The 57671-nt window shown below is 42.1% G+C and carries 51 protein-coding genes (2 of these 51 running past the window's edge); 24 read left to right on the plus strand and 27 right to left on the minus strand.

Features of this window, described 5'->3' with window-relative positions; genetic code table 11:
- On the minus strand, nt 1–284 hold the beginning of the coding sequence (locus CDH51_RS07540) for a biopolymer transporter Tol (protein ID WP_100628085.1). It extends 3025 nt beyond the left edge of the window; only the first 284 of its 3309 coding nucleotides appear in the window; the start codon lies at nt 282–284; its stop codon lies beyond the left edge, outside the window.
- A gap of 22 nt (nt 285–306) precedes the next feature.
- On the minus strand, nt 307–1353 hold the full coding sequence (locus CDH51_RS07545; protein WP_100628086.1) for an NAD(P)/FAD-dependent oxidoreductase: 1047 nt from the start codon (nt 1351–1353) through the stop codon (nt 307–309).
- A 54-nt stretch (nt 1354–1407) separates the two neighbouring features.
- Here CDH51_RS07545 and CDH51_RS07550 point away from each other — a divergent pair, with 54 nt between their 5' ends.
- The 5 genes from CDH51_RS07550 to CDH51_RS07570 are packed head-to-tail and all read left to right on the plus strand — an operon-like array spanning nt 1408 to nt 8481.
- Entirely contained in the window at nt 1408–2061 is a 654-nt protein-coding gene (locus CDH51_RS07550) for an MBL fold metallo-hydrolase (protein WP_100628087.1), read from the plus strand.
- Nucleotides 2062–2064: 3 nt separating this feature from the next.
- Nucleotides 2065–2757, plus strand: a complete 693-nt coding sequence (gene pssA, locus CDH51_RS07555; protein ID WP_100628088.1) for a CDP-diacylglycerol--serine O-phosphatidyltransferase — start codon at nt 2065–2067, stop codon at nt 2755–2757.
- Nucleotides 2754–5999, plus strand: coding sequence for a type IX secretion system sortase PorU (gene porU, locus CDH51_RS07560; protein WP_100628089.1), 3246 nt, complete (start codon nt 2754–2756; stop codon nt 5997–5999). Before pssA ends, porU begins: the two co-directional genes overlap by 4 nt.
- Before the next feature lie 47 nt (nt 6000–6046).
- Nucleotides 6047–7210: a type IX secretion system outer membrane channel protein PorV gene (porV, locus tag CDH51_RS07565; RefSeq protein WP_100629376.1), complete on the plus strand. Its 1164-nt coding sequence runs from the start codon at nt 6047–6049 to the stop codon at nt 7208–7210.
- The gene (locus CDH51_RS07570) at nt 7210–8481 is read left to right on the plus strand and encodes a M16 family metallopeptidase (protein ID WP_100628090.1); all 1272 of its coding nucleotides are present in this window, start codon (nt 7210–7212) and stop codon (nt 8479–8481) included. The genes porV and CDH51_RS07570 overlap by 1 nt, the downstream gene beginning before the upstream one ends.
- Here CDH51_RS07570 and CDH51_RS07575 read toward each other — a convergent pair whose 3' ends face one another.
- Genes CDH51_RS07575 through CDH51_RS07585 form a run of 3 tightly spaced genes read right to left on the minus strand, consistent with a single transcriptional unit; the run spans nt 8482 to nt 10764 of the window.
- Nucleotides 8482–9435: a glycosyltransferase family A protein gene (locus CDH51_RS07575; protein ID WP_100628091.1), complete on the minus strand. Its 954-nt coding sequence runs from the start codon at nt 9433–9435 to the stop codon at nt 8482–8484.
- A gap of 2 nt (nt 9436–9437) precedes the next feature.
- Entirely contained in the window at nt 9438–10352 is a 915-nt protein-coding gene (locus tag CDH51_RS07580; protein ID WP_100628092.1) for a hypothetical protein, read from the minus strand.
- Between the two features lies 1 nt (nt 10353).
- A complete protein-coding gene (locus tag CDH51_RS07585; protein ID WP_100628093.1) occupies nt 10354–10764 on the minus strand; it encodes a sugar 3,4-ketoisomerase in 411 nt (136 codons plus the stop codon).
- 105 nt (nt 10765–10869) lie between these two features.
- On the opposite strand from CDH51_RS07585, the gene CDH51_RS07590 reads away from it, so the two are divergent.
- Nucleotides 10870–11496 carry an IMPACT family protein gene (locus tag CDH51_RS07590; RefSeq protein ID WP_100628094.1) on the plus strand — a complete coding sequence of 209 codons (627 nt, stop codon included), beginning with the start codon at nt 10870–10872 and terminating at the stop codon, nt 11494–11496.
- Here the strand turns inward: CDH51_RS07590 and CDH51_RS07595 are convergent.
- From CDH51_RS07595 to CDH51_RS07605, 3 genes are read right to left on the minus strand one after another with little or no spacing between them, the layout of a single operon-like run.
- Nucleotides 11476–12075, minus strand: coding sequence for a 3'-5' exonuclease (locus CDH51_RS07595; protein ID WP_100628095.1), 600 nt, complete (start codon nt 12073–12075; stop codon nt 11476–11478). The two genes, CDH51_RS07590 and CDH51_RS07595, sit on opposite strands and share 21 nt — an antisense overlap.
- Nucleotides 12072–13535 (minus strand): Na+/H+ antiporter NhaC, encoded by a 1464-nt coding sequence (gene nhaC, locus CDH51_RS07600; protein WP_100628096.1) that lies wholly within the window; start codon nt 13533–13535, stop codon nt 12072–12074. Before nhaC ends, CDH51_RS07595 begins: the two co-directional genes overlap by 4 nt.
- Nucleotides 13536–13578: 43 nt before the next feature.
- Complete coding sequence (locus CDH51_RS07605; protein ID WP_100628097.1) at nt 13579–14706, minus strand: NAD(P)/FAD-dependent oxidoreductase; 1128 nt, start codon at nt 14704–14706, stop codon at nt 13579–13581.
- Between the two features lie 79 nt (nt 14707–14785).
- On the opposite strand from CDH51_RS07605, the gene CDH51_RS07610 reads away from it, so the two are divergent.
- The gene (locus tag CDH51_RS07610) at nt 14786–15265 is read left to right on the plus strand and encodes an Mpo1 family 2-hydroxy fatty acid dioxygenase (RefSeq protein WP_100628098.1); all 480 of its coding nucleotides are present in this window, start codon (nt 14786–14788) and stop codon (nt 15263–15265) included.
- Here CDH51_RS07610 and CDH51_RS07615 read toward each other — a convergent pair.
- Entirely contained in the window at nt 15259–17535 is a 2277-nt protein-coding gene (locus CDH51_RS07615) for a patatin-like phospholipase family protein (RefSeq protein ID WP_100628099.1), read from the minus strand. The genes CDH51_RS07610 and CDH51_RS07615 overlap by 7 nt on opposite strands.
- Before the next feature lie 175 nt (nt 17536–17710).
- Between CDH51_RS07615 and CDH51_RS07620 the strand changes: the two genes are divergently transcribed.
- A complete protein-coding gene (locus tag CDH51_RS07620) occupies nt 17711–18202 on the plus strand; it encodes a DUF4494 domain-containing protein (protein ID WP_100628100.1) in 492 nt (163 codons plus the stop codon).
- 10 nt (nt 18203–18212) lie between these two features.
- On the opposite strand, the gene CDH51_RS07625 is transcribed toward CDH51_RS07620, so the two are convergent.
- Nucleotides 18213–18821 carry an HD domain-containing protein gene (locus tag CDH51_RS07625; RefSeq protein ID WP_100628101.1) on the minus strand — a complete coding sequence of 203 codons (609 nt, stop codon included), beginning with the start codon at nt 18819–18821 and terminating at the stop codon, nt 18213–18215.
- 73 nt (nt 18822–18894) lie between these two features.
- Here CDH51_RS07625 and CDH51_RS07630 point away from each other — a divergent pair, with 73 nt between their 5' ends.
- A complete protein-coding gene (locus CDH51_RS07630) occupies nt 18895–19956 on the plus strand; it encodes a PAS domain-containing protein (RefSeq protein WP_100628102.1) in 1062 nt (353 codons plus the stop codon).
- A 60-nt stretch (nt 19957–20016) separates the two neighbouring features.
- Here CDH51_RS07630 and CDH51_RS07635 read toward each other — a convergent pair whose 3' ends face one another.
- Complete coding sequence (locus CDH51_RS07635) at nt 20017–20889, minus strand: SDR family oxidoreductase (protein WP_100628103.1); 873 nt, start codon at nt 20887–20889, stop codon at nt 20017–20019.
- 162 nt (nt 20890–21051) lie between these two features.
- Here CDH51_RS07635 and CDH51_RS07640 point away from each other — a divergent pair, with 162 nt between their 5' ends.
- A complete protein-coding gene (locus tag CDH51_RS07640; protein ID WP_100628104.1) occupies nt 21052–21849 on the plus strand; it encodes a hypothetical protein in 798 nt (265 codons plus the stop codon).
- 48 nt (nt 21850–21897) lie between these two features.
- Here CDH51_RS07640 and ahcY read toward each other — a convergent pair whose 3' ends face one another.
- Entirely contained in the window at nt 21898–23217 is a 1320-nt protein-coding gene (ahcY, locus tag CDH51_RS07645; RefSeq protein WP_100628105.1) for an adenosylhomocysteinase, read from the minus strand.
- A 65-nt stretch (nt 23218–23282) separates the two neighbouring features.
- Nucleotides 23283–24059 carry a biotin--[acetyl-CoA-carboxylase] ligase gene (locus tag CDH51_RS07650; RefSeq protein WP_100628106.1) on the minus strand — a complete coding sequence of 259 codons (777 nt, stop codon included), beginning with the start codon at nt 24057–24059 and terminating at the stop codon, nt 23283–23285.
- A 64-nt stretch (nt 24060–24123) separates the two neighbouring features.
- On the opposite strand from CDH51_RS07650, the gene rsfS reads away from it, so the two are divergent.
- From rsfS to CDH51_RS07670, 4 genes are all read left to right on the plus strand, one after another.
- On the plus strand, nt 24124–24474 hold the full coding sequence (gene rsfS, locus CDH51_RS07655) for a ribosome silencing factor (protein ID WP_100628107.1): 351 nt from the start codon (nt 24124–24126) through the stop codon (nt 24472–24474).
- 67 nt (nt 24475–24541) lie between these two features.
- Nucleotides 24542–26638 carry an ATP-dependent zinc metalloprotease FtsH gene (gene ftsH / locus CDH51_RS07660; protein WP_100628108.1) on the plus strand — a complete coding sequence of 699 codons (2097 nt, stop codon included), beginning with the start codon at nt 24542–24544 and terminating at the stop codon, nt 26636–26638.
- Between the two features lie 79 nt (nt 26639–26717).
- The gene (locus CDH51_RS07665; RefSeq protein ID WP_100628109.1) at nt 26718–27494 is read left to right on the plus strand and encodes a UDP-2,3-diacylglucosamine diphosphatase; all 777 of its coding nucleotides are present in this window, start codon (nt 26718–26720) and stop codon (nt 27492–27494) included.
- A gap of 50 nt (nt 27495–27544) precedes the next feature.
- On the plus strand, nt 27545–28321 hold the full coding sequence (locus tag CDH51_RS07670; protein WP_198514286.1) for a hypothetical protein: 777 nt from the start codon (nt 27545–27547) through the stop codon (nt 28319–28321).
- A 64-nt stretch (nt 28322–28385) separates the two neighbouring features.
- On the opposite strand, the gene CDH51_RS07675 is transcribed toward CDH51_RS07670, so the two are convergent.
- Nucleotides 28386–28814, minus strand: coding sequence for an FKBP-type peptidyl-prolyl cis-trans isomerase (locus CDH51_RS07675; RefSeq protein WP_024284967.1), 429 nt, complete (start codon nt 28812–28814; stop codon nt 28386–28388).
- Between the two features lie 195 nt (nt 28815–29009).
- Between CDH51_RS07675 and CDH51_RS07680 the strand changes: the two genes are divergently transcribed.
- Entirely contained in the window at nt 29010–30392 is a 1383-nt protein-coding gene (locus tag CDH51_RS07680) for a sigma-54-dependent transcriptional regulator (RefSeq protein ID WP_100628111.1), read from the plus strand.
- Nucleotides 30382–31725 (plus strand): sensor histidine kinase, encoded by a 1344-nt coding sequence (locus CDH51_RS07685; protein WP_024284965.1) that lies wholly within the window; start codon nt 30382–30384, stop codon nt 31723–31725. Before CDH51_RS07680 ends, CDH51_RS07685 begins: the two co-directional genes overlap by 11 nt.
- 209 nt (nt 31726–31934) lie before the next feature.
- Here CDH51_RS07685 and CDH51_RS07695 read toward each other — a convergent pair whose 3' ends face one another.
- Both CDH51_RS07695 and CDH51_RS07700 read right to left on the minus strand, forming a co-directional pair.
- Entirely contained in the window at nt 31935–33257 is a 1323-nt protein-coding gene (locus CDH51_RS07695) for a polysaccharide deacetylase family protein (RefSeq protein WP_157807069.1), read from the minus strand.
- A gap of 127 nt (nt 33258–33384) precedes the next feature.
- A complete protein-coding gene (locus tag CDH51_RS07700) occupies nt 33385–34734 on the minus strand; it encodes a Gfo/Idh/MocA family protein (protein WP_100629377.1) in 1350 nt (449 codons plus the stop codon).
- A 301-nt stretch (nt 34735–35035) separates the two neighbouring features.
- Here CDH51_RS07700 and CDH51_RS07705 point away from each other — a divergent pair, with 301 nt between their 5' ends.
- Nucleotides 35036–35791, plus strand: a complete 756-nt coding sequence (locus CDH51_RS07705) for a metallophosphoesterase family protein (RefSeq protein WP_232724776.1) — start codon at nt 35036–35038, stop codon at nt 35789–35791.
- 3 nt (nt 35792–35794) lie between these two features.
- Here CDH51_RS07705 and CDH51_RS07710 read toward each other — a convergent pair whose 3' ends face one another.
- Together CDH51_RS07710 and katG are read right to left on the minus strand one after the other, a co-directional pair.
- The gene (locus CDH51_RS07710; protein ID WP_100629379.1) at nt 35795–36526 is read right to left on the minus strand and encodes a class I SAM-dependent methyltransferase; all 732 of its coding nucleotides are present in this window, start codon (nt 36524–36526) and stop codon (nt 35795–35797) included.
- 155 nt (nt 36527–36681) lie between these two features.
- Complete coding sequence (katG, locus tag CDH51_RS07715) at nt 36682–38910, minus strand: catalase/peroxidase HPI (RefSeq protein ID WP_100628114.1); 2229 nt, start codon at nt 38908–38910, stop codon at nt 36682–36684.
- A 367-nt stretch (nt 38911–39277) separates the two neighbouring features.
- Between katG and CDH51_RS07720 the strand changes: the two genes are divergently transcribed.
- Both CDH51_RS07720 and CDH51_RS07725 read left to right on the plus strand, forming a co-directional pair.
- Entirely contained in the window at nt 39278–40039 is a 762-nt protein-coding gene (locus CDH51_RS07720) for a DUF6090 family protein (RefSeq protein ID WP_100628115.1), read from the plus strand.
- Nucleotides 40040–40154: 115 nt separating this feature from the next.
- Nucleotides 40155–40511, plus strand: a complete 357-nt coding sequence (locus CDH51_RS07725) for a hypothetical protein (protein WP_100628116.1) — start codon at nt 40155–40157, stop codon at nt 40509–40511.
- A 168-nt stretch (nt 40512–40679) separates the two neighbouring features.
- Here CDH51_RS07725 and CDH51_RS07730 read toward each other — a convergent pair whose 3' ends face one another.
- Nucleotides 40680–43154, minus strand: coding sequence for a S9 family peptidase (locus tag CDH51_RS07730; RefSeq protein ID WP_100628117.1), 2475 nt, complete (start codon nt 43152–43154; stop codon nt 40680–40682).
- Nucleotides 43155–43243: 89 nt separating this feature from the next.
- On the minus strand, nt 43244–44206 hold the full coding sequence (locus tag CDH51_RS07735; protein WP_100628118.1) for a glycosyltransferase family A protein: 963 nt from the start codon (nt 44204–44206) through the stop codon (nt 43244–43246).
- Nucleotides 44207–44405: 199 nt separating this feature from the next.
- Between CDH51_RS07735 and CDH51_RS07740 the strand changes: the two genes are divergently transcribed.
- Both CDH51_RS07740 and CDH51_RS07745 read left to right on the plus strand, forming a co-directional pair.
- The gene (locus CDH51_RS07740; RefSeq protein WP_100629380.1) at nt 44406–45281 is read left to right on the plus strand and encodes a UDP-2,3-diacylglucosamine diphosphatase; all 876 of its coding nucleotides are present in this window, start codon (nt 44406–44408) and stop codon (nt 45279–45281) included.
- A gap of 2 nt (nt 45282–45283) precedes the next feature.
- Nucleotides 45284–46408, plus strand: a complete 1125-nt coding sequence (locus tag CDH51_RS07745) for a glycosyltransferase family protein (protein ID WP_100628119.1) — start codon at nt 45284–45286, stop codon at nt 46406–46408.
- 14 nt (nt 46409–46422) lie between these two features.
- Here the strand turns inward: CDH51_RS07745 and CDH51_RS07750 are convergent, their stop codons facing one another.
- Together CDH51_RS07750 and CDH51_RS07755 are read right to left on the minus strand one after the other, a co-directional pair.
- On the minus strand, nt 46423–48687 hold the full coding sequence (locus CDH51_RS07750; RefSeq protein ID WP_100628120.1) for a M56 family metallopeptidase: 2265 nt from the start codon (nt 48685–48687) through the stop codon (nt 46423–46425).
- The gene (locus tag CDH51_RS07755; protein WP_100628121.1) at nt 48687–49052 is read right to left on the minus strand and encodes a BlaI/MecI/CopY family transcriptional regulator; all 366 of its coding nucleotides are present in this window, start codon (nt 49050–49052) and stop codon (nt 48687–48689) included. Before CDH51_RS07755 ends, CDH51_RS07750 begins: the two co-directional genes overlap by 1 nt.
- Nucleotides 49053–49326: 274 nt before the next feature.
- Here CDH51_RS07755 and CDH51_RS07760 point away from each other — a divergent pair, with 274 nt between their 5' ends.
- Nucleotides 49327–51999: an MGH1-like glycoside hydrolase domain-containing protein gene (locus CDH51_RS07760; RefSeq protein WP_100628122.1), complete on the plus strand. Its 2673-nt coding sequence runs from the start codon at nt 49327–49329 to the stop codon at nt 51997–51999.
- Nucleotides 51971–52576, plus strand: coding sequence for a ribonuclease HII (locus CDH51_RS07765; protein ID WP_100628123.1), 606 nt, complete (start codon nt 51971–51973; stop codon nt 52574–52576). The genes CDH51_RS07760 and CDH51_RS07765 overlap by 29 nt, the downstream gene beginning before the upstream one ends.
- 1 nt (nt 52577) lies before the next feature.
- Here the strand turns inward: CDH51_RS07765 and CDH51_RS07770 are convergent, their stop codons facing one another.
- From CDH51_RS07770 to tsaD, 5 genes are read right to left on the minus strand one after another with little or no spacing between them, the layout of a single operon-like run.
- Nucleotides 52578–53027, minus strand: coding sequence for a hypothetical protein (locus tag CDH51_RS07770; protein ID WP_100628124.1), 450 nt, complete (start codon nt 53025–53027; stop codon nt 52578–52580).
- 39 nt (nt 53028–53066) lie between these two features.
- Nucleotides 53067–53579, minus strand: coding sequence for an HNH endonuclease (locus tag CDH51_RS07775; protein WP_035483114.1), 513 nt, complete (start codon nt 53577–53579; stop codon nt 53067–53069).
- Nucleotides 53580–53581: 2 nt separating this feature from the next.
- Nucleotides 53582–54379 carry an SH3 domain-containing protein gene (locus CDH51_RS07780; RefSeq protein ID WP_134202336.1) on the minus strand — a complete coding sequence of 266 codons (798 nt, stop codon included), beginning with the start codon at nt 54377–54379 and terminating at the stop codon, nt 53582–53584.
- Nucleotides 54342–54809: an SsrA-binding protein SmpB gene (gene smpB / locus CDH51_RS07785; RefSeq protein ID WP_024284948.1), complete on the minus strand. Its 468-nt coding sequence runs from the start codon at nt 54807–54809 to the stop codon at nt 54342–54344. The genes CDH51_RS07780 and smpB overlap by 38 nt, the downstream gene beginning before the upstream one ends.
- 1 nt (nt 54810) lies before the next feature.
- Nucleotides 54811–55824 (minus strand): tRNA (adenosine(37)-N6)-threonylcarbamoyltransferase complex transferase subunit TsaD, encoded by a 1014-nt coding sequence (gene tsaD / locus CDH51_RS07790; RefSeq protein WP_100628125.1) that lies wholly within the window; start codon nt 55822–55824, stop codon nt 54811–54813.
- Between the two features lie 29 nt (nt 55825–55853).
- Here tsaD and CDH51_RS07795 point away from each other — a divergent pair, with 29 nt between their 5' ends.
- Nucleotides 55854–57671, plus strand: partial view of a translocation/assembly module TamB domain-containing protein gene (locus tag CDH51_RS07795; protein ID WP_157807070.1) — the start only. The gene runs 2757 nt beyond the window's last position; only the first 1818 of its 4575 coding nucleotides appear in the window; it begins with the start codon at nt 55854–55856; the stop codon falls past the right edge of the window.

A 57671-nucleotide genomic window follows, 5' to 3' on the forward strand; every position in this document is an offset into this window, starting at 1 on the left:
GTATTATAAATATAGATTTTTGGCTTGGTGTAGGCGACATAGCCTATCATCTGTGTCAATCGCTGAAATTCAGACTCTAAAAATTCAATTGCCTGCTTGGCATTTGCACCTCCACGATCGTAATAATAAACCTCAAAATTATTTGAGCTATAAAAGTACCAATCGAACTGCTGATGCTGCAGTCGGTTTTTTCCGAAACGCTCCTGATCAAATTGTGCAAAAGAATTCTGCGAAAAGAGAATAGTAGTCAGAAGCAGAAATAACAGGAAAGACTTTACTCGCATATTTTTCCTTACTGGACAGAATTTAAATATAATCAAAATACCTAGCGATATCCACCTCAGGTGACAAGGAGCTGCCATTTAGAAGGAAATCACGCATCATTAAACTGAAATAGGGCACCAACGACACGCCTTTGGCACCAAACCCATTGAATATGTAAACGCCTGAAAAGTCAGGATGTTTCCCAAGAAATGGCTTTCGGTCCTTTGTGGCCGGACGTATACCAAATTTATGAGATACTACCTCATCGACAGGGACTTGGACCAATGACTCCAATCGTCCCAAAATCTCATCTTTTGCCCGCTCTGTGGGACCCTGATCCAAGTCAAAGTGTGTGTAAGTTGAGCCGACCCGAAAGACATTTTGCCCCAAATGCACCCTGAAAACTCCGCGATTGACGATGAATTCCGGACAGAAGTCCTGCTTTACTTCTAAGATTTCACCCTTGACCGGCGCAAAGGGTAAATATGAGAAAAACTTGGATTGAGCCGCATGAACCCCCGTACAGAAAATTATTTCATTTGCCTCAATATTCTCATAGGACCAGAATTGATCACTCTTAATCAATTTATCCTCTTCAAAAATCACATCCCGATAGCGATCTCCAAAAAAAGTACGCATCCCCTCAAGAAAAGTGGGAATATCGAGCCATCCCGACTGGGTAAGCATCACACCTCCAAAAGGATCATTTAGAAAACTTGACTGGGAGGATTGAAACAATCCATCCAAATAACCTTGAAACAAAGGGTCAGAGCTATGCCCCATCCATTCATTTTGCTCTTCAACCGTGAGGAATGGGCGGTAAATTTTCTGAGGACGAAGAAAACTCCTACCTGTCTTGTGTTCAAGCTCTTGGTAAAAAGGTTCTATCTTAGGAAAAAGCTGATCCGCCAGCCAAGTTTTGACCATTTTTCGGCCAGTCACTGGATTATACAATCCCGCCGCTATCTGACTGGATTGGTTCCCTGACTGATGATCTAAAATCAGAATTTTTTTACCCGATTTTTGCAATTGATAGCCAAGACTCATCCCGGCCAAGCCACCACCTATTAACAAAAAATCAACTTTCATGCATCAAAGAACGGGTTTTATTCCTTATTTTGTTATACGTACATAGACAAAATCATGCTTCGAATCAAATCATTTACATTCAACCCTTTTCAGGAAAATACCTACGTGATCTCTGATCAGGAAGGTCATGCAGCCATCATTGATCCGGGGAATTATGAAGATGCTGAAAACCAGCAGATCTTAGGATATATACGTGAAAATAACCTGAAGCCTGAGCTTTTGTTGAATACCCATTGTCATATTGACCACGTGCTTGGGAATGATTTTATCAAGAGAACTTTCAGTATTCCCCTTTTAATACATGATCAGGAAATCCCGGTATTGAACTCTGTCAAGGCCTATGCCCCAAATTATGGATTTGCCAACTATTCACATACAGATCCAGATGGCTACCTCAGCGAAGGAAAAAGCATTGAAATAGGTAATGAGCACCTTGAAGTCCTGTTTGTACCGGGGCACGCTCCGGGCCATGTGGTTTTTTATCATCCTGAAAGCCAACAATGCATTGCAGGTGACACGCTTTTTAGAGAAAGTATCGGACGGACAGATCTTCCGGGAGGTGACCACAATCTTCTTTTGGAAAAAATCAAAAGTGTATTATTTAAGCTACCCGACCAAACTGTAATTCATTCCGGTCATGGGCCCAGCACCACAATAGCTCATGAGAAAGCATACAATCCATTTGTGGGAAAAAATTCAAGATTCTGATCCGTGAGTATCAAATCCCACATCCCAAATTCGCTTACACTCGGCAATCTACTCGCAGGTGTAATTGGTATTGTCACAGTTCTGGCTGGAGACTATCAAAGTGGAGCCTATTTTATTTTTTTAGCAGCATTTCTGGATTTTTTTGATGGATTCGCTGCCAGACTTCTCGAGGTAAGTGGTGAACTAGGCAAACAGCTTGATTCTCTGGCTGATTTAGTATCCTTTGGGGTATTGCCAGGATTTGTGGTCTATGAGTGGATTTCCACTCTGACCTCGGTAGAATGGATGCCCTATCTTTCGCTGACGATTCCGCTATTTTCTGCCTTAAGGCTAGCCAAATTCAATATCGATACAAGACAATCAGACCGTTTTATTGGTTTACCAACTCCGGCAAACGCCTTGTTTTTTAGCACCTTGCCTTATTTGGCGGACTTCTGGAGTTTCACAGGGAATTACTTATCAAATCCATGGACCTTGATCGTACTTTCTTGGGTCTTTTCCTTGCTGCTAGTCGCCGAAATCCCCCTGATTGCTCTGAAATTCAAAAACTTTTCTTTGCGAGATAATGTATTTAGGTATGTGCTCTTGGCTTCGGGAGCATTGGCAATCCTACTGATGGGCTTGTCAGGGATACCCTTGGTTATTATACTGTACCTAGGGCTTTCCCTTATCGAAAATTCATCTGCTTCTTTATGAAAAAAGCATGCCTGGCAGGTATTTTGGGGGGATTATCCCTCTTTTTTGGATTTTTCTTGCAGGGATTTTCTCAGGAAAGTTTCTACAAGTTTGGCGTAACCAAATCCGGATTATACCGCTTTGATGCAGATAGGCTAAATGAATTGGGAATTAGCTCCTTAGACGAAGTTGCTTTTTTTGGCTACCCGGGAAGACTTCCACAAAAGCTTGATAGCGGCACCTTCTCTTTAAGGGAAATCCCAGCAAAAAGGGTAAATAATGAATTGTTAATCTTTTTAACCGGACCGCACCGCCTTGACCTTATTGATGGTGAATTAGAATATAGGCACCATTATTATTCGGACACCTTGTATTATCTGATTGGTAGTAAAGAAAACCCAAAAAGACTGGAGTCCGAAACTCAGGTCAGTCCACAGGCCGAACCAATCACGCTTTACGAATGGACTACTGTCAAGGGAGAAGATCGAAATATTTTGAATTCGGGAAGAATATGGTATTCAGAACCCGTTAGTTCAGGTTCTTTACGATCTATCCCGTTTAGACAAAGTACTGAATCAAGTGCAGATTGGCTGCTACAAGGCCGGGTGATGGCTCAATCTTTTCAAAGCAGTCAGGTATCTATTTTGGAAAGCGGAAGTTCCATTTTCCAAACCAATATCTCTCCAATTCCAAATTCACTTTATGGGATAAAAGGAGTAGAAGCAGCAGTAAACGTAAGTTTTAACCCCGCCAATCAGGAGGTCAACACTTTGGAACTTGCCTACAACAGCTCTGACAATAATGCCGCAGCTTATTTCGAACATTTGCTCCTTGGAGTACCTAATGAGTCTTCGGAAATTCAATCTGGACATTATTTTAATCTTAGCGGACGGGCATTCAGCCATGGCTGTAATGAATGCGAGGTTTGGGAGGTAAGTGATTTCTACAAGCCCATCACTTTTCAGAAAAATGGCTTCGCTCAAGGAGGCAAATTGGTTTTTTCAAGGAGCTCAGACCTCTTTAATATCCCTGACCTCTCGCCTGTTGAATCGAATATCCGAACAGTTGGAAGCTGGCCTGAGCTCCTCATTATTACGGATCAAAACCTACTTCCAGAAGCAGAAAAACTGAGTACACATAAATTAGGTCAGGGCATATTATCAGAAGTAGTAACTCTAAAGGAGATTTATGATGCTTTCGGCTATGGAACTAAAGATGTGGTGGCTATCCGGGATTTTATTGCCTGGCATTTTCACGAGGGAAAAAGGGTGAAAAATGTTCTCTTTCTGGGTAAAGGAACCTTCGACTACAAAGGTAAACTCGGAGGAAGACCAAATATCGTCCCCACATACTCCAGTAGAAGTAGTCTAAACCCCCTAACTACTTACAGCTCCGATGACTTTTTTGGACTATTAGAATTTGGTCAAGGAGAGTGGGTAGAAAGCCAAAGCGGTGACGAAAAACTATCCATCGGAGTAGGCCGCCTTCCAGTGATCACCCGGCAAGAGGCGGATATCGTAGTTCAAAAAATCATTGACTACGAGCAAAACCCATCCTTCGTGAACTGGAAACGATCTTTTAGCCTTTTTGCCGATGATGCCGACAACAATATTCACCTGCGAGATGCAGAAGCCCATAGCAACTATTTGAGAGAAGCCAATTCCGAATTCTTTCAAAATAAATTATACCTCGATCGCTACGAACAAATTCCAAACGGTGATTCCCAACAATCCCCCGAGGCGAAGCAAGCTTTGCGAGAAGTCTTGACGGAAGGCACCTTAGTGGTAAACTATATCGGTCATGGAAATGAAACCACTCTTACTGCTGAAGAAGTATTCCGGGTAGAAGATATCGCTGACTTCCCGGAAACCTCCTTTTTACCGCTTTGGGTCACTGCCACCTGTGAGTTTGGCAGGCATGACAGCCCTTTTATCCGCTCAGGTGCGGAGGAATTGCTCACAGTACAAGGTAAAGGTGCCATTGGCCTTTTGACCACAGGACGGCCGGTATTTAGCAGTGTTAATTTCAGGCTAAATGAGGCATTTGTGAGGGAGGTTTACAAAAAGGAAAACGGCACCTATCAGGATTTGGGGAGTATTTTTAAAAACACCAAAAACAATAGCTTAAATGGAGCTTTAAACCGAAATTTTAGTCTTCTTGGGGATCCAAGTCTACGTTTAAATTATCCGGATTTGGAAATCGAAATTGGAGAATTCAAGGATGCTGAAGGAAATCCAATCGAGAATTTCGCCCCCCTTTCGGAGGTCTTTTATCAGGGAAAAGTGGTCAATCCCTTAAGTGGAAATGATATGACCACTTTCAACGGAACAGTGGAAGTAGAACTGATGGATCGACCTGTATCGATCAAAACTCTTGGCGATGAAAGCCCGCCAATTGAATTCCCTGAGGAAGCCATTACTTTATTTAGGGGAAAAGCTGAAGTCAGAAATGGTTTCTTTGAAGGAAGATTTAGAGTTCCAAGCGGCATCGATATTGAAATTGGAAAAGGAAATATCCGAATGTATGCCGTTGACTCCACGAGCATGCTGGATGCACAAGGAGTAGCTCAAGTTGATGTAGGTGGTGAGCAGGCAGACAACCCAACAGATGAAGAAGGACCGAATATTGAAATACAAATCGAAGGACAACAACTCGAGCCATTTAACTTCCCCTCGAAGCAATTGGCAGCCATCATTTTCCTATCAGATAGTACAGGAATAGATATAAGCGGAATTGATCCAAGGAAAGATTTTACGATCCAAATTAACCAACAGCCTCCACGGGTTTTAAATAAATCCTTTGTAAGTGATGGTGGTAGCTATCAGCGTGGACAAGCAGGAATCAAAATTGAAGGATTGGAAGAAGGCATAAATTCTATCCGGGTATCAGCAACTGACCTAGTGGGGAATAGTAATGAGGCTATCTTTGAAATTCGAGTTGAAGGCAGTAATAGAATTCAAATTCTAGATCACATCGTCTATCCCAACCCAGCAGATAAAGAAACAATCTTTGAATTGACTCACAATCGTCCGGGTGAAAACCTTCTCATAGAGCTGGAAGTTTATTCTTTGACAGGCTCAATACTATTTTCTGCATCGCGTCGTTTGGTAGAAGCTGAATCACGCATCGAGGGATTTAGATGGATTTTTTTACAAAACCAATCTAAAATTCCAGCAAAAGGAACTTATATTTACAAATTGACGCTTAGTTCGGAAGCTGAAAGTTCAGTCGCATCTGAAAGCGGAAAACTTATAATTGAATGAAAAGAAAAGGAATCATTAGGCCGATAGGATTACTTTTTGGGGTGTTTATGACCACCTCTGCACTTGTAATGGCTCAAAATTCCATTGTAGTCTCAGGACAGGACAGGCAGCGGAGGGTGATCACGACAGCAGTACCTTTTCTTAATTTTGCTCCAGACTCTCGTCATTCTGCCATGGGTGACGTGGGGGTGGCAACCACTCCTGATGCGAATTCAGCACATTGGAATAGTGGCAAATTAGCCTTCCTAGAAGACCAGACAGCATTTTCCTTATCTTATTCTCCCTGGTTGGGAAGATTGGTCAATGATATGTCTTTAAGCTATCTAACCGGTGCTTTCCGCATCGATGAAAATTCTGCCTTCGGTTTTGACTTGCGCTATTTTAACATGGGCGATATTCAGTTGACAGATGGTTTAGGCAATGAATTAGGCCAATTTAATCCACGCGATATTGCCATCGGAGGCACTTATTCTCGAAAACTCTCCGCCAATCTTGGATTGGGAGTATCTGCCCGATTTATCTATTCCAATTTGTCAGGAAATATTTCCTCAGTGGGAGGAAGCGATGCAAGAGCCGGGATTAGTGTAGGAACAGATGTAGGGCTTTATTACAGCAAAGATATTTTCACAGGTTCCAAGGAAGGAACATGGTCTTGGGGTGTCAATATTTCCAATATTGGACCGAAGATCACCTATAATTCCGCTGATGACTTGGATTACATCCCTACAAATCTGAGAATCGGAACCGCTTATGGTATTTACTTCAACGAGTTGAATAAATTGACCTTTGCCTTAGACTTTAATAAACTTTTGGTCCCTTCTCCTCCTGTCTACGCAACCAATCCTGACGGGACGCTTTCTACGGATGAAGACGGAAATCTCATTATCGAGCAAGGAAAAGATCCAAATAGACCGCTTATTTCAGGTATGTTTGGTTCCTTCACAGATGCTCCTGATGGATTCAGTGAGGAGATGCAGGAAATCACCGTTTCTTTCGGTGCAGAATACCTGTACAATGAAAAGTTTGCCTTACGAACTGGTTACTTTTTTGAAAACCCTACTAAAGGAGGAAGGAGATATTTTACCATGGGTGTCGGCTTCAATGTGAAGCGCCTTGGATTTGATTTCTCTTACCTAGTCCCTCAAGTACAAAACCACCCGCTCGCTGAGACATTACGCTTTTCTCTGCGATACGCAATTCCATCCAATTGATGATTCTAGACCGAAGTACTCCACCGAGTTACTCCATTCCAGAAGACTTTAGCTTACAATCACCTGCTGAAAAAATCCTTCAAAATGGAGCTGCACATTTTCATTTTGATACTCCAGGAATTCAAGCTGTCAAAATCGACTTGATTGGAAAAGGTACTCGAGCATTTCTACCATTAAATGAGGCGCTAGTGCCATCATTCACCTTACAGATGTTGATTGAGGGCACTGCATCAAAAAGCAGTAGTGAAATTGCACATCTCTTGGATTTTCATGCCAGTGAAATTCAGCCTTATTTGACATTTGGGCAGGAAGGCATCACACTCATAAGCACAAAAAAGCATCTTTTTCAGGTTTTGGAGCTGCTTTTGGAAGTGATTACCCAACCGAGCTTCCCTGAGGAGCCGCTGGAAAAACGAAAAGCTCAACGCCGTCTCATGATTGAGATGGAAAGGAAAAAGACAGCATCACAGGCCTCTCAGCTTTTCCGCAAAACGCTTTTTGGAGGGGAGCATCCTTTCGGAAACATGATCCACGAGGAAATGCTTGAAGCTATTAATTCTGAAAGGCTTCAACAGCATAGTCAGCAACTGCTTTGGCAGGGACTTGAGATCTTTACTGCCGGTGACTTTAGTGAAGAAGAGAGGATAGCTTTAGAAGGGTTTTTAGAGAGGCTTCCAAATCAGATTCCGCAAGAAGGCATTCTACTCCCTGACCCAAATAGTGAGGAATCCATTTATGAATCTCGGCAAGATGCAGTTCAAAGCAGTATCCGAATGGGTAAACTTTCGATTCCTAAAAATCACCCTGATTTCATCCCCCTTTCGGTATTCAACACCATCTTAGGCGGATACTTTGGATCTCGACTTATCAAAAATATCCGAGAAGATAAGGGACATACCTATGGGATTTACTCCAGCTTGGTTCAAATGGGTAACCTGAACTATTGGGCCGTGGGAGCTGATGTGGAAAAACAGTATCTCGAGCTAGTGAAAACCGAAATCAAGTATGAAATCGAAAAACTCTCTACAGAGCTCGTAGAAGAGGATGAGTTGGAAACTGTCAGGAATTACCTGCTTGGTCAGATGCTTTCACAGTTTAGCAACTCCTTCGACATAATCGATCGTTTCCGCTCAGTTCACCACTCTGGCTTGGACTTGAACTATTATTCGCAGAAACTTCAATTTCTAAAAGAATTTAAGGCGGAAGACATTCTTCAAATCGGTCAAAAATACTTCAAAGATCAGCCCTTGATAGAAGTAAGTGTTGGCTAATCAACTCGTGACACTGACGTAAAGCCAAGATATGTCAAGCTTGAATTTCGCCCAAGCTTTATAGAGCTTCAATTTTAGGCCTTTGCCATGTAAGCGTTCGGCCATTTGGATGAGTTGATCAGCAGCAGAGAAATTTGCCGACCAAAGTGCATGTTTCAATTCAAAAAGAACTCGCTCCAACAATGCTTTATTTTCATCCTGGCTTTGATTGAGCTCCAATGCTTTTTCACAGACCTTTACCGTACTAGGCAACATTTTTGAAAAATAGCGCTGGTACTGGTTTGCTGACATAGACTCCTCATGCTCACGCTTCAGGACGCCAAAATGATCGGAAAATACCACATGATATTTCCTTGCCATTCGGATTTGGATATCAAAATCCTCGTAATACAGACTCTCATCATAACCCGACTCCTTTCGAAAAATCTTTGCATTGAATACCATGGTAGCTGCGCAGATGATACTTCGCCTTAATAGCGTTTCGTATATCGTGCCCATATGCAGCTTTTCCCTAAGCTCTCCGAATGTATTTCGCTTATAGAAAGTCGTGATAGACCCCGATGACTCTAGTAAATAGGCATCAGAGAAACTAAAAGCTGCTTCAGGATCCTGTGAAAGTTGAGCGATCGATAGCGATAGATGATCAGGATAAAGCACATCATCTCCGGACAAATCGACCAGGTAGTCCCCATTTGTCTCTGCAAACACTTCATTGAAGGTCTGACAGTATGGTCTAGTATCCTCAAAAAAGTACGTTTTCACCGGAAATAATCCAGAATACTGCGAGACCCAATCCTTGATGCGTTCGGCAGTACTATCAGAACTTCCATTATCGACAATGACCAATTCTTTGTCATGGTAATCCTGCATTGCCACACTCTCTAGTGCCTCCCAAATCCAGTCTTCGTGATTGAAGGCTGTGCAAATAACAGTGACTTTACCTAAGCTTTCCATGGTTAAAGTTTCCTGACCCAGGTGACTTTGTTAGAAATATCGTTGGAAAATCTGGACTTAAAAAACATTAAATTATGATTGGCCGAACTTGGCTGATCAGAGGAGCCCAGATCTATGAAGTCCACCTTCAGTTCCATTGCCAAAATAAATAATTGATATAGAAGCATTTCGCCTCCTTGCTTAAGCTGACTTTTTGGGTCTATGGCTGACTGAAAATAATATAATGACTCTGAAGTCAATCTAGTCGCTAAAGTGTGTGCCACAGCTTGGCCCTTTTTTTCTAGCGAAATCAAGAAATAACGCTCTGGATACTCCGACACCTGCGTGATTAACCGAGTTTCATCCAAGTTGGAGTCATAGCCTCTTGACTGATTCCATGATCGAATCTCCTGTAAAAAGCCAAAATTAGAGATTGGCCCTTTTCGAATTGTAAGCTCCCCTTCTTTTATGCGCTTCTGGAATCGATCCTGCTCACTTTGAATCAGTTTCTTAATCTTCTTTTTTCCCAAGAAAAATTGATGAGCCAAAACCTTTTCCTGCCTGAAACCAAGCTTGAAAAGTAAGTAATTCACCAAATCATGGTTTGACTGATAAGGCTTCGGAGCTTGAGTAATTTCCAATTCCAAAACTCCCCTTTTCCGGAGCTCTCCTTGAATCACCAATATGAAGTACTCTAAAGCTTCAGAACTTAGACTATCCTGCATCCAAATTCCTCCAAAAGGAACCTGAGGAAGCGAAATAGCCTTTCCTTGCTCTGAAATACAAATGGTAATCCAAGCCTTGACTTTTTCCTTTTTGACAAGCTTAAAATCAAGGTACTCCCGGTATCCTAGCAACTGCTCATTTGCAAGAAAATAATCTTTTATTTCCGCTCGGCTATCCTGTACTTCAAGGTGATATTGATTGGAGATATCCATCTTAGAGCTTTGCAAATTCCTTTAAATCTCTGATGTAATCGGCTTCTGAAAACTCTCGGTCTGATAATGCAAGTAAGACTGCATCTGAAGAAAAATCAGTCTCTACCCAATGAAGCGGGGGAATCAAAAGACCTCTGGAAGGATGATTTAATTTAAATACTTGCGTAACTCCCTGAGTGTCGGTAGTTTTTGCTCTTATCTCCCCAGCCAAGGCAACAAGCACCTGCGTTTCTTCACGATGAGCATGATTGCCTCGCGAAACCCCGCCAGGAACTGCATGTACCCAAAAGCATCGCTGAATACCATTAGGAAAGAGGTCTTGCTTTTCCCAATAATACAATTCGCCGGCCTGCCCTTTTTCCCCATCAAAATCAATCCATCTGGGCTGACTTGTTTTTTGTGGATGCATCATTACTTTTTGAATCGGACTAAAATTAAGATAAATACCAAGTAAAAAAGGTTACAGTTCCATTAAATTTAGGTTTTCATTTCGAAACCTAGCCAAATAATCTGACCAGTGGAATCCAGAGACGATACAGATCGATTTTTTACCCTAAGCCGAGAAAGTGCCTCCTTATTTAAGGATAGAAACTCTAAATTCCACGCTCATGCTTTCCCTGTCAAATCGGAAGAGGAGGTAAAGGAAAAACTAGCAGAACTCCGAAAGCAATACTACGACGCAAGGCATCATTGCTATGCTTATAGTCTTGGAAAGGATGGAGAAGTCTTCCGGGCAAATGATGACGGCGAACCCAACCATTCGGCGGGAGATCCGATTTTGGGGCAAATCAGATCCTTTGAATTGACGAATGTCCTGATAGTAGTCGTCCGCTACTTTGGTGGAACCAAACTTGGGGTAGGTGGTCTGATTCAAGCCTATAGAACGGCAGCGAAAATGGCTATCGAGGAAAATGAGATTGTGGAAGACTTTGAAAGATGCTTTCTGAAACTCCATTTTCCCTATCCTGTCATGAATGATGTGATGAAGTTGATCAAAAACGAGAATCTCGAAATCGAGTCACAAGAAATGGAGCTGGATTGCAAAATGGATTTATCCTTTCGAAGCAGCTTGAAGGATCAGGTCATTGACCAACTGGAGATAATTGATGGACTGGAGTATAAATTAATCGAAGAGAGGATCTAAGACACCTTCTTCCCTCAGGCGCTTGAAAACTTCCAAACAAGCCCAGGCATCCGTCGCCGCATAGCGTTGCTGCTTTTCCGTCAGTTCTTGTGCCTCCCAATTAGAAACCTGCTCAGACTTGCTGATTCGGATGCCGAGAATCATACCGGATAGATTTCTAACCCCCACATTATGAAATCCTACTTTCTTCAGCTCATCATTCAAGTCAAAAAATGATTGAGGGTAAAAGGAATCAGTGAGCTTGGAAAGGCCTTTAAGGTCATCATGCACTGCGGCACCTATTTTTAAAATGTGCTCATGCTCAAGCAAGGCACGGATTTCATCCGGAAAACCAATTGAATTCAACCGGAATAAAAAAGCCTGCTCTTCGGTCGAAAGCTGTAAAAGTGCTACTTCATTGAAGACTCCTTTTCGGAAGGCAGGTTTGGTCTCTGTATCAAAACCAAGAATTTGCTGCTTAGCCAGAAACTCGACCACTTCCTCCACTTGATCAAGTTCGTCAATCAAGTAAATTTCACCATCAAACTGCCCCAATGGCAGTGCATTTATTTCGTCTTTACTTATTCTTCTGAGATTCATGCCACCTCTAACTCTTCCTCTTCATAAAAGTTGATCCCAATCTTCAGATATCCATATAAAATAGTCATGAATGGGCTGATAATATTAAAGAAACAATACGGTGCGTACACCAATGTTGCTACTCCCAATACGGATGCCTGAGTTGCCCCGCAAGTATTCCACGGAACCAAAACTGAGGTAACTGTCGCGGAATCCTCTAGGGTTCTACTGAGGTTTTCTGGCTTCAGACCTCGTTTTTTGTAAATATCAGCATACATCCTTCCCGGAACCAGGATAGCCAAATATTGGTCGGAAGTAGTTATGTTGAAAAAGATACAAGTCGCAGCGGTACTCGCGATAAGCGATCCAACCTTATGAACTTTACGGATCACCGCTTCTGCCAAAACCTGTAGCATCCCTGTCACTTCCATAATCCCTCCAAACACCATCGCACAGACAATCAACCAAATCGTATTCAACATACCTCCCATTCCTCTTGTGACAAGCAGCTCATTGACGATATCATTGCTAGTCAAAATAGATATCTCCCCATAAAGAGCCATCATTACTGCCTTGAAGCTCAAGTAAGTGTAGGACACTCCAGATTCATTGGCTATGGTTGCGATAATTTGAGGTTGAAAAATCACGGCAAATACTCCACCTAATAAAGCTCCGATGAGCAAAGCTGGGATAGCGGGGACTTTTCTAATAATCAGCACCAAGACTACTGCCGGAACGATAAATAGCCATCCGGTAATATTGAATTTTTCTAAAATCACTGCTGAAATAGCCTTGACATCCTCGACCGAACCACTCACTTCATAATTCACACCGATGATGACAAATAGGATTATGGTAATGGTGATGGAAGGAATAGTTGTTTTTGCCATGTGCCGGATATGGGTAAACAAATCCGTCCCTGCCATAGCAGGTGCAAGATTGGTCGTATCGGACAAGGGAGACATTTTATCGCCAAAATATGCACCCGAAATAATAGCTCCTGCAATGATTCCTTCATCAAAACCAAGCGCTTTACCGATCCCTAAAAGAGCAACTCCTACCGTCGCCACCGTAGTCCAAGAACTACCCGTAGAAATGGATACAATCGCACTGACTACGCATGCCGCAATCAGAAATATCCCCGGACTCAAGACCTGAAGTCCATAATAAATCATCGCTGGAACTATCCCACTCAGGAGCCAGGTACCTGCAAGGGCACCAATGAGAAATAAAATCAAAATACTGGACATGGCAGAGCTAATGCTTTTGACTATGCCATCTTGGAGGGTTTCCCAATGAAACCCTAAGCGATAGACGGCTACTAGGCCAGCTACTGCTGCAGATAAAATCAATACGATCTGATTGGAGCCCGAAAGTCCGTCAGTTCCGAATATCTGAATATTGAACACTAACAAGACAATCAAAAAAATCAAAGGAATGAGCGCGTCAAGTATAGTTGGCGTCTTGGCTTTTTCTTGCATCAAATGTTTAAATAGGATGAACTCCCGAATCTAACCAAAAATTTTAAAACCCTTTCCGTAAGAGATCGGAGAGTTGCCTCCCAACTTCCCAGCCTATTGCTACTCCCATTCCTCCCAGGCGTACTCCCACGGCTGTCCGATCACCGACTTTCTCCAGGATTGGGAGCTTTTTTTGCCCAAATGCCATGATTCCAGTCCATTTGGATTCCCAGGTAATTTTCTGTCCGGGAAAGATGATTGTTTCTGCCAAATTTTCTAAATACCAATCGATAGTGGGATTGACAGCGTTTTCCAGACTCTTTTCACCTTCAAAATCCTTATTTCTACCTCCGCCTAGAAGAAGGCGCCCATCAATCTTTCGGAAGTACACGTAGCCTTTGTCAAAATGAAAACTGCCTTTCCACGGAATCTTTTGCTCAAAAGGCTGACTGACCATTACTAAGCCACGTCCTGGTTCAAGATCAAATTCCGGGAAAAATTGCCCCGCAAAAGCATTGGTGCAGATTGCTACCTTGGATCCTTGAAACTCTATCAGTTCATCCGTCCCAGTCTTTGCACTGATCAATCCCAAATCCTTTTCAACCTTCTGGACATGAGAACCTGTCAGAATTTTAATTCCCAATTCATTTGCTCTGGACCACAAGGCTGAAATATAATTCCCGGGATCCAATTCACCTTCAAACTGATTTTTGACGACCGCCTTTACAGATTCATCAAAACCAAAACTCCGGTAGTTCTTGAGGTTTGAAAAAACGGGCTTTTTGAAAATAGGCTTAAGTAGCTTATTGATCGAGGAAAGCTGATCAAGCGCCTCCAGCTGATCCTCAGTGATCAATTCAAATCCTCCCGACTGCTTGAAATCAAGTGCTTTTCTGCCGAATTCCTTTTGAATGAGCTCTAGTCCCTTGGCTCGTTTTTCTACCAGTTTGACTAACTCATCTTGTGTCATGGACCACATGTCGTCCAAGATTTCAGTTAGTGATCCAAAGCAGGCAAAACCAGCATTTTTGGTGCTGGCTCCACTTGGGAAAGTCCCCCGTTCCAAAATCAAAACTCGGGCTTTTGGCCGCTTCTTTTTGAAATGGATTGCTGTCGAAAGCCCCACAAACCCGGCTCCCACCACTATCAAATCGTAATTCAAAAAATTCTTCTTCTCCCAATAACTCAACATATACTCTTTGGCTTTCTTATTTTCTTTTCAAGATTTTTGATAATTTAATCTAAAGTTTGATATCAGCCCCAAAAAACCGATGCGAAAAATAGAAGAGCTCCTCCACGAATATGGCCTCAGTCACCAGAATCCTACCAATAAATTGATCCACTGGGTATGTGTGCCTGCTATTTTCTTTAGTATCGTAGGCTTGGTTTTCAGCATCCCTACAGGACCACTTCCAGAATACCTCGGCCTTTTGGGAAGCTTCGCTAATTGGGCGACCATCGCACTTTTTTTGGTTTTGGTGTATTACATCACGCTTTCGGCTCCTTTAGCCTTAGGCATGTTTCTGTTTTCTGCGATTTGTCTAGCCTTAGCAAATTTTCTAAGCATCATTTTTCCGGGAAAACTTTGGCTAATCAGCTTAGGGATTTTTGTCATTTCATGGATTATCCAGTTTTATGGACACAAAATCGAGGGCAAAAAGCCATCTTTCCTGAAAGATGTACAATTCCTTTTGATCGGACCTGCCTGGTTGATGCACTTTATCTACAAGCGATTAGGACTCGCCTATTGAAGCTCCTTCTCTTCAGCTTTTTCTGCAAAAATGCCTTCTATTTTCTTCAAAGAAGCTTGATTTTTCTCTGTTTGAATGCTCATCAGAATGGACTTTTTTTCCATTGCAGTCAATCTCCAATTCAAAGAAGCCCGCTTCATCGTCTCTTGGCTACCTGTCAGCTCCCCAGTTTGTACCAATTCCGGTGCATATTCAAATTCTACACGATCCATGTGGAAATTCATGGATTCTGACATATAGTTGAAGAGCACTTCATTTTGAATGGTCTGCACATTATCCCAATTGGAGTAGATATTCTTCAAGGGATTGAAAATCTTTTCGGCGATTCTAGGAAGAGGGCTGGCAGGAATTTGCATGGATTTTTGAGAGTCTCGGATTGTGACCAAGACCACCCCGGAGGTATTTTGACGAATCCAATCTTGAAATACATAGGTGAATCGAAGGGCATCCTGAATCCCAAAATTATCGGAAAGTCCTGTATCCATCGTCTCCATGGCAGGATCAGAAGGCAATTGGATATTGGGAGTAATAAACGGGAAAGTTGCAGACATTCGAATGGCCGTCAAAAACCGTAGGTTTTCCGCATCTTGCTCATCGAAAAATCGAAGAAAATCAACGCTTTGCTTCTTTTCTTCAGCCCCAAACTGACCTTTGATCGAGGTCCCCATGTAAGACATCGAGTGAGGAGATATGATCAATTTCCTTCCGTCATTGGTAATTAATGATGTCACGGGGAGCAATGGGATTTTCGCAGAAAATTCTGGTTCTCGGTAGTCCTTAAGTTGCTTATCCATTACGCCATTTGTGTTTGAATTCAATTGGCTTTCAAAAGCATAGCCTCTGTCCTTCAAATAGCTTTGGCCATTGTAATGGAAGTATTGATTACGAATCAGTAGGTCGTTGACTAAAAGCGAAAAAATAATCGGGTTCAAATTATCTGCTGAAATCTGATCCAAATAGACCGAATCAAGGGGATTGACAGCAGGATTATCCAGAGATTGTAAATAGATCTCTCGGAAAAAAGCCTCTCCCAAAACCCCTCCAGAAGCACCGGTAAATAGCTCTGTATGTTTAAGAATTTTCCCCTGATGCATGTCATACAAATGCTGTAGAACCACAAATGTCCATAATGCAGACCGTTGTCCTCCTCCACTAGCCGCTATCAGTACCAGTTTAGGTTTGGACTCTCCAGTCTTACTTTTCCAATTGTCTAAAATCCGCATCGTATTATTGCGGTCCTTTGCCAAAGTGTCAGGATGCAGCAAGGAGTCCAATCGCTCCAAGGTATATTCAGCAGCAGGAACTTGATAATTCATCCCAAAAGCCTCATGTGGCCTATTGAGAAAAGAGAAATTGGAAAAATAGTTGATGAGTAAAATCGCAGCAAACACCGTGACGGTGGCCCAGCCTCTCAACCAAAAACTCACCGCCCCAACCAACATCACCAAAATCGCAAAAAGTAATAATACACTCATCCCTGCCGGAAGCTGCATTATTGGCTGCTCTCTCAACAAACCTAAGCCGATCACCAAACCAATCAGCAGAACCTGAATCAAAAATAGATTCAGATGATTTTGGTCAAATACTTTCAGCAATTTGGCAGCTTGAAAGCGGGAAATATCCGGCCTGACTGGCTCAAATCGCAAGGCAAGATTAAGGTAACTCCTAACTGACTGAGGCTTATTCTTGATATCCTTGTAGCGACTGATGACATTTTTTCGAGTAAACTTCACTTTCCTCAACCGACGGTCAAGAGTCCCCGCAAAGAGTACAAAAAAGTCTTTGTTGGTAAAGGCAAAATAGCCAAAGATCAGCCCATAGCTAAGAATGCTCCCTATCGAAAATCCTCCAAATAGGATAAATACCTCCCATTCAGAATTTAGATCATTTTGAAGCTGAAATGAAACAAAACGAAGACAATAAGCAAGGTAAAAAAGGAGTGGTATGATCGAATTATTAATGCAAAAGTGAATGAAGGGCTTTTTCAAAACAGCTAAAAAGGAAAACTGTCGACCATCCATGATGTATGTAGTCATATGAAAGGCCATCGTAAAGACCGAAAAACCAACCCCCATCAGAAAAAAGCTCAACCAGGAGACTTCGTGTAGGTACTCAGGATCCAAGAAAAGGAAGGGTATTCCTAAGGTGACACCAAAACCTTCAAAAATGATCAGAAACAGTAATGCCCACACCAGAACTAGTGCTAGATTCTTTCGGATGTGAAGCAGGAAAAGCTGTACAGGAAAGCTAAACCAAATATTTCGGACCATAGTGTTGGATATTCATGAAAAGTTAAAATTTTTCAACCAATGAAAAAATTTAACTCCGAAAGTACTGAGCATCAAAAACTTGAAAAATGCCTTTTCATCAAATCTAGATTTGACCGACTGATCTCATGGACTATTTAATGATATGCTGTACTTTCACAGCCTAAACGAGAAAAAGATGAGAACGTGGTTTTTGTGTAAAGTAAAATACGCCAAAGAAAATGAGCAAGGCCTTCTCAAAAGCATCTCCGAGCAATATTTGGTAGATGCGGTATCCTTCACGGAGGCTGAAGCAATTTTATATGATAGACTAGGATCCCAAATTCGGGGAGACTTTCAGGTCACCGGGATCAGCAAAAGCAATATCGTAGATGTATTTTTCTATGAGGATGCGGATATCTGGCACAAATGTAAAATCACTTACCTAGTAGCAGATGGGGATAGTGGAAAGGAAAAAAAGGTAACCCAATACATGATAGTTACCGCTGAGGATGTCAAACAAGCCTACGATAGAATTCAAGAAAGCTTGAGCAATATGCTAGTGAGCTTTCGGGTGCCAGACATCAGCGAGAGCCCTATCGTGGAAGTATTCAACTATGATTCCGAATTGGAGTCCGAGCCACTTCCAGAAGGGAATTTCAGACCAGTTAATCAAGAAGAGGAGGATTAATTCTCCTCTTCTAGTTTAAGGCATCGGGTTGATTATCAATGACAAACTGTATCAGCTCCTCCACACTCAGGCCAGCTCGCTCTGAGCCATCTCTGATGTCTTCTCGACTCACTTGAGCGGCAAATGTCTTATCCTTCAATCGCTTTTTTACCCCTTTGATTTCCATCCCATCATAGCCTGTAGGACGCATGAGCGAATAGGCATGAACAAACCCACTGAGCTCGTCAAAAGCGTAGAGCATCTTGTCCATTTCACTTTTTGGCTCTACCCCAAAATACCTGGGTCCATGAGAGGCGATTGCTCGGATAATCTCCGGATCAACCTGACGTGACTCAAGCTCTTCGATTATTTTCTTGCAATGTAAATCAGGCCACTGATCCCAATCAGCGTCATGAAGAAGGCCCGCCAGAAACCAGCGATATTGAGTTGATTCATCATACCCTTTTTTCTTGGCATAAGACTTCATAAGATGAGCCACTTGCCGCATATGAACAATCAATTTTTCATTTTTGACCCAGCTATTTAATAATTCAAAGGCTTCACTCTCAGGGAGTACATTTCCAGCATTTTCAGGGTTCCCAAACTCAGACCTTCCGAGGTTTAAATCAATATTTGACATTTCAAACAATTTTAAATGTATTTTATACTATAAATTATGTTTTTTATTTACTTTTGTGCACACCTTTAGTACAATGAAGAATTTGGATGGACTTAATCTCATGGCTCAACTAGCCATTGCCTCAGAATACTTGATGCAAGTCACTTTGGATCGAGAGGGAAAAGTCCTTTCCAGTGATTCGGGGATAGGCCCAGTTCCTTCACTTTTTGACCAATCGAAAAAACCAATGGTTTTCGCCGATTGCTTCCTGTCATCCGACTGGGTAAAATATGAAAATAATCGCATAAAAGCCTGGCAAAACCACCACCAATCATTTTTTGTAGAGCTCCAGAAAATAAACTATCCCGATCAGACTTTATTAAAGACTAAATGGGAGTTCTTCTTTATTTCAGATGATTTTGGGACTTGCCTAGGAATCGGTCATCCTGTGGATGCCCAAAAACCCTACAATCTTGCATTGGGCGAATACATGGATGGAACAGACCGTCCTCATGAATTTTTGGATAGTCTTCTAGAAAATAAACTTCTTGGGTTTTGGGATTTCAATCCATTCGAACAATCCAATACCATCAGTTCAGGACTTGCTCAGACCCTTGGGTATTCGGAAGAAGAAATTGACCAATTAGGAAAAATAGCTTGGGAGAAGCATATCCATAAAGATGACTTTTCCCAATTGCGATCAGACTTGATTCAACACTTCAAATCAACCGGCAATATCCCTTTTAAAAGGGAGTTTCGATTGATTTCAAAGCGTGAGCAAATCATTTGGGTTGTCGGATTTGGCAAAACAACTCAATGGGACAAAGAGGGGAAACCCCAACAGATTCAAGGAATCATCATTGATATCAGTGAGCGAAAAAAGCAGGAAATCTGGTTGAAAGAACATCATTACTTTTTGAAAGACTTGGCTTTTCAGCAGTCTCACACCCTCCGAGCCAGAGTAGCAAATATTATCGGACTTATTGATATTCTAGAAATAGAACAACAATCGCTAGAATCACGACGATTGGTCGAATTATTAAAGAAAGAAACGTCCATGCTAGATTCAGCTCTAAAAAAGAGCATCAAAGAATCTGTCAATCAACAAAAGGCATTCAAAGAAGAGACAAGCGATGCTGACTCTTCTTTAGAATGAGACCTTAAAGATTTCTGATTTTCCATTTTGCTTTCAGATAGCCCCAAATCACCTTGGGGCTCATCCCTTTTTTCCGCGACTCGCTTCTAGCATATCCCACATTTCTTGAGGAATCATATCCAAATTATTGAATTCTCCTGCACCTTTTAGCCATTCTCCCCCATCAATAGTCATCACTTCACCATTGACATAGCTCGAAAAATCCGAAACCAAATAGGCTGCAAGGTTTGCTAACTCCTGATGCTCCCCTACTCTTCCAACAGGTACTTTTTTGGCAGGATCAAACTTCTTCACCAAGTCTCCCGGCAATAATCTACTCCAAGCCCCTTCTGTTGGGAATGGTCCTGGAGCAATGGCATTTGATCGGATTCCGTATTTGGCCCATTCCACAGCAAGGGATCTAGTCATCGCCAGTACTCCCGCCTTTGCCGCTGCTGATGGAACCACATAGCCTGAACCTGTCCAGGCATATGTTGTAACTATATTCAAAAATGTCCCGGCCTGCTTTTTGGCGATCCAATCCTTACCAGCAGTAAGTGTCACTTGTGAAGTTCCTTTGAGAACGATATCAAGAACTGTATTAAAGGCATTGGTAGAGAGTCGCTCTGTCGGGCTGATAAAATTGCCTGCTGCATTATTCAAGACGACATGGATGGTTCCAAAAGCTTCGGTAGCATCTTTCCACATCTGCTCAACTTGCTCTATATCCCGCACATCGCAGGCAAGAGGCAGTACTTTCCCTCCTTTTTCAGCCATCATCTCTTCGGCTGTTTGTTTGAGCACATCTAGTTTTCGGGAAGTGATGATCAGGTTAGCTCCCAATTCTAGAAAATAACTCCCCATGGATCTACCCAAGCCAGTTCCTCCGCCCGTGACCAAAATATTTTTACCTTTAAGTGCCCCTTCACGAAGCATTCCTTCCTTGAAATTCATGTCGAAAATTTATGTTTTTGGGTTAGACTGTCTCTTGATTTATTTTTAGAAAATTTCTTTTAAAATACGATCCACAGAAGATCGAAATCCAAAATAAAATCCAAACAAGATAGTCATCAGGCCCAATATTTGAAAACAATACAGAAAAGAGTATCGCTGAAAATGAAACGTATTTTAATTCTCCTTTTTCCTTTAGCAGCACTTGGCTTGTTTTCCTGTCAGGAGGATGCAGAGCGGACTATCCGAACTGATTTGACCCAAGAAGCCAACCAATTTTTAACCATTTCGGAAGCATGGGGTGAAAGTCTCTTTTTTGCAATGATCAGCTTCAATTCTTATCAAAATATAGAAAGTGATACCCTGCCAGGATGCCCTGAAATATCCGTCAATAGCACGGAAGGCACCGTAACTCTCAATTTTAACTCCGGCTGTGAAGAAGGCGAGTCTGTTCGATCGGGAAAATTAATTCTGCAGTTCCCTCTCTCTGGTTCTAATCAGACCACTTGGTCCTTAGCCTATGAAGGCTACAGTTATCGGGATTGGGAAATGGAGGGTACAAGGTCATTTACTTTTACCTCCCTCCGGAATGTCCGTGAGGAATTTGACGGGCTATCAATTACCACTTCAAATGAATTGAATTCTACGCTTTCGGGCAGCTTCAATCACCAACAGGTACTGAATGGTTTTTCCTTGTCAGAAATAGTTTCCAGAGGAAGTATGCAAGGACTCAATCCTGCTGGACGAAGCATAAAAATGAGCTTGCAGGCTGACCGAATTGCCAATTACACTTGCTTTTTAAGCGGTAAAAGCAGATTGGCAGATTCTGCTGCAGAGCTTTGGGAGGTAACGAGAGGAAACGAAAATCTTAGACACTCATTGACATATACACCTTTGGATTCCTGCCAGACGCAGGTTGATGCCCTCCTACCAGATGGGAGAACGCTACAATTAAGACCATAAAAAAACCCGAAAGCATTAGCCTTCGGGTTTCAAAAATTTGATTGTTGATTAATATCTGTAGTACTCTGGCTTGAATGGCCCTTTTACCTCGACACCGATATATTCCGCTTGATCTTTGGATAAAGTATCTAGCTCCACGCCTAACTTTGAAAGGTGTAGGGCTGCCACTTTTTCATCAAGATGCTTTGGAAGAACGTAAACACCTGGCTGATATTCGTCAGTCTTAGTCCACAACTCAAGCTGTGCCAAAGTTTGATTGGTGAATGAGTTAGACATTACAAATGAAGGGTGACCTGTTGCGCATCCCAAGTTTACCAAACGACCTTCTGCAAGAATGATCAAGTCATTTCCATCGAGGTTGTAAAGATCTACCTGAGGCTTGATAACAGACTTAGTCTGTCCATAGTTTTTATTCAACCAGGCCATATCAATCTCATTGTCAAAGTGGCCGATGTTACACACGATCGTTTTGTCACGCATTGCTTTGAAATGCTCTCCAGTGATGATATCCTTATTACCGGTAGCAGTAACTACGATATCAGCTTCCTTCACTGCATCTACCATCTTCTTTACAGCAAAACCATCCATAGCAGCCTGCAAAGCACAAATTGGATCGATTTCGGTAACAATTACCCTTGCTCCAGCTCCACGAAGAGAAGCTGCGGATCCTTTTCCTACATCACCATATCCTGCTACAACGGCTACTTTTCCAGCCATCATCACATCAGTTGCACGACGAATCGCATCTACCAAAGACTCTTTACACCCGTACTTATTGTCAAATTTAGACTTGGTTACAGAGTCGTTCACATTGATCGCAGGAAGTGGCAAGGTGCCATTTTTCATACGTTCATAAAGTCTGTGAACACCTGTAGTTGTTTCTTCAGATAATCCTTTGATTCCAGCCACTAGCTCAGGATAATTATCCAAAACCATGTTGGTCAAGTCTCCACCATCATCCAAAATCATATTCAATGGCTGTTTCTCTTCTCCGAAAAACAAAGTCTGCTCGATACACCAGTCAAACTCCTCAGCAGTCATGCCTTTCCAAGCATAAACCTGAATTCCGGCAGCTGCGATCGCTGCAGCAGCGTGATCTTGCGTAGAAAAAATATTACAAGAAGACCAAGTGACTTCTGCCCCAAGCTCAACGAGGGTTTCGATCAATACAGCAGTTTGGATAGTCATGTGAAGACATCCAGCGATTCTTGCCCCTTTTAAAGGCTTGGATGCACCATACTCTTCACGAAGCGCCATCAATCCTGGCATCTCTGACTCTGCAAGTTTGATTTCTTTACGTCCCCAATCAGCAAGAGAAATGTCTTTTACTTTGTATTGGATAAATTTTTCAGATTGAATCTCTGACATAGTTATAAATGATTATAGTTTGATTTGCTAAAACTTTTGCAAAGGTACCGCATAAATCCCGCAATCTAAAATGGCTTTGTATAGTCTGGAAAGCGAATAGTCTGAAAATCAAATGACTTAGTGATACCTCCTTTCAATTCCATCTCAAGTTTACCATCTGCTTGCACCGCAATGATTTTCCCTTCAAAGGGACCACTTTCACCTTCAAAGTTTGCCCACTCCTGATAGAGAAATAAATTGGAAAGGTATTCTGTTTGAATTTGAGCGAATTTTCTTTTGCGAAGAATCAAATAATACTGCTCAAGCTGAGTCACAAGCAGACGCAGTAGTTCTTGCAGCGAATAGTCTAAACTTGTCAGCTTTTTCAGTGAGACCGCTTTTCCTGAACCAAAATCGGTCTGATTAATATTCAAGCCAATGCCTACTACCGCCACTTCCCAACCTGACTTGCCTATACTATTTTCAATCAAGACCCCGCCTATTTTTCCACTTTGAGCGACAATCAAATCATTTGGCCATTTGATTTGAATCAAGGGAAAATAATCGGCAAGAACCTTTCGAATTGCGCAGCTTACAGCCATATTGAGATAAAATTGCTCGGACGCATCCAAAAACGTCGGTTTTAACACCAGAGAAAACGTCAGGTTTTTTCCCGGTTTAGACTCCCAGTGATTACCGCGCTGCCCTTTACCTGCTTGCTGATGATCACAAATCACAAGCGTTCCCTCCTGGGCACTCTGATTCCTGACTAATTGGAAGGCAATGTCATTGGTAGAGTGACACTCTGGCAGATATTGAATATCTTTTCCTAAAAAAAGCGTATTGGCAAGAATTTTATACATTTTAAAATGGTTTGTCTTCTTAGCAGGTAGTTTTACAGACCGAAGGCAAAATTAAACGAATAATATGACAGCAGAAGCGTTAAGTCAAGTCATCGCAGATGCAATGGATGATAAAAAAGCCATAGACATCGTTGTGATGGATTTGAGAAATATTAAAAATACCGTAAGCGATTTTTTTGTTATTTGCTCTGCCAATTCTGACACCCAAGTGGAAGCAATTGCAGATTCAATTGAGGAGAAAGTATCCAAAGCAGGTGAAACCTCACCTTACCGGGTAGAGGGCAAAAACAACAATCAATGGGTATTGATAGATTATGTGGATGTAGTAGCCCACATTTTCCTGAAAGATAAAAGAGAATTCTACGGATTAGAAGACCTTTGGGGAGACGCAATTCTTTCTAAGGTTCATGATTGATAGCTAACAAACTTTACTACCTCTTTTCCGTTTTACCATAAGTTTATAGAAATACCAAAAAAATCTAATGAGCGAACCTAATAAGCAAAAGAAGTTTGTCCCCAAACCACCACAGAAGCCCAATTTCCAAATATGGCTAATTGTCGCGGCAGTGGTTGTATTGATTGGACTGACTTGGATACAGCAGCGCGGCGCAACCGTAGACGTTACACAGAAGCGGTTTGAAGATATGTACAATGGTGGTGATGTAGCCAAGGTCATGATTGTGAAAAACATGGACCGAGTAGACATCACCCTCAAGCCAGCAGCGCTGAATGACCCCAAGTATAAAAATGAATTGGAGTCTAATTCTTCCTTTTTCAACCCAAATGGCCCTCACTACTCACTTCAAGTGGCATCTTCGGACAAGTTTGCAACTGACTTTGATGCCTTAGAAGAAAGTGTCCCAGCAGAGGACAGAATTGGATATAGCGTAACCACTGAAGAAAATTGGACATCCTGGTTTGGAAGCTTTGGCTTCCTATTGTTACTCTTTGTCTTCTTCTGGTTTATGATGAGAAGAATGGCAGGACCCTCTGGTCCTGGTGGCCAAATATTCAATGTCGGAAAATCTAGAGCACAACTCTTCGATGCAGAAAACAAGGTCAAAATCACTTTTGACAATGTAGCTGGTCTGGACGAAGCGAAAGAAGAAATTCAAGAAATTGTTGAATTCCTGAAAAACCCTTCAAAGTTCACCAAACTGGGTGGTAAAATTCCTAAGGGAGCACTATTGGTAGGACCTCCGGGAACGGGTAAAACCCTCCTGGCAAAAGCTGTAGCAGGGGAAGCCGGCGTTCCTTTCTTTACGCTTTCAGGTTCTGACTTCGTAGAGATGTTTGTCGGAGTCGGTGCGGCACGTGTACGGGATCTTTTCAAGCAAGCCAAGGAAAAGGCACCATGTATCATCTTCATTGATGAGATTGATGCAATCGGTCGATCTAGAGGAAAAGGCCAAATGCCAGGTTCTAATGACGAGCGTGAAAACACCTTGAACTCTTTGTTGGTGGAAATGGATGGCTTCGGTACGGACTCCGGTGTGATTGTCGTAGCGGCAACCAACCGACCTGATGTATTGGATAGCGCATTGCTTCGCCCGGGTCGTTTTGATAGACAAATTTCGATCGACAAGCCGGATATTGTAGGACGTGAGGCAATTTTCAAAGTTCATTTGAAGCCAATCAAAAGCTCTACAGACGTAGATGCTAAAAAATTAGCAGCTCAAACTCCTGGATTTGCTGGTGCTGAAATCGCCAACGTATGTAATGAGGCTGCTTTGATCGCTGCCCGTAGAAATAAGGAATCTGTAGATATGCAGGACTTCCAAGACGCAATTGACAGAGTCATCGGCGGATTGGAGAAAAAGAATAAGATCATCTCTCCTGATGAGAAAAAAATCGTAGCCTATCACGAAGCAGGTCACGCAGTGGCGGGTTGGTTCCTAGAGCACGCTGATCCATTGGTAAAAGTATCCATCGTACCTCGAGGTGTCGCAGCACTTGGATATGCGCAGTACTTGCCGAAGGAGCAGTTCCTGTATCAAACCGAACAGCTGATTGATGAGATGTGTATGACCTTGGGTGGACGTGCTGCTGAAGAGATTGTCTTTGGCAAGATTTCCACAGGAGCACTCAGTGACTTGGAACGTATCACCAAAATGGCTTATTCCATCGTTTCTGTATATGGTATGAATGAGAAATTGGGAAATGTATCCTTCTACGATAGTAAGAGTGACGGATACAAAATGACCAAGCCTTATTCCGAAGCTACGGCTGAAATGATCGATCAGGAAGTTCATAAACTGATCGAATTTGCCTACCATAGAACGCTCGATTTGCTCAAAGAGCGAAGAGAAGAATTGGAGACTTTGGCCAAAGAATTACTCGAAAAAGAAATTCTATTCCAGTCTGATTTGGAGAAACTAATCGGAAAGCGGCCATTTGCCAAAGAAACTACCTATCAAGCCTATACTAACGGCAAGAATAAAGAAGAGGTAAAGAAGGCAGAAGACGCTGAAGTCAAAGCCAAATCTGAAGAGGTTTCCTCAGAAGCTGAAGACAAGAAAGAGGTTCCCGTCGCAGAGTCTGAGTCTGAACCAGAGACTGATGAAAAGGCGAAAAGCTAATCTTAAATCGCACAATTAATTTGAAAGTCCTGATATCTATCAGGACTTTTTATTTTTGCAGAAAACTCTATCTTTCGATATGACCGGGAAGCCACACAATTATCAACTGAATGGAAAAAAACTCTTTTTTGCATCAGATTTCCATTTAGGGGCTCCCACCAGTCAGGAGAGCAAACTCAGAGAACAAAAAATAATTCAGTGGCTAGGAGAGATTGAGGAAGAGGCTGCCGCAATATTACTGGTTGGAGATATTTTTGATTTTTGGTTTGAGTACAAGGAGGTCATTCCTAAAGGGTTTATTCCTTTTATCTCCAAGCTTCATCAGCTCAGAGAACGTAAAATCCCTATTCTTTTTTTTACTGGAAACCATGATCTGTGGATGAAGGATTATTTCACCCAAGAGCTAGGAATTCCGGTTTACCATCACCCTATCGAGCTATCAGTGAATGGAAAAAGTATTTTGGTAGGTCATGGGGATGGTTTGGGGCCGGGTGACAAGCAATACAAGGTGCTAAAGAAAGTCTTTACCAATCCTTTTGCCCAATGGCTTTTTCGATGGCTGCATCCCGATCTCGGCGTTCGCTTGGCAAAAGCCTGGTCGGGTCATAGCCGAATTTCAAACATTGAAAAAAACGAAAATCACTTTTTAGGCGAAGATGAGTGGCTGTGGCAATACTGCAAAGAGATAGAAACCAGGAAGCATCACGACTATTATGTCTTTGGACATAGACATTTGCCTTTAGAGCTTGAAGTAGGGACGAATGCTACCTATTTTAACTTGGGAGAATGGGTGAGCCAATACACCTATTTGGAATTTGATGGTTCGGAAGCAAAGCTAATGGAGTTTGAAAAATGAAAAAGCTGGCCCTCACTTTGTTTTTTTTAGTCCTTTGGGCAGCGCAAAGCATGAGTCAAGATTTGCTGGAGAACGCCTTGGCTGAGATCGAAATCAATGGTCTTGACCAAGTGTCCATGGATAATCGGGATCAGATATTCATCAGTAGTAGACAAGGTGACCTTTATCTCTACGACTCCAAAGGAAACCGACTAAACTACTTCTCACCTCCACGCCAAGGTCGTATCAGTCAATTGGAAGCTGCTTGGACTGTGAACATTTTTACTTTTTCGGAAGATTTGCAGGAATACCGGGTCCTTGATAGGTTCCTGAACCCGATAGCTGAGCATAATTTCTTTGACGCTTCGATCAACCTGGCCAAAGCTGCCACATTTGGAAACAATAATATCGTATGGGTTTGGGATGAGTCGGATTTGAGTTTAAAACGAATGGACTATTTACGCAATCTGGTATTAGATGCACAACCCCTACCCCTACTCACAGACTCCAAAAACCTGAATATTCTCGAAATGCGAGAATTCAAAAATCGATTGTTTGTATTGGCGCCTGAAGAAGGGGTTTTCGTATTTGATAATCAAGGCAATCTGATTCGCCAGATCAATCTAAAGCAGGTTCCAAATTTATGCCTATACAAGGACTATCTGTTGTGGATTGAAAACGACCACTTGAATACCTATTGCCTATCCACCAAGGCGATTTTCAAGCTTTTTGAAGTCAAAGATTCCAAAGGATCCAAAGTAGTCGTCGGAAATACCAAGCTTCTTTTAGTAGAAGGTGACAAGGTTAAAATATTTAACATGCCTACCCTCCTAAAAAACCTCAAGTAAAAACCATTAGGCATAAAAAAACCGGTCAAATTTTCTGACCGGCTCTTTACTTTTGATCCTAAGATCAGGATATCTTCATCAACTCGATATCAAAAATCAAGTCTTTTCCAGCCAACTGATGATTGGCATCAAGCGTGATTTTTTCTTCGTCTACATGAGTCACGGTCACAGGCATTGGCTGCCCATTTCCTCCTTGCAGGGTTAACTGCATTCCAACTTCAGGGCTGATGTTAGCAGGAACTTGCTCCTTAGGCACATCAATCATCATATCGTCACGACGCTCACCATAGGCTTCTGCAGCAGGGATAGTTACAGTCTTTTTATCCCCTACAGCCATGCCATGAACTGCATCGTCAAAACCTTTAATCATATTGCCATCACCTAGTTTGAAACCAAGTGGCTGACGATTCACAGACGAGTCAAAAACGCTTCCATCCTCTAATTTTCCGGTGTAATGTACCTCTACGGTATCACCTTTCTTTGCTGTCATAATTCTATTTGCTTTTTGTTCGCCTACAAAGGTACAAAGAATAAGCCGAGGGAGAAAACCGTACAGTATCGCAGACAAAGTGTCCGAATTCAGTATATTTATGTACAAAAACGGACATATTTTCTTCAAAACCCTTGAATTAAGCGGGAATAATGGATTGGCATCATTTTCCCCTATTAATCAGAAAAAACAGCAACCATGGAAAACCAAAATCTGGGAAAAATACTCATCATAGACGATAATGAAGATTTGCTTTTCGCTGCAAAAATGCTTCTGAAAAAGCATGCCAAGGAAGTGATGATCGAAAAGGATCCTCGAAGGATTCCCTTTTTGGTCAATAACAATGACTATGACGTCATTCTTCTGGACATGAATTTCCGGGAAGATACTACCTCCGGAAAGGAAGGTTTCCATTGGCTAAAGCAAATAAAAGAGATCGATCCCAAGGCAGTGGTGATTTTGATTACTGCTTTTGGTGATGTGGAAATGGCTGTGCAGGCACTCAAAGAAGGAGCGACCGATTTCATTTTGAAACCCTGGCAAAATGAAAAGCTGATTGCCACCCTTTCCTCTGCGATCAAGCTAAAGGAAAGCTACAACGAAGTTGATAAACTCCAGAAAAAGCAAAAGACCCTTCAGACTGACCTTAAGAAACCTTACACGGATATCATCGGGAGCTCGGCTTCTATGAAAAATATCTTTTCTATAATCGACAAAGTAGCGCAAACAGACGCCAATGTGTTGATTTTGGGAGAAAACGGTACCGGTAAAGAATTAATTGCCAGAGCAATCCATGAGCGATCCCTTCGAAAGGATGAAATCTTCGTCGGTGTGGATATGGGTGCCATTACAGAAACACTGTTTGAATCAGAACTTTTCGGACATAAAAAAGGAGCCTTTACCGATGCAAAAGACGATCGGGCCGGTCGTTTTGAGGTAGCGGATCAGGGCACACTCTTCTTGGATGAAATTGGAAACTTATCCATGCCATTACAATCAAAGCTTTTGACAGTATTGCAAAGACGCGAGGTGACACGAATTGGTACCAACAAGGCTATCCCAGTCGATATTCGTCTGATTTGTGCGACCAATATGCCCCTTCATGAAATGATCATGGACAATGGTTTTCGGCAAGATTTACTATACCGAATCAATACAGTAGAAATTTTCCTTCCACCCCTTCGGGAGCGTCAGGATGATATCCCTCAATTGGCCAATCATTTCCTGAAAATCTACGGGCAGAAGTACAGAAAAACGCTCAGCGGATTTACTGATTCTGCGATGGATCTACTTCAGCGTTATTCCTGGCCAGGAAATATCCGAGAGCTTCAGCATGCCATCGAACGGGCTATCATCATGTCCGAAGGGGATGAATTGGATAGCAGAGATTTCTTTTTCCTATCAGCGAAACCTACTTCAGAAAAAGCCCCTGTCTCCACCACCTTGAACCTGGATGACATGGAACGCTCTACGATTCAGCGAGCAATTGACAAAAACGGCGGAAATATTTCTAAAGCTGCCAAGGAGTTGGGACTTACCAGAGCTTCTCTATACCGAAGATTAGAAAAGTATGGACTTTAAGGTAGGCTTATTGGGCCGAATCGCCCTGCTCTCTTTTTCCCTTTTTGCTTTAGGATATTCCATTGCAGATGAATGGGGGGTCTTCATGACTTCCCTTTTTATCATTTTGGTAATCATTCAAGTTATTTTCTTCCTTAGATACGCTGAGAGTTCATTTAAAAAGGTGAGAACCTTCCTCGATAATATCAAGCAAGATGAATACTCGCAGGTCTACCCTGTCAAATTTGACGGTACAGAGACTGATGATCTTCATATAGAATTCAATGCCATTCTGGCAAAGCTAAAGGAAGATCAAGCCGAAAAGGAAGCCAATTACCAGTACTTCCGCTCTGTATTTAAGCACCTGAGTATCGGACTTATTACTTTTGGTGAGGATGGAAAAATCCAACTTTTGAATGTCGCTGCTAAACGAATATTGGACTTAGATGAACTCAAAAACATCGAGCAGATAGAGTCTGTCAATAAAGAGCTTTATCGAGCGATTCATGAATTAAAGACCGGAGGTAGCGAACTGATTAAAATTGCCCATCCGGACGGCATTATGCAGCTCTCCGTCTATGTCATCGAATTGATGATGCGAGGAGAGCAATTTAAGCTGGTATCCCTTCAAAACATTCAATCCGAACTCGAAGAAAAAGAAATGGAAGCCTGGCAAAATCTCGTGAAGGTGCTGACCCATGAGATCATGAATTCCATTACACCTATTTCTTCTCTTGCCGGTACGATAAAAAGCGACATCGAGCAGAAACTAGAGCATGCGGAGTCAGTTTCAGATTCGGATTTGGAGGACTATCTGATGGGTATCGCCACAGTAGAAAAACGCTCAGAAGGTTTGATCAATTTTGTATCGGATTTCAGGAGTTTGGCGCATATTCCAGCACCGAAGTTTAGTAGTATCCGGCTTTCTCAGCTATTCGATCAGCTTCAGGTACTTTTCCACCATCAGTTGGAGAACAAAGGAATCACATTTCGTAAGGAGCTTGATCCGGAGGAGTTAATTCTATTTGGGGATCAAACACAAATCGAACAAGTACTGATCAATTTGGTGCAAAATGCGATTCAGGCAGTGGAAGATTCTGAGCAAAAACTTGTCAGGCTACGGGCATTTATCGATGAGGCAGGGAAGATAATTTTGGAGGTCTGCGATACCGGAAAAGGGATCGAAGAGGAAGCTTTGAGCAAAATTTTCATTCCATTCTTCACCACCAAGAAAAAAGGATCTGGAATCGGCCTGAGTCTTTCCAAGCAGATTATGCGCCGCCACAAGGGAAATATCCAAGTACGGTCCCAATTGGGTGAAGGAACCACTTTCAAACTGATCTTTAACGGGTAGTATGGACCAAATTTTCGATTGGTGTGTTAGCTTTCTTTATTGGCTATCTGATCTTTTTGGAATGTCTTATAAAGAAATCAATGTTTGGATTTTTGTGATTATTTGGCCCCTCATTATACTCGTTCAAGGCCTGTATATTATCCGGCTAAAGAAGAAGCTGAGAAAATACGGAGAGCCCAAATCCTAGAAGTAATTTAAAGAAGTTAAGATTACATCCCGGACTTTGCTAACCTGATATTTTTAGCATTAGGAAGTGCAGAATAGATGACAAATTTTCCATTCTCATCTTCCATCAACTGTAAAGTAGACACTTCTTCCTCAAAGGCTAAAGCCACCTCAGACCAGGTTTTGGGCACGTAAGTTTTCAAAGTCAAGGGCTCTTGATACAGCTCTGTATCCAATGAACAAGTCAAGTTTAAAAGTATTTCATCGGATTTTTTTTCGGTTGTAATCGTAGTCGCCTTTCTTTCACGAAGATACTTTGTCACATTCCGAAAAGGAGCGATCCATAATTGATCTTCATGAGCTTTTAAATAAGAAAAATACTCGACTAACTCTTCACGTTTTTTGGGCTCCCACCCCAAGTTTTCGACACCATGATAGACCAAAACCAACCAAGTGTTGTCATGATTCATTACTGTATCTGCCCAAGACTTTGCCTCTTCGGTAGAAGTTCGAGTCAATGGTCCTCGCTGCCATTGCACATATTCTTTCTCTGACTGTCCCGGGGTAAGTCGGCTACCTCTATTGATTTCTTCCAGCCAATCCTCCGGCATTCTATTTCTCAGGGAGTGGTAAACCTGATGAGCATAGCTCATGACACGTTCATTTTCTGTTCCATATGGACACTCGGCTGAAAAGATGGATTCTTCACCGATAAATTTCAATAAATCAGCCTTACTCTGTTCTATCTCGTATTTCAAATTGACTTCATCTAGTACTGCCAACCTGGGATGGGTCACCGTATGCGAGGCTATTTCATGCCCCTGAGCCGAATAAGATCGATACTGATCCCAAGTAGTCGTATCCTCTACATTGTCATGAAATACAATATCATCGGTATCCTTCATTTGACCATTTCGGATTTTTGCATAGCCTTCATCTGTCAGGGAATAGGCCTCTTCAACCTTCCCTTGCTCATACAAAGACCCAATTCGACTATGGTAGTCTACAGCCTCGGAAGTGCCCGTATACGCTATCAGTGAAGCTCTTTCAAATAAATTACTGCTATCTGTTGGAACCTGACCAGTCTCATTTATGATCTCCTGTGCATCTCTTCCAATAAATTTACCTTTTCCCGAACCTTCAATCTTTCCTGTAATAATATAGAATGTCCCCTTCAGGTCTAGGCTGTCCAAAATTGGTTTTGCAATTGTCAATTGATTGATGATTCCATCATCAAAGGTGATAGAAACGGCTCCTGACTTATTGCCCTGCCACTTGGTAATTTCGGTTTGTCCTACCAGCGGATCTTGAGGGTCACAAGAAGCGAAAAGAAGTAAAGCGAAGAATAAAGTGCAGATATATTTCATGAATTTTCGACTGTGAATCATTCTAAGTTCTAAATAAGACTTGAAAACCCATTTACCATTAAACAAAAAACCTCTGGAATCTTTCTGATTCCAAAGGTTTAATGATTTATCCAATCTCATTTTTAGATCAAAACTTCCTGTACTTTCCATCCAAAAACTCATTGGCTTTATCTTCTTCAAAACGGGCCTTTTTGCTGTCCCAGTGAAGTGTTTCATTGGGAAAGCGTCCCGCAATCACTCCAAGTAGGATCGTTTCTGTAAGATTTGCCGAATAAGAAAAGGGAGCACTACATTCTGTTTTCCCCAAACATGCATCTACAAATTCATGATAGTGCTTCTTACTTTCTGCAGCATAGTCTTTCACGGGCTCGCCTAGATTAAATTGAGCAATATCCATTTCCTTATATTGACCATCCACGATCAAGCGAGGAAGTTGCATAAAGTGCGGAAGTAATAACCGCCCCTTTTCTCCAAGGAACATGGCTCCCTGATCGGGAAGCTTGTCTCCATTTGGAAGGGCGAGATCTGGATGATCGGCAGGCGCACCAGGTCCGTCTGACCATATCCAAGTCAAAGTTTCTGCTGTGTAAGGCGTAGCAGGGAATTCGTAGGTTACAATATTATTTTCTGGAAAGCCGAAACCGGTAGGCTGTCGGCACTCATTCTTGATCGTTCTTGGCACATCTAGAGCAAGGGCATTGTACGGTGTATCAAAAATATGAACCCCCATATCTCCAAGAGTTCCACAACCAAAATCCAAAACCTTTCTCCAGTTGCCCGGGTGATACTCCCCTTCTTTAAACGGCCGCTCAGGTGCAGTTCCTAGCCAAAGGTTCCAGTCTAGATCAGCAGGAATCGGATCACTACCTTGCGGCATGGGATCATCAGTTCCCCAATTTTTTGGAGACCAAGCCCTGACGGTATGCACCTTTCCGATGATTCCTGATTGAATTAGCAGCGTCGCTAATTTGTAATCGTAGAATGAGTGAACTTGAATCCCCATCTGCGTGACCAAGCCTTTTTTCTCAGCCACCTTCTTCATTTCTCTGGCTTCAGAAACATGATGCGTCAAAGGCTTTTGACAATAAACAGCCTTATCCATTTTCATCGCCATTAAGGAAGCTGGAGCATGGGTGTGATCAGGAGTAGAGACAACCACTGCGTCAATATCTTTTTTCAACTCCTTCAATAAAACCCTGTAATCCGTATAAGTCTTAGCCTGCGGAAAATCTGCAGCCGCTTTACCAAGATTAGTACTATCTACATCACAAAGCGCCACAACCTCCACCAATGGGTGCGAGGAAATTGCCTTCAAATCTTCAACCCCCATTGCACCTACTCCAATCTGGGCTATCCTCAATTTACCATTGGCTTGTGCCTGCGCAAGTAGGGCAGGTGAAAGTGCAAGAGCAGCTGCCCCAAGGCCAGTTTTCTTGAGGAAATCTCTTCTGTCGATAATCTGGAAATTCTTCTTCATGATGTGCTTTTTGATCGATAGGATTAGTTTAGGTTTATTGGAAAAAGAAATGATCGAAGCCAATTGAAGCATTCTTTCATTTTGCATGCTTTTCGCGTTTTAAGATAGCTTCCAAAAATGGATTTGCAAATCCCGATTACTCAAAAGGTCAACTTCCGGCAACAAAAGCTGAGCGTGAAAATCGGCAGTTCTCCAAATCCTGATTATATTTTGCCAATATTTTAAAAGCCCGACACAAACCTTTGTAATGATGAATAGAAGGCCTTTTTTACAAAAACTTGGAATCCTAACCACTTCAACGATGACGCTTCCTTTTTATCTTTTTGGCAAAATGCAACTCCCAAAGGAGACAAAGTTTAAGTTTATCACTGCCTCGGATGGACATTTTGGACAGCCAAACACCGATTTTGAAAAAAGCCATCAAGACCTAATCCAGGCAATCAACAAAGAAAAAGATGTGGATTTTGTGGTTTTTAACGGGGACCTAATCCATGATGAGCCGAGCTTGATGCCGGAAGTCAAAAAGGTTTATGATCAAGTGCAGCATCCTTTTTTTGTGACGAAAGGAAATCATGATCGGGTGGATGAGGAAACTTGGAATCAAATCTGGAATCAACCTTCAAATTTTTCTAAAGTTCATCGAGATGAGTTGGGAATGGTTTTGCTGAATTGCTCCAATCCAAAAGGCGAATATTTATGTGCTGATCTTGATTTTGCCAAGCAGACTTTAGACGAATTTTCAAGTCTACCCCATGTCATGGTTTTCATTCATATTTCTCAAAATGACTGGACTCGTCATGGAGTCAGCTGTCAGGGATTTATGGACTTGATAGCTTCTTACCCCAATGTTCGGGCGACATTTCACGGACATGACCATGATGTAGACGGTGTAATGCTGTACCAAAAAAAGCCATTTCTCTGGTCAGGACATTTTGGGGGCAGTTGGGGAAATCCATTTCCAAGCTACCGAGTCTGTGAGGTTGGGGCTGATGGATCGGCCGCCACCTATCTGAAGCGAGTTTCGGACGGAGTGATCCTAAATGGCTACACCCTTTAAAACTTAATCCGAGACTTTCTGAAACACTAAAAAGTGCTGAATTTTTAAAAATTTCCCGTTTTCCACCAGTTTAAATCCATTTGCCTTGAGCTCCTTTTCAGCTTGGCGAGCGGTCATCTTATGAAGTGGCTTAATAGCAATCGTCGGGTCCTCACCTCTGTATTCGATTAGAATCAACTTACCACCGGGTTTCAGCGATTGATGAATGGATTGAAGCATTTCCTGTGGAAACTCTAACTCATGATAGACATCCACCATAAAGGCCACATCGATTGCCCCATCAGGTAAATTGGGGGACGTAGAACTTCCCTTAGTGGGAATAACCTGCTCAAATCCTAATTCCTTCCTTCTGCGATCGAGGTAATTCAGTGCCTCATCCTGAACCTCAACTGCGTAAATTTTTCCTTCAGGAATTCTTTCCGCCACGCGAAAAGTATAGTATCCGGAACCGGCACCGATATCAGCGACCACACTTTCTGAAGTCAAGGGTAAGTTTTTTACCGCCAAAGAGACTCCTTCTTCCGCCTCTCTACTATCACGCTCCAACCAGTCTTTTCCAGCAAAACCCATGATATGAGATATTTCCCGCCCCATATAGATTTTACCTGTTCCATCCCATGAGGGGTTTTTGAATTTATAAGGTGAATCATCTTTTTGAGACCCATTCTGAGCCTGACAGGCTATAAGTGGCAGAATGCATCCTAAAACAAGAATTGTATATCGGAGAATCTTCATGATCATTTTTTTATGAAAACCACTAAAGTGGAAAGCTGTTTAAATCATTGGTACTTTCTAATTGAATTCGCATCCATCTTATTTTCCTTTCTTCAAAAAGCAAAAAAAATGGCTCCCATCTGAGAGCCATTTTTGTTATTGATAGTTATGATTAATTAATCATGAAGATCAAATCGATCTAGATTCATGACCTTATCCCAAACTTTCACGAAGTCATTGACAAATTTCTCAGCTCCGTCAGCACAGCCATATACTTCGGCATAAGCTCTTAGCTCGGAATTAGATCCAAAGATCAAGTCAACTCGAGTACCAGTCCACTTTGGCTCACCTGTTTTGCGATCACTACCTACGAAGATATTGCTCTTATCATTAGTAGCTCTCCAAGTGGTTCCCAAATCAAGAACATTCACAAAGAAATCATTGGTCAATTGTCCTGGCTTATTCGTAAAGATACCATGCTTTGATCCATCCCAGTTTGCATTGAGAGCTCTCATACCACCTACCAAGGCAGTCATTTCTGGTCCTGTCAAAGACATCAATTGAGCCTTATCCACCAATAATTCCTCACCTTTTACTTCGCAGTCTTCAGACATATAATTGCGGAAGCCGTCAGCGATTGGATTAAGATATTCGAATGAAAGAACTTCTGTCTGCTCCTGAGAAGCATCTGTTCGACCTGGAGTGAAAGGAACTTTTACATCATATCCGGCATCTTTTGCTGCCTTTTCTACAGCGGCACATCCACCCAATACGATCAGATCAGCTAGGGAAACTTTCTTTCCACCATCAGCGGTACTGTTAAATTCCTCTTGGATGCTCTCCAATGTTCCTAAAACTTTTGACAATTGCTCCGGATTATTCACTTTCCAGTTTTTCATTGGCTCCAGACGGATGCGTGCACCATTTGCACCACCACGCTTGTCAGAGTTTCTGAAAGTAGAAGCAGAAGCCCAAGCTGTACTTACTAGTTCGGAAACAGTCAAGCCAGAAGCTAGGATGTTTGCCTTCAAGCCTTCGATATCCTTTTCGTCAACCAATGGGTGATCTACCGCAGGAACAGGATCTTGCCATAGTAGGTCTTCAGCAGGAACCTCAGAACCAACATAGCGAGCCTTAGGCCCCATGTCACGGTGAGTCAACTTGAACCAAGCTCTTGCGAAAGCATCTTCGAATTCCTTAGGGTTCTCATAGAATCTTCTTGACACTTTTTCATATTCTGGATCAAATCTCATTGACAGATCCGTAGTCAGCATAAATGGCTTATGGAATTTGCCAGGAATATGTGCATCAGGGATAATCGCTTCTGCATCCTTAGCTACCCACTGATGAGCACCTGCTGGACTCTTTGTCAATTCCCACTCATATTCAAACAAGAACTTAAAGTAGTCATGGCTGAATTTAGCTGGGGTAGATGTCCAAGCTCCTTCCAAACCACTGGTAATGGTATCAGCACCTGAACCTGAACCGTATTTGCTGGTCCAGCCCATTCCCATTTCTTCGATAGAAGCTGCTGCTGGTTCTGGTCCTACGTATTCATCAGGATTTGCGGCACCGTGTGTTTTTCCGAAAGAGTGACCTCCAGCAATCAATGCCACTGTTTCCTCATCGTTCATAGCCATACGTCCGAATGTCTCACGGATTGCTTTACCTGCCTCTACCGGGTCAGGGTTGTTGGCTGGACCTTCAGGATTTACATAGATTAATCCCATTTCAGTTGCACCTAGTGGGTTTTCAAGAGCTTCTGGACTTCTGTGGGCTTTCCATTCAGCCTCAGATCCCCAGTAAATATCCTGCTCTGGCTCCCAAATATCTTCACGACCTCCTGCAAAACCGAAAGTCTTGAATCCCATGGATTCCAAAGAAACGTTACCAGCAAGAACCATCAAGTCAGCCCAAGAAAGTTTCTTTCCATACTTCTGCTTGATTGGCCACAAAAGCAAACGGGCTTTGTCCAAGTTGGCATTATCAGGCCAAGAATTTAATGGAGCAAATCGCTGATTCCCTGTTCCTGCGCCACCTCGTCCGTCATGGACTCTGTAGGTACCGGCACTATGCCAAGCCATACGAATCATAAATGGACCATAGTGGCCGTAATCTGCAGGCCACCACTCTTGAGAAGTCGTAAGCACTTCTTCGATATCCTTCTTAAGTTGACCTAGATCCAACGAAGCAAATTCCTTTGCATAGTTGAAATCTTCATTCATTGGGTTTGACAAAGAAGAATGCTGTCTTAAAATATTCAAATTCAGCTGATTGGGCCACCAATCAACATTTTGAATTCCTTTGCCGGCAGCTGCCTTTGTAGGGCCATTGTGAAAAGGACATTTGCTGATGTCTCCATTCACAGAATAGCTGCTACCGCCGTTTTCGTGTGGATTGTTCATGATGTTATCGTTTATAGTTAATTGTTAATTTCAAGTCTTACGAAATTACCAAAAATTTTATTGATATGAATTTTTTTTTGATTGATAAAAACTATGAGACTTTACTACCCATGTCAGTTTTGCATAAATGAATTTTTGTGAAAAAAAGCTGATAAAAGTCTCCATTTTTTCTACTGATTAGACTTAGAAAAGTAGGCTAAAGAAATTCCAGATCGAAGAGGTTTTCTTTAAGTCAAAATGGTCATTACTGGAATCGTCGAGATGAAGATTATCGGGTATTTGGGCCATTCCTACCTATTTCCTCTCTTTTTTTCAGGCTTTTTTATTAGAATCACTTAGGTTAGATTTCAATATCCCACCAACACTCATGAGCAGGCTATTCAGAAAATTCCGACAAGAGATTATTTCCAAAGGCAAAATCCAAAAATATTTGCTCTATGCCTTGGGAGAAGTGGTCCTTTTAGTCATTGGGATAATGATTGCCCTAGCCATCAATAACAACAACGTCATTAATCAAAACCGAGTCAAGGAGCAAGTGTACCTTAAGGGGTTGAAGGAGGATTTTCAGATCAGTCAATCCAAACTCCAGGAATTGATCAAGGTCAACCGAAACAACCTTGAAAATGCCAAGAAAATCATCCAAGCTGACCCAAAAGACTCCAACCTTTTAGAAAGTCAATTCTCCCAATGGGTTTTTGAGGCATTGGCATTCGAAATTTCCTTTAGCCCAAACAACTCTCTGCTAATGGAAATGATCAATTCGGGAAGTCTTAAAGATGTATCCAATCCAGACTTGAGGAAATCCCTCACCGATTGGTTAGCTAATTTGGAGGATATTCACTCTCAGGAAAATGAATTAAGCATACAGCGAGAAAAGGTGATCAATGTATTTGATGAAGAAGGATATAGCATCCGGAAAGTCTTTGAAGATGCCGGGGTTACTCAGGCGTTGGGAATTTCAAAAGGTGATTTTTCGGAAAGCAATTTGCAGATTTTAGAATCTGTGTCTTTTGAAAACCGACTTTTGATCTTTATCCTGACGACTCAAGCTACTGAAGAAGCGCATTACCTGCCTCTCATGGACAAATTGGAATCCATTTTGGCCTTGATTGAAAAGGAAATTGATTGATAATTAAGGCTTTGGATTGATATTTATTTTTGCGCTTCTAATAAATTTTAACTTAAAAAAACAAAGATCAGTTCTTTAATTTTGTAGTTTTAGTATCCAACAAATTGCGCTTGTTATGAAAATTATCGGAAGTTTTTTGACCCTATTTTTCAGCACCTTAGGATTGGCTTTTGCACAGGAAAAGATTGATTCGCTCAGTAATTCTCTACAGGATACACTGAAGAATCAATGGAAATCCATTCCTGATTTAAAGAGAGATTCTATAGATACCGGAAGGATACTTTTGGACAGTGGGTTTTTATTTTTACCCAAGAGTCTAGACCCAGAAAGGTATATGGACTTATTACCCAACCGTAAGTTTAGAGTAGGAATGCCTCCTATCTATCAATTACCTGACCCCCAAAGCCGCATGCCCATCAAAGAGTTTGACGACTCGGTGAATTACACCATTCAAATCAAAAAAATCGACTAAGATTCCAAATTGCTATCCAGTAAAAAAGCCCGATTCCTACACGAAATCGGGCTTTATCATTTATCAACACTTGATTTTTAAGTAAAATTCGGGTGGACTAATTTAAGATCTGAAACCTTAAACTTTTTCATTTCAAACCACTTACAATTCACTACTTACAAAAACTATCTACTTATCCTGCGGCTTATCCCGCTGCATCTCAACCATATCTACAGGAGGCGGTGTATTGTCACCCAAGAGGTGCCGCACGAAGTAATCTCCCATTTTCCAGAAGAAGTATTCAGCCATCGGTCCATATCCATGACGCTGACCTGGCAAAATCACAAATTCAAATCGTTTCCCAGCCTTGATCAGTGCTTCGGCCATTCGAATTGTACCTGCCGGGTGCACGTTGTTGTCCACATCTCCTGTGCTGAGCATCAGGTGGCCTTTTAGGTTTTTAGCCAAGTCGGGATTCTTTTCGATTTGGTAGACAAAAGTGGTATCACCTTTTGGAGTGATGACTTCTTTCACGCCGTGGTGCTTTTCAGACCACCAGCGGTTATAAATGTTATTTTCATGATTTCCAGCAGATGAAACAGCTACCTTGAACACCTCAGGATAAACAAGCATCGCTGCTGTAGACATAAAGCCACCGCCAGAATGCCCGTGAATTCCCACTCGATTTCTATCGATGTAGGAGTGTCGATCTGCCAATTGATCTACTGCAGCTTTCTTATCTGCTAAGCCATAATCTCTCAGGTCACCGTATCCATAATTGTGATACCACTTGGATCTCGCAGGATGTCCTCCTCTATTTCCTAAAGTCACGACTACAAAGCCAAACTGCGCCAAACGGTCTGTTCGATCCATGCTTCTTCCGAAGGACTTATTCACCGCTTCGGTCTGAGGACCAGGATAGACATATTGTACCAATGGATACTTTCTAGTAGAGTCAAAGTCAAAAGGCTTGTACATCACCCCGTACAAATCCGTGATTCCATCATCCGCTTTGAACTTGAAGGGTTCCGGGAATTGATAGCCTGCGGCAAAAAGCTGAGTCAAATCGGCTGTCTCCAAATCCATTACCTTGTTGCCATTTCTATCCATGAGGACAGAAACAGGCGTTGTATTCACGCGGGAGAAATTATTGACAAAGAATGAAGCATTGTCATTTATTTCTATGCTGTGATTGAAGTTGCCGGAATTGAGTAGGCTGATTGCCCCACCATCCATGCTGACACTGTAAAGATGCTCGTAATAAGGATCCTCATCTCTTTCACGTCCGTTTGCTACGAAGTAAACTTTTCGATTTCGCTCATCTACTCTAGCCACGCCGCTTACATGGAATGGACCTGAAGTCAATTGCCTTTTGAAAGTTCCATCTTTTCCATAGAGGTACAAATGTGCCCAACCGTCACGCTCAGACCACCAGATCATATCATTCCCAACTAGCTCCAACTTATCAAAATCTATGTAAGTATTGCTACGCTCTTCGATCAAAACCTCCTTTTCACCGGTAGCAATATTCCAGCGGCAGACATCTACTCGCTTCAAGTCCCTACTGGTGATAGCAAAATAAAACTCATCCAAATCTCCCAACCATGTAGCCGGACGAAAATCATCATCCCGAGTATTGGTAGGAGGAGTAGTGGACCAAAGGCTAACCGTCTGATCTTTGAAGGTTGAAATAGGAAGCTTACTCATCTCCTCAGATTCGAAGGAGTAGTGCAACAATTCAGTTTGTGGTTGCTCCTTTTCACCTGGCATCGCATACTTGTAGGTTTCCAAAGTGGGTCTTGGATCCCGGGTATTGTGAATGACCCAGAGATCTTTCACTTTACGCTGATCGCTACGAGTTAAGATAAACTGCTTGGAATCGCTGCTCCAAAGTACGCCTACCCGCTTCCGGTCATTCTTCTTCTTTTCCTCCTCCACATTGTCATCTCCACGACCTCCCCAGCCGTATTCGTAATCCTTTTCTCCGTCCGTGGTCAGTTGGTTTTCCACGATAGTCGAATCTTTTTCGTCCTTCACTGCTTTTAGGAAATTTTCCTTATCCATCCAATACAAATTGAAGTTTTTGGCGAAGACTACCTTGGAGGAGTCGGGCGCAATATTTGCCCAGGAAAGACGCTTTGGATCCTTTTCAGTTTCGATCTCAGTCAACGTTTGCGAGCCAATATTGAAAAGAAAGGTGTGGACTTTCTTCTCTAAAGAATCCTTGGCATTTTTATTTTTCTCCTTGATCTCAGCCCAGTCAGACTTAAGCACATCAGCTGTAGATTTTACCTTGAATCGGATGGTATTTTCATCTTCTAAGAGTTTCAAGTCATCCAGTTCCAGATGCTGACCGTCGTAGGGGTCTTTCACCGCTTTGGTGATTTCCGCAGCCAATTTGTCTCTGTCAAAAAGTTCGGTTTTGGTTTTCCTTACCGGATCGACTACATACCACCGCTTTCCATCACTGGTTTCATACTCATACCAGAATCGATCAGACTTCTTCATCCAATGAGGATTGACAGAAGTTGAGAAAATCATTTTGCGAAGTTTGGCAGGAGCAAAACGGGAAGCTAGTTCATAATTCCCCTTGTAAATGGGCTCCTGTGCTGAAGCTAAATTGACGGTCAGAAAGAGACCTAAAATCAAGAGTATTCGCTGCATTATTTAGTGAGTTTAATTCGAAAACGAAACTAAATAACAACCGCGAATAGCTTTTTACCACTTGCGTAAAAATCTCATTCATAGCAGAATCAAATCTGCCAAGAAACCTTTGCATACCTAGGGGTGGCTTTTGTAATTACGCCACCAATCAGGTAAAAAAGATAATAGGTAAGCATCGTAATAGTCGCAAAGGGGACTTGCCAAAGACTCAAATTAACTTTTGCACGGTTTTTCCAAATTCTAACGATGGTGTTTTTACTTCGCAGCAGATAAATTTTGAAAAATCTAAATGCCGGATGATCAACTCGAAAATCCTTTTCGAAAAGACGCAAGTAATCATCCCTACCCTCAGCCAAAGCTCGGTTGAAAAAGTGTTCCCAACCATTAGGTGCGGGGTGTGATGCTTTTGCCTGATGGCAAATGAATAATTTCACTCCTTTTCTTTCCAATTCTTTCCAAAGCAAGGTGTCTGCACCTCGGGTGACTCCCTCAGCCATTTTTGGATAGGGATTGTCAATGAGGAGCTGCTTTTTACAAATAAAATTATTGGAGAAAATAAGATTTGCTGATTCCATATCGGATCGATCAGATGGGGCAGGGAAAAACCAAGCTAAAGAGAAACACTTTCCTATAAAATCGGAATAGTCGATATGTGTGGCCCCGGCGATGATAGCCTCAGGATATTTTTGGTGAGCATTCAATAGAGCCTCAAGCCAACCTGCCTGTGGAATGATATCACTATCCAAAATAATAACCGTCTCTCCCTTTGCATGTCTTACTCCCTCATTTTTTAATTGAAAATAGTGAGCATCTTTCACATCCAATACCCTAGTCTCTTCCATTTCGGGAAGATTTTTTTCATCAAGAACATTTCTTAAGAAATCAGATATAAACTCTTCGGAAACTTGCTCTGAATTGTGAAGAATAAGCAACTCAAATTGAGCTTGCTGTTGAGTATTAGACTGTAAATGAATCTGAGTTAGCAATTCACTTGTCCGGTCTAGTTCAGAAAGAATGGCGTTTTCCCACTCTAATACAAAAGTGATTTTCATAGTATCTAAAATAAAAGACTGAAAAGGTATTTATTTCATTTCAAAAAAGAAAGAAAAGCACGACCCATCTTATTTTTCACATCTGCTTAACACAGCCTTCACTTTCACCAAAGAAAATTTGGAAAAAATAGCAAATACTTAACAGACTAAGTGTTACAGATTTACAATGTCACGCTACCTTTCAACCAAAACCAATAGCGTGAAAACTCACTTCAAAACGATCATTGTATCTGACGTTCACTTGGGTACCAAAGGCTCTAAGGCAAAAGAAATAGCGCGATTTCTCAAACAGTACCACTGCGATAATCTTATTTTAAACGGTGACATTATTGATGGGTGGCGTCTCAAAAAATCGGGGGCTTGGAAAAGAAAACATACCCGTTTTTTCAACCGCATCCTCAAAATGATCGAAAATCATAACACTCAAGTTTTTTACTTGAGAGGAAACCATGATGATTTTTTAGATCAAATTCTTCCTCTTCAAATAGGAAACCTTTCGATTCAGACGGATATGATCTATGAATCTCAAGGAAAAAAATACTTCATCACCCACGGGGATGTTTTCGATAGCATTACGACCAATCTTCGCTGGATAGCCTATTTGGGCGATATGGGTTACACATTCCTCCTTTGGCTCAATCGAGTGGTCAATCACTACCGATTCAAAAGAGGCTTACCTTACTTTTCATTGTCTCAGTATATCAAAGGCAAAGTGAAGTCTGCGGTATCCTATGTGGATCAATATGAAACTGAGCTCGCCAAAATGGCAAAAGCCAAAGGCTGCGACGGGATCATCTGTGGGCACATCCACAAGGCAGAAAACCGATTGATCGATGGTGTTCATTATCTCAACTCAGGTGATTGGGTAGAGACAATGTCGGCTTTGGCAGAAGATCACGAAGGCAACTGGCAATTGATCTACTATTCCGAAATCAATTTCAAGGAAATCAGAGATCAAGAAATCGGCAGTTTCTTTTCTGGCAAAGAAGAAGAGAATGAAAGCACCATCATTCCTCTTCGAAAGGTATCGTTCGATAGCCCAAAAGACGACCTGAATCCACCTGCATTTCGATAACTATGAGGTTTCTTTTTATCGTACAAGGCGAAGGCCGAGGTCACATGACGCAGGCTATCGCATTTTCAAATCTACTGCGTAGTCAAGGTCATGAACTCGCAGCTGTTTTGGTTGGGAAAAGTCATCGAAGAAGTATTCCGGATTTTTTTACAAGAGAAATTCAGGCTCCAATCCTTGCTTTAGACAGTCCAAATTTTGAAGCAGATGGAGCAGAGAAAAAAATCCTTTTAGGAAAAACCATCCGCAAAAACCTAAAAAAAGCTCCCATTTTCTGGAAAAGTCTCCTGCAAATCGATGACCAGGTAAAAAGTCTAAACCCAGATGTAATTCTGAATTTTTATGACCTCTTGGGAGGGCTTTACTCCATGCTTTTCCGACCAAAAGCCGCTTATTGGGTGATCGGTCATCAATACCTCTCGGGACATCCAGAGTTTCTTTTTGCGCCGGGAAGAAACTTGGAGCGCCTGCTTTTCAGACTCAATACCCAAATCACTGCCTGGGGAGCTCAGGAGATCTTGGCCTTGTCTTTTTTGCCGCAAAAAATAGCAAGTCGAAAAATTCGTGTCGTACCTCCTCTCCTTCGACGGGAAGTCAAAAAACTATCTCCGCACCAAGGCGACTTTTATCTTGCCTATATGGTCAATCCCGGATACGGGCAGGAGGTGATAGCGTATGCCAAAGCTCATCCGCACATCCAGATCAAAGCTTATTGGGACAAAAAAGATGCAGCCGACATTGAGCAAGTCCTTCCCAACTTGAGCCTAAACCGTGTCCATGATCAGCGCTTCTTGCAAGATATGGCAGCTTGTAAGGGCTTAATCTGTACTGCTGGATTTGAATCCGTCTGCGAGGCGATGTTCCTAGGCAAGCCAATACTTGTCATCCCCGTAGCTGGACAGTACGAACAAGCCTGTAATGCACTAGAGGTATTTCATTCCGGCATAGGAAAAACAGCTAACTCATTTGATTTTTCTATTCTCGAGTTGGCTTCTCTTGAAAAAACCAATCCTCTTCAAGAGGATTTTCAACGATGGATAGAAACTTGGGAGCAAGTGCTCATGCAGCTACTTCCGGTGCCTGAGGAGACAAGCATTTTCATCCAGTCGTCGGATTTGAGCTATACTTGATTTAAATCATCCCGTCAACAAATGTCAGAACCCGACTTCGTACGGCTAGGCATGGAAGGCGAAGTCGGAGGATTCACGAGCTTCTTTTCAGCATCATCCAATGCCAGAAATACATTCTGAACTCGGATAAACTCTTCGAAAATAGCTTCTCTTTTGGTAGAGTTACCAGAAAACTGAAGCCTCATTTCGTATTTTTTCAAATCATAGGCCAAGAGCATTTTTTGGTAAGATTCCAAAAGGCCTGAGGTAATTTGAGTTGATGCTGTACTTTTCAAACCATTTGCCGGAGGCGGAGGTGGTGGCAACTGCTTTAGTTCTTCCTCTGTCAAATCTTCCCGAAGCTTGAAGTAATATCCATCCTCCTTCTTAAATCGAATGTAGGGAGAAAATGGATGAGTCGGTCTTTCTGTCAGCCTTTTATCCTCTACTCTTAATCGAAAATACTTCCCACCAAGATCCAAAAACTCCTCCAGCAATTCCTCTTGATCCCTTTTGTCTTTCTCAATAAAATGAACACCTGTGTTGAGTTTTTTATGGTAAGCTTTGAGCTCTTTTTGGTAAAGAGAAACAGGGTTCGTATTCGTCGAAAAACTTTGATTTTTTGGTTCATCCACCGGTATTGTTACTGTCCCACGAAGAGGCTTGGTTCTAGTATCCGAAAACTCCCCAAAACTATTTTCAAAGGCTTCTTTCGTATATAAATTGACTTGATAATTCTGCGGAAAGCGTTCCGAACGGGCATTTTTATAGACAAAACTGGAAAAGAAATGGACAATTTCTTCCTGCGAAATTTCATCCAATTTTGAATTGGGAATAACTTCTCCATCAAGCCAAAGCGCAAACTCATTACCATCTTTCCAACTTTCAAATTGATCAGCCGAGGGCGCTTTTGCCTCTATTTTGTTTGGAGTATCTGGAAGTCCATCTTTCAGGCTTTGCGGCAATGCTTCATAGCTTTTTTCTTCCAGTTCCCCATCCGGATACTTCAAGATGAACTTGGTCTGACTGTAATATTCAGCTTTTGTCATTTTCTGAGAGGATTGATCGGTCACCAACTGATAGCTTTCACTCAAATCTTCTACTAGTTGATTCTGACCCTGTCCGTCGACCCAGACCAATCGTCGAATGCCATTTTCCCTGAAAATAGAAGTGACTGCATCAATTTCACCCATTGAATTACCTTCATGAATGAACATTCGAATCAAAAGTTCTTTATCAGGAAGCTGATCTAAAACAGTGGATAATTGTGCTATAGGCTGGATATCTTCACTTTGTGGATCATTTAAAATAAACCGACCCTCAGTAGCCAGGTAGAAGGTTAAGTCATATAAATTTTCTGAGCTTTCAACTTCCATGGGAAATATATGTACCTCATGCCTCGGTGCATCGAATGGCTTCTTTACATGTTCACTAAACCCATAATAAATCAAGCCCATCATCGGGATCAAAAACAATATTTTCAAGGCTGTTCGGATAGGCTTCTGTTTTTTACTCATCATCTGCATTCGTTTTTTGGTTAAAGAAAAATTAAGGCGGCTAGTCAAGAGATGTTGCGTACTTGAAATCGCCAAGGATAGGAGCTGTCGCTGATAGGAAATTTGATCTACTTTTTGGATGGCTGCTCGATCCGCGATAAACTCATGATTGAGCTGAATGGACTGCTTGGCCCAATAAAGACCCGGGTGAAACCAAAACGGTATCATCAAAAATTCAATAAAAATCAAATCAAGACTATGTTTTTCTCGCACATGACAGAGTTCATGCTCGAAGATCGCATCACTCAATCCTTCCGCTTCAAAGCTTTTTTTGTGGACGAAAATAAAATTCAAAAAGGAATAGGGAAGTGTATCCTCCTCCAACAAAACCAAAACCTGATCTCGATAAACAACACGAATATTGGAATTCGCTTTATTCTTCAAAACTCTAATATTCCAAAAAAAGCGATAAGCAAAAATCAAGGAAACCAGCCCATAAAGCCCAATTCCAAGAGCTTTCCAAGGAAATTGCAGGGGAGGATTAGGTGATTTGGCTATTTCAAAATTCTGCTGAAAATCTCCTTGACTGTTTACTGACATACCATCTAGCTCCTCGATTACAACCCATTCGCTAGGAGTAGAATCCTGGATTTCGATTTGATTCAGTGGCAAGAGAAAAGAAATCAGCACTGCGAAAAGGAGATAGAACCGATTAAATCGATACAAGACTTCCTGCTGCAAAAACAGACGATAAAATAGCTGCATTAGCAGTAAGCAAAGGATGGATTTGAGCAAGTATTCCATTACTTTTTTTGGTTTAGTTGGTCATCTATCATAGACTTTAGCTCTTTTAATTGAGCCTCGGTGAAAGAACTTTGCTTCGCAAAAAATGAAGCAAACTGAGCAGGAGAATCATTGAAAAAGTTCTTGATCAAACCTTGGAGATGTTTGCCAAAATAGGACTCTTTGGATACAAGGGGAAAATAAAGCCTAGCCTTTCCCTCTGTCTGATAGTCCACGAATTTTTTCTCCTGCATTCGTTTGAGCAAGGTGGAAATAGTAGTCGCTGCAGGCTTGGGCTCAGGATACGCTTCGATCAGATCTTTCAGAAAAGCTTTTTCCTTTTCCCAAAGGTGATTCATTAATTCTTCTTCGGCTTTGGATAGCATAGATGTTCAGATTAATATTCTACAAATGTAGAAGAGATTTATTATTCTACAAGTGTAGAAGAATAGTTTTATGATATTTTTAGAAAAACATAAATGAATTCTAAAAACTGAGAAATAGGCACTTTAAAGCAGTTCGTTTCATAAACAACTGAAAAACAATCCTTAAATACTTTCTCTCCAAGAAAAAATAATCAGCTGAGCTGAACAGAATTACGAATTTTCGGCTTAAATACCCAGAAATTGATAATTTCACCACCTGCTCAAGAAGAAGACCATGTTAGCCGAACATATACGATTACAGGAAGATAGAGAATACAAAAAGCACTGGAAGAAATGGGGCCCCTACCTTACAGAAAGACAGTGGGGAACCGTCCGTGAAGACTATAGCCCTGATGGTGCAGCTTGGGAAAATGTGACCCACGATGAGGCACGTAGCAAGGCCTATCGCTGGGGAGAGGAAGGCATCGGTGGAATCTCCGACCACAAACAAAAACTTTGTCTTGCCTGGGCATTTTGGAATGGAAAAGACCCATTTATCAAAGAGCGGCTTTTTGGATTGACGGGAAATCAGGGAAATCATGGAGAGGACGTCAAGGAAATCTATTACTATCTAGACTCCACGCCGACTCACTCCTACATGAAGATGCTTTATAAGTATCCTCAAGCCGAATTCCCTTACCAAAAACTACTTCTGGAAAATAAGAAAAGGCAAAAGACCGACCCTGAATTTGAACTGATCGACACAGGAGTATTTGATGAGGATCGGTACTTTGACATTTTTATAGAATATGCCAAAAATGACGCAGAGGACATTGTCGCTAAAGTAACCATCCATAACAGAGGTCCCGAATCAGCTCCCATTTGGGTGATGCCGACGCTTTGGTTTCGAAAAACTTGGTTTACAGGCCACGAACCCTTTATGCCAAAGTTGAGCCTCGTCCGCTCCAATAGAATCAAAGCGTTCAATCCAAAATCGGGAAACTATTCTATCACCTTCAGTGGCAGCCCAGATATTCGGTTTTGTGACAATGAAACCAATCGGGAAAGGCTTTACAATATCCCCAACGAGCGGGAGTTTCATAAAGACGGTATCAATGATTACCTGATCAAAAAGGATGACTCCAAAGTCAATCCAAAGTTTACCGGTACCAAAGCAGCGGCCATTTACCACCTTGAAATTCCAGCTGGAGAGAAAGTAGAGATCAAAATGCGACTTCAGCATCAGTTGGAAGATCAGCCACTAGAAATTTGTGAAACCTGCTTAGAAGAAAGAAAGCGGGAGGCCGATGAGTTCTATGGTCAATTGCAAGATCGAGTCACGGATCCTGACCTAAGACAAATTCAGCGGCAAGCCTATGCAGGTATGATGTGGTCTAAGCAGTTTTATTATTACGATGTAGAGCGGTGGCTGGAAGGAGACCCTGGGAGATACGTACCTCCGGTTGCTCGAAAGAAAGGCCGAAATCATCAGTGGCGACACCTTCAAAACTACGATATCATTTCCATGCCGGACAAGTGGGAATATCCATGGTATGCGGCATGGGACTTAGCATTTCATTGTATTCCCATAGCTCGAATTGACCCGGAATTTGCCAAAGATCAGCTGCTACTGCTACTCAATGAGTGGTACATGCATCCTAATGGTCAAATCCCGGCCTACGAGTGGAACTTCTCGGATGTCAATCCACCTGTTCATGCTTACGCGGTGCAGCGCGTCTATCAAATAGATAAAAAAGCCAATGGAGGAAAAGGTGACCAGGAATTTCTAGAGCGTGCGATGCACAAACTCATGCTCAATTTCACCTGGTGGGTCAATCGAAAAGATAATGACGGCAAAAATATATTCGAGGGAGGATTCTTAGGACTGGATAATATTTCCATTTTCGATAGATCTGCGGCGGAGTATTATCAGGGCAAACTGGAACAAGCCGATGGTACTTCTTGGATGGCGATGTTTTCGTTGAACATGCTCCGAATGTCCTTGGATCTTTGCGAGTTCAACACTGTGTATCAGTACACTGCGACCAAATTTCTGGAGCACTTTCTCTACATCGCCGGAGCAATGAACAATATCTCAAAGGAACACATATCTCTTTGGGATGATGAGGACCAGTTTTTCTATGACGTTTTCCACTTCAAAGGAAAAGAGCCCGAAAAGCTAAAGGTTCGCTCTATTGTGGGTTTAATTCCACTTTTTGCGGTGGAGCCTATACGAGAAGAGCTCTTCGAAAGCCTGCCTGAATTCAAGAAAAGGCTGGACTTCTTTATGCGGGAAAAGCCAAAATTAGCAGCGCTGGTATCAAGCTGGATTCATCCAGGAAAAGGCAAACGCAGACTTTTCTCTTTGCTGCGAGGACACCGAATGCGAAGTGTCCTTCACAAGATGTTGGATTCTGAGGAGTTTTTGAGTGATTTTGGAATTCGATCCCTATCCAAATTCCATTTGGCCAAACCTTACACACTTCAAATGAACGGAGATGCCTATTCAATCAGATATACTCCCGGAGAGTCTGACACCCGGATGTTTGGAGGCAACTCAAATTGGCGAGGACCGATATGGTTCCCTATTAATTACCTGATCATTGAGTCGCTGAAGAAATTCAACTTCTACTATGGCGGTGACTTTTCGATCGAATACCCAACCGGATCGGGCAATTACCTTTCCATGGATATGATTGCAAAGGAACTTTCACTGAGATGTATGAAAATCTTTATGCGAGATGCGAATGGAAACAGACCTGTCTTTGGGAATCAGGAAAAATTCCAGAAAGACCCTCATTTCAAGGATCATATATTATTCTATGAATATTTTCATGGTGATAGTGGCAAAGGCCTAGGCGCTTCCCATCAGACAGGATGGACAGGCCTAGTGGCAGAGATGATCCATAAATATTACAAAGAAGAAAAACTAGAAGTACATGCCTCTACTCCCCTTTTTAGAAGCTAATCGCCTCGAAGCAGGCTGTGATGAAGTAGGAAGGGGCTGTCTTGCAGGTCCCGTCGTGGCAGCTGCTGTTATTTTACCCGAGGACTTTTCAAACCCTTGGGTAAATGACTCCAAAAAATTACTCAAATCGCAGCGGGAAGAATTGGTGGAAGAAATCAAGTCCACTGCACTTAGCTGGGCCATCGCAGAGGCAAGCGTAGCCGAGATCGACCAAATCAATATTTTGAATGCCTCTTTCTTAGCAATGAAGCGAGCTGTTTTGGGACTAAAAACTCAACCCAATCACTTACTGATCGATGGGAATCGGTGGAAGTCTGATTTACAGATACCTCATACCTGCGTAATCAAAGGGGATGGAAAGTTTGCCAGCATTGCAGCTGCTTCCATTTTAGCCAAAGTCTATCGAGATGATTTTATGGCCAAACTGGCAGAGGATTTCCCTTACTATGGATGGGAAACCAATGCAGGCTACCCGACAAAAGTACATCGAAAGGGAATCTCAGACCATGGAGCTACTCCATGGCACCGATCAAGCTTTAAGCTTTTACCAGATCAGTTGGAGCTTAATTTTACGTAATTTACTTTTTGGGCTTTTCTACTACTCGCTCAAAAATCAGTTTACCGCTATTGCCTGACTTGGTAATGGGTTCCAGCACCAATCTATTCTCATCAAAGTCTACAATTTTTGCCTTCCGCTCCATTTCTCCCTCACGGATGATCAATACATCCCCTTCACCGATCTCAATTTGAGCACGACGCTGAACGATGGTCTGATTGACCATGTCTGTATAGCGAAGGGAATCTCCTGGGGTAAATTGATAAATCGTGGACTCAAGCCTATTCTTGATTCGATATTCCATATTTGCCCGGGTAGCGGAGTCGGCTTCTCTGAATTGGGCGGAATTTCTAATTCGATCAATCCCATCGAAGTAAACCAATTGCCATTTACCGATGAGTTGTTGTGCTTCTATGCTAGAAATGCTCAAGAATAGCGAAAGCAGTACAGGAGAAAGAAAGGATAGGTTCATATTGATACCTAGGCAATTTTATTGCCAAAAAATATTTTATCAGCCAGGAACGACTTTCACATTTAAAAAAGGAAGCCATTCTTCGGCATGTCTCTCGGCATAATCAGCCAAAAAATAAGATAGGGTGGGCTTAAAAGGAAGAATTTTTAAAGGCATGCCAGCTTCTTCCGGTGTCTTGTTTCCCTTATTTACGTTACAGCGATTGCAGGCGGTAACTAGATTAGTCCAGGACGTTTTTCCACCCTTGGATCGAGGCACAACATGATCAATTGTCAAATGCTTCACCGATCCACAATACTGACATTCTCCATTATCTCTTCGAAAAAGGTTGGCCCGATTGAGCATCACCCCCCTATAAGGAATGCTTTTATATTGATTTAGTCGGATGACAGCAGGATATTCAAAACTTCTGCTAATGGTTCGGATCTGTAAAAGTTCGTAGGTGGAAAGCATGGTTGCCTTCTCAAGCAAAGTAAGAACGATAGCCTTTTGGGCCGAAACTACTGCCACCGGTGAGTGATCCAAATTTAATACCAATACCCGCTTTTCCATCTTCAATTAAACACTGACCTAGCTTCCAAAACGACCTGTTTATTTCGATTGTTTGCAAGAAAACCCTCCCATTCCTCAAGATCTGAGACTTTCATCCGACTATCCATCCAAAGTACTTCCTCCATGCCCAGGTAGATTGCGAATTGATCTTGACGAGAATCTTCATCATGAAAAATAAATAAATCTCCCGGCATGGCATGATTAAAAGGTAAAATTCTTCCGGGCAAAGTGGCTGAGGACCATTGATATCCGGCGATGGAGTAGATCAAAGCGAAACCCTGTAGCTCGTCCAACCCAAAAATACTTCGGCCTCCCGCTTGCCAAGGAGCATTGATATACCGAAGCGCAATTTCCAGTAATTCATCCCGATCTGCCCGCTTAGCATGGGCTCGGCTAGTCCCGGTAAAGCCTATAGTTTCCTGCCAATTGAAAAGCTCCAATTCCGAAAAGTGTAAACGGCTTCCGGGCAATAAATATAGATTTGTCCCCATGTATTCTATGGCAGCTATGGGGCTTGTAACTATCTGAAAATCTTGGTCCAGAAAATTCTGATACTCGTCTTTGTGGATTTCCTTGAGTGACTTTGTCGAGATCCAGCCTCCCATTCTACTATCCTCATGAAAAATGCGATACCACTGACGATCTGTGGACACAGCTAGTACTTGATAACACTCCCCAAATAAAAGTTGGGAAATCATCGCCGAATTGGTACTTGGCTGTCGGTATACGGGTAGCAGGGTTTGCCTACAAATCCCGAAGGAATCAATTAAGGGCCATTCGTTGAAGTTCTCTTTTGGCATCTTTAGCTTTCAAGTCCTGTCGCTTGTCGTGAGTCTTTTTACCTCTTCCGAGGGCAATTTCCATTTTTGCCAGCCCACGATCATTGATAAATATACGAACAGGAATGATAGTCAGCCCCTTTTCTTGGGACTTCGTGTGGAGTTTTTCAAGTTCTTTCTTATTGAGAAGGAGTTTCCGATCTCTTACCGCCTCGTGATTATAGCTAGAAGCCATGGAGTATGGGGCGATATGCATTTGCCTCACAAAAAGCTCCCCATCCAGAAAAACGCAGAAAGATTCCGTGAGAGAGACCTTCCCCTCCCGGATGGATTTGATTTCGGTGCCTTTCAGCATGATTCCAGCTTTGAAAGTATCAATAAACTCAAATTGAAAGCTTGCCTTCTTATTCTTTATATTGACAATCTTATCAAACTTCTTCTTATCTGCCATATTAGATTTTCATTTTTGCAAGAGGCGTAACCTCCAAAGAGGAAAAGTCCCCTTCCAAATATTTAAAGTGAGCTGCCATGGCAATCATCGCCGCATTGTCTGTGCAGTACTCAAATTTGGGGATAAAAAGTTCCCAGTTTCTCTTTTTTGCTTCCAATTCCAATGTCTTCCGGAGTCCGGAATTAGCCGAAACACCCCCTGCTATGGCTATTTGCCGGATCCCAGTCTCCTTGGCAGCTTGCACCAATTTGATTCGAAGCATTTCGATCAAAGTATATTGAATGCTTGCACAGAGATCCTGTAAATTTTCCTGAATAAAATCCGGATTTCCTTGAAGTTGCTCTTTCAGAAAATATAAAACTGCAGTCTTGATTCCACTAAAGGAAAAATCCAGATTCGGCATTCGGGTCACCGGAAAATCAAAAGCTTTAGGATTTCCTTCTTTTGCATATTTATCGATCAAAGGACCGCCCGGATAAGGCAAGCCAAGAAGTTTCGCCGTCTTATCAAATGCCTCGCCTACAGCATCATCCCTAGTCTCCCCAATCACTTGCATATCCAAGGCTGAATTAACTTTGACCAATTGCGTATGGCCTCCACTTACTGTCAAACAGAGAAATGGAAAAGTAGGCTTGGGGTCCTCGATAAAATGCGCTAAGACGTGCGCCTGCATATGATTAATCTCAATAAGCGGGATATCCAATGCCTGTGCCATTGCCTTGGCAAAACTCACACCTACCAAAAGCGCTCCCATCAAACCGGGGCCACGGGTAAATGCTATCGCAGAAAGCTCAGATTTTGAAATACTTGCAGAATCCAATGCCTCCTGGACGACTGGCACTATATTTTCTTGATGTGCCCGAGAGGCTAGCTCCGGAACTACACCTCCATATTTTTCGTGAACTGATTGTGTGGCGATGATATTATTAAGTACTTTGCCATTAGCGATCACTGAGGCGGATGTTTCGTCACAGGATGATTCGATAGCTAGTATGTAATTAGTCTTAGTACCCATTGGAAAATAAACCGAAAGTTACGGATTTTTTGCACAAAGCGTTCCGGATAGTCTTATGGGTAATCTTTTCTCTGACAGTGTTCCTGATCGCTGTTGCCCTATTGGTTCAAACTGCTCCAGTCCAAAATTGGCTCATTCAACGGGCTACTAATTTCCTCAATTCTGACAGTCAGTTTGAAACCTCTATAGGAAGAATTCATCTGAATTGGATGGACGCTTTGAGTCTCTCGGATGTAGAAATCCGGGATCACCGAGATAGTATCATGATTGGTGCAGGGGAAATCTTTGTAGATTTTGAACTTGGAAAGCTCCTTGCGGCAGGGCAGCCAAACCTTGATCAGGTGAGGATCGAAAAAGCGAAAATTCAGCTATTGACACATCAAGGTGACTCATTGATGAATATCAACCTTTGGGTCAATGAATTAAGCAACCGTTTCAGCTCTGGAGGCGGAGGAGCAAGCCCGAAATTTGGGATTGGCCAGATTGAAATGCGAAACTCAAGCTTTGCCTTGGTCAACTTCAATTCTGAGCCCATTTCCGAAGGCTTAGATTATAACCGAATGCGGTTTGAGGACATTAGCATTTCTGCCAGTGAATTCTACCTCGACGGAGGTGAAATTGGTATCAAGATAGCCCACATGGTTGGCCTCGAATCTGGGTCTGGATTAAATATCAAGGAATTTCGGACTGATTTCATTTACTCTCCCCGGTTTATGGAATTTGCGAATTTGAAGCTAGTCACGAATGAAAGTCACATCAAGGATTTTTTAAGACTGGAATACAGTTCACTCAGCGCTTTCTCGGAATTCATCTCCGAGGTGACGATCAATGCAAATATGAAAGAAACCACCTTAGGATTGGGAGATCTTCGCTTTTTCGCCCCTACTCTTCCCGATATTCAGGATGAACTTGTAATCACGGGAAACTTCACAGGTCCGGTTTCAGAAATCAAAACAGATGAATTTATTCTTAGACTCGGCGAAAAAACGGAGGTATTTGGATCAATTTTGCTAGACGGCTTGCCAGATATAGAAAATACCTACATCAATCTTTCTCTTCAAAACTCCACGCTTGACACCAAAGATTTAAGCCCTTACTTGCCTGAATCCAGCAAAAAGGAGGTTTTGAAATTTGGGACTATTCGCCTCAGTTCAAATTTCAGAGGCTATTTAGACCGGTTCGATACGGATGGTGATTTTCGAACTTCAATAGGAAAAGTTTCAGGTAGGATCCGCTATGAAAACCAAAATGGAAAGAATGAAGTAGTATCCCGAGTAGATATCGAAAACTTCAATCTGGGCATCCTGACCGATCAGCGAGAAACTTTTCAAAAAATCTCCTTAAGCGGTACGGTAGAGGCAGAGGGAAATTCACTGGATGATTTGCTTTTGGACCTAGATGCCAATGTTTCAAATTTCGGACTATTGGGCTACAATTACACAGGGATCCAAACTGACGCAAAATACGGATTGGAGCTTTTCGAAGGGAACATTAGCATCAATGACCCAAACCTAAAATTGAATGGTGGAGGAAGTATCAATCTAAAGGACAGCTCGGAAGCTATTTCTCTTCTACTCACACTAGATTCGGCCAATCTTCAAGCTATTAATCTGATTGACACACCAGCATACTTCAAAGGAAAGTTGGAAATTGACACCCAAGGGATCAATATCGACGATTTGACTGGAATTATGCGATTCAATGATTTAGTCGTCGGCTACCAAGACAGGATATTGGAAGTAGGAGATTTTTATTTTCAGTCACTTTTTGCCGGAGGGACGAGAACTATGTCTCTAAACTCCGACTACATCGTGGCCGGTGCCTCAGGTCAGTTTAAATTGGAGCAA

This window comes from Algoriphagus formosus (assembly GCF_002807035.1).
GTDB lineage: Bacteria > Bacteroidota > Bacteroidia > Cytophagales > Cyclobacteriaceae > Algoriphagus > Algoriphagus formosus.

Excerpts from the sequence above, each read along its gene's own strand:
- CDH51_RS07630 (WP_100628102.1), top strand. The coding sequence starts at position 18,895 with ATGAAGAATTTGGATGGACTTAATCTCATGGCTCAACTAGCCATTGCC.
- nhaC (WP_100628096.1), bottom strand. The coding sequence starts at position 13,535 with ATGCAAGAAAAAGCCAAGACGCCAACTATACTTGACGCGCTCATTCCT.
- ftsH (WP_100628108.1), top strand. The coding sequence starts at position 24,542 with ATGAGCGAACCTAATAAGCAAAAGAAGTTTGTCCCCAAACCACCACAG.
- CDH51_RS07760 (WP_100628122.1), top strand. The coding sequence starts at position 49,327 with ATGTTAGCCGAACATATACGATTACAGGAAGATAGAGAATACAAAAAG.
- CDH51_RS07620 (WP_100628100.1), top strand. The coding sequence starts at position 17,711 with ATGAGAACGTGGTTTTTGTGTAAAGTAAAATACGCCAAAGAAAATGAG.
- CDH51_RS07770 (WP_100628124.1), bottom strand. The coding sequence starts at position 53,027 with ATGAACCTATCCTTTCTTTCTCCTGTACTGCTTTCGCTATTCTTGAGC.
- CDH51_RS07700 (WP_100629377.1), bottom strand. The coding sequence starts at position 34,734 with ATGAAGAAGAATTTCCAGATTATCGACAGAAGAGATTTCCTCAAGAAA.
- CDH51_RS07545 (WP_100628086.1), bottom strand. The coding sequence starts at position 1,353 with ATGAAAGTTGATTTTTTGTTAATAGGTGGTGGCTTGGCCGGGATGAGT.
- CDH51_RS07775 (WP_035483114.1), bottom strand. The coding sequence starts at position 53,579 with ATGGAAAAGCGGGTATTGGTATTAAATTTGGATCACTCACCGGTGGCA.
- CDH51_RS07780 (WP_134202336.1), bottom strand. The coding sequence starts at position 54,379 with ATGCCAAAAGAGAACTTCAACGAATGGCCCTTAATTGATTCCTTCGGG.
- CDH51_RS07725 (WP_100628116.1), top strand. The coding sequence starts at position 40,155 with ATGAAAATTATCGGAAGTTTTTTGACCCTATTTTTCAGCACCTTAGGA.
- ahcY (WP_100628105.1), bottom strand. The coding sequence starts at position 23,217 with ATGTCAGAGATTCAATCTGAAAAATTTATCCAATACAAAGTAAAAGAC.
- CDH51_RS07570 (WP_100628090.1), top strand. The coding sequence starts at position 7,210 with ATGATTCTAGACCGAAGTACTCCACCGAGTTACTCCATTCCAGAAGAC.
- CDH51_RS07595 (WP_100628095.1), bottom strand. The coding sequence starts at position 12,075 with ATGAATCTCAGAAGAATAAGTAAAGACGAAATAAATGCACTGCCATTG.
- CDH51_RS07550 (WP_100628087.1), top strand. The coding sequence starts at position 1,408 with ATGCTTCGAATCAAATCATTTACATTCAACCCTTTTCAGGAAAATACC.
- CDH51_RS07615 (WP_100628099.1), bottom strand. The coding sequence starts at position 17,535 with ATGGTCCGAAATATTTGGTTTAGCTTTCCTGTACAGCTTTTCCTGCTT.
- CDH51_RS07635 (WP_100628103.1), bottom strand. The coding sequence starts at position 20,889 with ATGAATTTCAAGGAAGGAATGCTTCGTGAAGGGGCACTTAAAGGTAAA.
- CDH51_RS07625 (WP_100628101.1), bottom strand. The coding sequence starts at position 18,821 with ATGTCAAATATTGATTTAAACCTCGGAAGGTCTGAGTTTGGGAACCCT.
- CDH51_RS07685 (WP_024284965.1), top strand. The coding sequence starts at position 30,382 with ATGGACTTTAAGGTAGGCTTATTGGGCCGAATCGCCCTGCTCTCTTTT.
- CDH51_RS07710 (WP_100629379.1), bottom strand. The coding sequence starts at position 36,526 with ATGAAGATTCTCCGATATACAATTCTTGTTTTAGGATGCATTCTGCCA.
- CDH51_RS07735 (WP_100628118.1), bottom strand. The coding sequence starts at position 44,206 with ATGAAAATCACTTTTGTATTAGAGTGGGAAAACGCCATTCTTTCTGAA.
- CDH51_RS07665 (WP_100628109.1), top strand. The coding sequence starts at position 26,718 with ATGACCGGGAAGCCACACAATTATCAACTGAATGGAAAAAAACTCTTT.
- CDH51_RS07640 (WP_100628104.1), top strand. The coding sequence starts at position 21,052 with ATGAAACGTATTTTAATTCTCCTTTTTCCTTTAGCAGCACTTGGCTTG.
- CDH51_RS07695 (WP_157807069.1), bottom strand. The coding sequence starts at position 33,257 with ATGAAATATATCTGCACTTTATTCTTCGCTTTACTTCTTTTCGCTTCT.
- rsfS (WP_100628107.1), top strand. The coding sequence starts at position 24,124 with ATGACAGCAGAAGCGTTAAGTCAAGTCATCGCAGATGCAATGGATGAT.
- porV (WP_100629376.1), top strand. The coding sequence starts at position 6,047 with ATGACCACCTCTGCACTTGTAATGGCTCAAAATTCCATTGTAGTCTCA.
- porU (WP_100628089.1), top strand. The coding sequence starts at position 2,754 with ATGAAAAAAGCATGCCTGGCAGGTATTTTGGGGGGATTATCCCTCTTT.
- CDH51_RS07580 (WP_100628092.1), bottom strand. The coding sequence starts at position 10,352 with ATGGATATCTCCAATCAATATCACCTTGAAGTACAGGATAGCCGAGCG.
- tsaD (WP_100628125.1), bottom strand. The coding sequence starts at position 55,824 with ATGGGTACTAAGACTAATTACATACTAGCTATCGAATCATCCTGTGAC.
- CDH51_RS07585 (WP_100628093.1), bottom strand. The coding sequence starts at position 10,764 with ATGATGCATCCACAAAAAACAAGTCAGCCCAGATGGATTGATTTTGAT.
- CDH51_RS07730 (WP_100628117.1), bottom strand. The coding sequence starts at position 43,154 with ATGCAGCGAATACTCTTGATTTTAGGTCTCTTTCTGACCGTCAATTTA.
- katG (WP_100628114.1), bottom strand. The coding sequence starts at position 38,910 with ATGAACAATCCACACGAAAACGGCGGTAGCAGCTATTCTGTGAATGGA.
- CDH51_RS07705 (WP_232724776.1), top strand. The coding sequence starts at position 35,036 with ATGACGCTTCCTTTTTATCTTTTTGGCAAAATGCAACTCCCAAAGGAG.
- CDH51_RS07605 (WP_100628097.1), bottom strand. The coding sequence starts at position 14,706 with ATGTTGAGTTATTGGGAGAAGAAGAATTTTTTGAATTACGATTTGATA.
- CDH51_RS07650 (WP_100628106.1), bottom strand. The coding sequence starts at position 24,059 with ATGTATAAAATTCTTGCCAATACGCTTTTTTTAGGAAAAGATATTCAA.
- CDH51_RS07765 (WP_100628123.1), top strand. The coding sequence starts at position 51,971 with ATGCCTCTACTCCCCTTTTTAGAAGCTAATCGCCTCGAAGCAGGCTGT.
- CDH51_RS07575 (WP_100628091.1), bottom strand. The coding sequence starts at position 9,435 with ATGGAAAGCTTAGGTAAAGTCACTGTTATTTGCACAGCCTTCAATCAC.
- CDH51_RS07750 (WP_100628120.1), bottom strand. The coding sequence starts at position 48,687 with ATGGAATACTTGCTCAAATCCATCCTTTGCTTACTGCTAATGCAGCTA.
- CDH51_RS07680 (WP_100628111.1), top strand. The coding sequence starts at position 29,010 with ATGGAAAACCAAAATCTGGGAAAAATACTCATCATAGACGATAATGAA.
- CDH51_RS07755 (WP_100628121.1), bottom strand. The coding sequence starts at position 49,052 with ATGCTATCCAAAGCCGAAGAAGAATTAATGAATCACCTTTGGGAAAAG.
- CDH51_RS07745 (WP_100628119.1), top strand. The coding sequence starts at position 45,284 with ATGAGGTTTCTTTTTATCGTACAAGGCGAAGGCCGAGGTCACATGACG.
- smpB (WP_024284948.1), bottom strand. The coding sequence starts at position 54,809 with ATGGCAGATAAGAAGAAGTTTGATAAGATTGTCAATATAAAGAATAAG.
- CDH51_RS07670 (WP_198514286.1), top strand. The coding sequence starts at position 27,545 with ATGAGTCAAGATTTGCTGGAGAACGCCTTGGCTGAGATCGAAATCAAT.
- CDH51_RS07610 (WP_100628098.1), top strand. The coding sequence starts at position 14,786 with ATGCGAAAAATAGAAGAGCTCCTCCACGAATATGGCCTCAGTCACCAG.
- CDH51_RS07720 (WP_100628115.1), top strand. The coding sequence starts at position 39,278 with ATGAGCAGGCTATTCAGAAAATTCCGACAAGAGATTATTTCCAAAGGC.